Origin of the sequence: Streptomyces sp. NPDC002619 (genome assembly GCF_042889305.1) — a bacterium.
Classification (GTDB): Bacteria; Actinomycetota; Actinomycetes; order Streptomycetales; family Streptomycetaceae; genus Streptomyces.
The window spans coordinates 1-55157 of the sequence record NZ_JBIAQV010000028.1 but is presented as its reverse complement, the minus strand read 5'-3'; the positions used below and the strand labels follow the sequence as shown (position 1 = coordinate 55157).

General features: G+C 70.4%; 54 protein-coding genes and 4 pseudogenes (1 of these 58 running past the window's edge). 26 read left to right on the top strand and 32 right to left on the bottom strand.

Annotated features, from left to right (window positions below; all coding sequences use genetic code 11):
- The 11 genes from ACFYXB_RS32140 to ACFYXB_RS32090 all read right to left on the bottom strand — a co-directional run.
- On the bottom strand, positions 1-1586 hold the 5' portion of the coding sequence (locus ACFYXB_RS32140; RefSeq protein ID WP_389588296.1) for a PQQ-dependent sugar dehydrogenase. It extends 922 nt beyond the left edge of the window; 1586 of the gene's 2508 nt are visible here — the first part of the coding sequence; the start codon lies at positions 1584-1586; its stop codon lies beyond the left edge, outside the window.
- A gap of 101 nt (positions 1587-1687) precedes the next feature.
- Positions 1688-2686, bottom strand: a complete 999-nt coding sequence (locus tag ACFYXB_RS32135; RefSeq protein ID WP_351359241.1) for a sugar phosphate isomerase/epimerase family protein — start codon at positions 2684-2686, stop codon at positions 1688-1690.
- A 13-nt stretch (positions 2687-2699) separates the two neighbouring features.
- Complete coding sequence (locus ACFYXB_RS32130; RefSeq protein ID WP_389588293.1) at positions 2700-3908, bottom strand: Gfo/Idh/MocA family protein; 1209 nt, start codon at positions 3906-3908, stop codon at positions 2700-2702.
- A gap of 94 nt (positions 3909-4002) precedes the next feature.
- On the bottom strand, positions 4003-5043 hold the full coding sequence (locus ACFYXB_RS32125) for a substrate-binding domain-containing protein (RefSeq protein WP_351359235.1): 1041 nt from the start codon (positions 5041-5043) through the stop codon (positions 4003-4005).
- A gap of 17 nt (positions 5044-5060) precedes the next feature.
- Positions 5061-6080 carry an ABC transporter permease gene (locus tag ACFYXB_RS32120; RefSeq protein WP_389588291.1) on the bottom strand — a complete coding sequence of 340 codons (1020 nt, stop codon included), beginning with the start codon at positions 6078-6080 and terminating at the stop codon, positions 5061-5063.
- Positions 6077-7594, bottom strand: a complete 1518-nt coding sequence (locus ACFYXB_RS32115; RefSeq protein ID WP_389588289.1) for a sugar ABC transporter ATP-binding protein — start codon at positions 7592-7594, stop codon at positions 6077-6079. Before ACFYXB_RS32115 ends, ACFYXB_RS32120 begins: the two co-directional genes overlap by 4 nt.
- Before the next feature lie 86 nt (positions 7595-7680).
- Positions 7681-8862 (bottom strand): ROK family transcriptional regulator, encoded by a 1182-nt coding sequence (locus ACFYXB_RS32110; protein ID WP_351359226.1) that lies wholly within the window; start codon positions 8860-8862, stop codon positions 7681-7683.
- Positions 8863-9056: 194 nt separating this feature from the next.
- Positions 9057-9734: a GntR family transcriptional regulator gene (locus tag ACFYXB_RS32105; protein ID WP_389588286.1), complete on the bottom strand. Its 678-nt coding sequence runs from the start codon at positions 9732-9734 to the stop codon at positions 9057-9059.
- A 163-nt stretch (positions 9735-9897) separates the two neighbouring features.
- Entirely contained in the window at positions 9898-10845 is a 948-nt protein-coding gene (locus ACFYXB_RS32100; protein ID WP_389588284.1) for a beta-ketoacyl-ACP synthase III, read from the bottom strand.
- A 162-nt stretch (positions 10846-11007) separates the two neighbouring features.
- Complete coding sequence (locus ACFYXB_RS32095) at positions 11008-11136, bottom strand: hypothetical protein (protein WP_351363474.1); 129 nt, start codon at positions 11134-11136, stop codon at positions 11008-11010.
- Positions 11111-12439, bottom strand: coding sequence for an OFA family MFS transporter (locus tag ACFYXB_RS32090; protein ID WP_389588281.1), 1329 nt, complete (start codon positions 12437-12439; stop codon positions 11111-11113). The genes ACFYXB_RS32095 and ACFYXB_RS32090 overlap by 26 nt, the downstream gene beginning before the upstream one ends.
- Positions 12440-12626: 187 nt before the next feature.
- Here ACFYXB_RS32090 and ACFYXB_RS32085 point away from each other — a divergent pair, with 187 nt between their 5' ends.
- Positions 12627-13598: a 2-dehydropantoate 2-reductase gene (locus ACFYXB_RS32085; RefSeq protein WP_389588279.1), complete on the top strand. Its 972-nt coding sequence runs from the start codon at positions 12627-12629 to the stop codon at positions 13596-13598.
- 141 nt (positions 13599-13739) lie between these two features.
- Positions 13740-14588, top strand: coding sequence for a formate dehydrogenase accessory sulfurtransferase FdhD (gene fdhD / locus ACFYXB_RS32080; RefSeq protein ID WP_389588277.1), 849 nt, complete (start codon positions 13740-13742; stop codon positions 14586-14588).
- A gap of 11 nt (positions 14589-14599) precedes the next feature.
- Here the strand turns inward: fdhD and ACFYXB_RS32075 are convergent, their stop codons facing one another.
- Entirely contained in the window at positions 14600-15415 is an 816-nt protein-coding gene (locus ACFYXB_RS32075) for a LysR family transcriptional regulator (RefSeq protein ID WP_389588275.1), read from the bottom strand.
- 140 nt (positions 15416-15555) lie between these two features.
- On the opposite strand from ACFYXB_RS32075, the gene ACFYXB_RS32070 reads away from it, so the two are divergent.
- Positions 15556-16275, top strand: a complete 720-nt coding sequence (locus ACFYXB_RS32070; protein WP_389588273.1) for an SDR family oxidoreductase — start codon at positions 15556-15558, stop codon at positions 16273-16275.
- Positions 16276-16279: 4 nt separating this feature from the next.
- Here the strand turns inward: ACFYXB_RS32070 and ACFYXB_RS32065 are convergent, their stop codons facing one another.
- Positions 16280-16807 (bottom strand): isochorismatase family protein, encoded by a 528-nt coding sequence (locus tag ACFYXB_RS32065; RefSeq protein ID WP_389588271.1) that lies wholly within the window; start codon positions 16805-16807, stop codon positions 16280-16282.
- 22 nt (positions 16808-16829) lie between these two features.
- Positions 16830-17224 (bottom strand): annotated as a pseudogene (locus tag ACFYXB_RS32060) (MarR family winged helix-turn-helix transcriptional regulator); the annotation flags it as partial.
- A 144-nt stretch (positions 17225-17368) separates the two neighbouring features.
- On the opposite strand from ACFYXB_RS32060, the gene ACFYXB_RS32055 reads away from it, so the two are divergent.
- A complete protein-coding gene (locus ACFYXB_RS32055) occupies positions 17369-19264 on the top strand; it encodes an exo-alpha-sialidase (protein WP_389588269.1) in 1896 nt (631 codons plus the stop codon).
- 121 nt (positions 19265-19385) lie between these two features.
- Here ACFYXB_RS32055 and ACFYXB_RS32050 read toward each other — a convergent pair whose 3' ends face one another.
- On the bottom strand, positions 19386-19877 hold the full coding sequence (locus tag ACFYXB_RS32050) for a hypothetical protein (RefSeq protein WP_389588267.1): 492 nt from the start codon (positions 19875-19877) through the stop codon (positions 19386-19388).
- Positions 19878-20088: 211 nt separating this feature from the next.
- Between ACFYXB_RS32050 and ACFYXB_RS32045 the strand changes: the two genes are divergently transcribed.
- From ACFYXB_RS32045 to ACFYXB_RS32035, 3 genes are all read left to right on the top strand, one after another.
- Positions 20089-20991: a helix-turn-helix transcriptional regulator gene (locus ACFYXB_RS32045; protein WP_389588265.1), complete on the top strand. Its 903-nt coding sequence runs from the start codon at positions 20089-20091 to the stop codon at positions 20989-20991.
- A 68-nt stretch (positions 20992-21059) separates the two neighbouring features.
- Entirely contained in the window at positions 21060-21299 is a 240-nt protein-coding gene (locus ACFYXB_RS32040) for a DUF397 domain-containing protein (protein WP_351363509.1), read from the top strand.
- A 23-nt stretch (positions 21300-21322) separates the two neighbouring features.
- Entirely contained in the window at positions 21323-22135 is an 813-nt protein-coding gene (locus tag ACFYXB_RS32035) for an SAM-dependent methyltransferase (protein WP_389588263.1), read from the top strand.
- 35 nt (positions 22136-22170) lie between these two features.
- On the opposite strand, the gene ACFYXB_RS32030 is transcribed toward ACFYXB_RS32035, so the two are convergent.
- The gene (locus tag ACFYXB_RS32030) at positions 22171-23184 is read right to left on the bottom strand and encodes a bile acid:sodium symporter family protein (RefSeq protein WP_389588369.1); all 1014 of its coding nucleotides are present in this window, start codon (positions 23182-23184) and stop codon (positions 22171-22173) included.
- Positions 23185-23357: 173 nt separating this feature from the next.
- Here ACFYXB_RS32030 and ACFYXB_RS32025 point away from each other — a divergent pair, with 173 nt between their 5' ends.
- A complete protein-coding gene (locus ACFYXB_RS32025; RefSeq protein ID WP_389588261.1) occupies positions 23358-24242 on the top strand; it encodes a LysR substrate-binding domain-containing protein in 885 nt (294 codons plus the stop codon).
- On the opposite strand, the gene ACFYXB_RS32020 is transcribed toward ACFYXB_RS32025, so the two are convergent.
- The 7 genes from ACFYXB_RS32020 to ACFYXB_RS31990 all read right to left on the bottom strand — a co-directional run bounded on the left by ACFYXB_RS32020 (position 24214) and on the right by ACFYXB_RS31990 (position 31823).
- Positions 24214-25110 (bottom strand): DUF6879 family protein, encoded by an 897-nt coding sequence (locus tag ACFYXB_RS32020; protein ID WP_389588259.1) that lies wholly within the window; start codon positions 25108-25110, stop codon positions 24214-24216. The genes ACFYXB_RS32025 and ACFYXB_RS32020 overlap by 29 nt on opposite strands.
- 9 nt (positions 25111-25119) lie before the next feature.
- Positions 25120-26055 (bottom strand): hypothetical protein, encoded by a 936-nt coding sequence (locus ACFYXB_RS32015; protein ID WP_389588257.1) that lies wholly within the window; start codon positions 26053-26055, stop codon positions 25120-25122.
- 18 nt (positions 26056-26073) lie between these two features.
- A complete protein-coding gene (locus ACFYXB_RS32010; protein WP_389588255.1) occupies positions 26074-27078 on the bottom strand; it encodes an SCO2521 family protein in 1005 nt (334 codons plus the stop codon).
- Positions 27079-27246: 168 nt separating this feature from the next.
- A complete protein-coding gene (locus ACFYXB_RS32005; RefSeq protein WP_389588253.1) occupies positions 27247-28212 on the bottom strand; it encodes an SCO2522 family protein in 966 nt (321 codons plus the stop codon).
- Positions 28209-29126 (bottom strand): SCO2523 family variant P-loop protein, encoded by a 918-nt coding sequence (locus tag ACFYXB_RS32000; RefSeq protein ID WP_389588251.1) that lies wholly within the window; start codon positions 29124-29126, stop codon positions 28209-28211. The genes ACFYXB_RS32005 and ACFYXB_RS32000 overlap by 4 nt, the downstream gene beginning before the upstream one ends.
- A gap of 1 nt (position 29127) precedes the next feature.
- On the bottom strand, positions 29128-30978 hold the full coding sequence (locus ACFYXB_RS31995; RefSeq protein ID WP_389588249.1) for an SCO2524 family protein: 1851 nt from the start codon (positions 30976-30978) through the stop codon (positions 29128-29130).
- A 50-nt stretch (positions 30979-31028) separates the two neighbouring features.
- Complete coding sequence (locus ACFYXB_RS31990) at positions 31029-31823, bottom strand: SCO2525 family SAM-dependent methyltransferase (RefSeq protein ID WP_389588247.1); 795 nt, start codon at positions 31821-31823, stop codon at positions 31029-31031.
- Between the two features lie 196 nt (positions 31824-32019).
- Between ACFYXB_RS31990 and ACFYXB_RS31985 the strand changes: the two genes are divergently transcribed.
- Positions 32020-32529: a GNAT family N-acetyltransferase gene (locus ACFYXB_RS31985; RefSeq protein ID WP_389588245.1), complete on the top strand. Its 510-nt coding sequence runs from the start codon at positions 32020-32022 to the stop codon at positions 32527-32529.
- A gap of 33 nt (positions 32530-32562) precedes the next feature.
- Here ACFYXB_RS31985 and ACFYXB_RS31980 read toward each other — a convergent pair.
- Positions 32563-33468 (bottom strand): annotated as a pseudogene (locus ACFYXB_RS31980) (Lrp/AsnC family transcriptional regulator); the annotation flags it as partial.
- 96 nt (positions 33469-33564) lie between these two features.
- On the opposite strand from ACFYXB_RS31980, the gene ACFYXB_RS31975 reads away from it, so the two are divergent.
- The 3 genes from ACFYXB_RS31975 to ACFYXB_RS31965 all read left to right on the top strand — a co-directional run bounded on the left by ACFYXB_RS31975 (position 33565) and on the right by ACFYXB_RS31965 (position 37408).
- Positions 33565-34263, top strand: a complete 699-nt coding sequence (locus ACFYXB_RS31975; RefSeq protein WP_389588243.1) for an MFS transporter — start codon at positions 33565-33567, stop codon at positions 34261-34263.
- A 386-nt stretch (positions 34264-34649) separates the two neighbouring features.
- Complete coding sequence (locus ACFYXB_RS31970) at positions 34650-36476, top strand: AMP-dependent synthetase/ligase (protein WP_389588241.1); 1827 nt, start codon at positions 34650-34652, stop codon at positions 36474-36476.
- Between the two features lie 95 nt (positions 36477-36571).
- Positions 36572-37408: an aldo/keto reductase gene (locus tag ACFYXB_RS31965; protein WP_389588240.1), complete on the top strand. Its 837-nt coding sequence runs from the start codon at positions 36572-36574 to the stop codon at positions 37406-37408.
- Between the two features lie 80 nt (positions 37409-37488).
- Here ACFYXB_RS31965 and ACFYXB_RS31960 read toward each other — a convergent pair whose 3' ends face one another.
- The gene (locus ACFYXB_RS31960) at positions 37489-38100 is read right to left on the bottom strand and encodes a hypothetical protein (RefSeq protein WP_389588238.1); all 612 of its coding nucleotides are present in this window, start codon (positions 38098-38100) and stop codon (positions 37489-37491) included.
- 258 nt (positions 38101-38358) lie between these two features.
- On the opposite strand from ACFYXB_RS31960, the gene ACFYXB_RS31955 reads away from it, so the two are divergent.
- Positions 38359-39057: a glycoside hydrolase family 75 protein gene (locus ACFYXB_RS31955; protein ID WP_389588236.1), complete on the top strand. Its 699-nt coding sequence runs from the start codon at positions 38359-38361 to the stop codon at positions 39055-39057.
- Between the two features lie 53 nt (positions 39058-39110).
- Here ACFYXB_RS31955 and ACFYXB_RS31950 read toward each other — a convergent pair whose 3' ends face one another.
- On the bottom strand, positions 39111-39812 hold the full coding sequence (locus ACFYXB_RS31950) for an SDR family oxidoreductase (RefSeq protein ID WP_389588234.1): 702 nt from the start codon (positions 39810-39812) through the stop codon (positions 39111-39113).
- Between the two features lie 152 nt (positions 39813-39964).
- Here ACFYXB_RS31950 and ACFYXB_RS31945 point away from each other — a divergent pair, with 152 nt between their 5' ends.
- Positions 39965-40387: a type II toxin-antitoxin system PemK/MazF family toxin gene (locus ACFYXB_RS31945; RefSeq protein WP_389588232.1), complete on the top strand. Its 423-nt coding sequence runs from the start codon at positions 39965-39967 to the stop codon at positions 40385-40387.
- 9 nt (positions 40388-40396) lie between these two features.
- Here ACFYXB_RS31945 and ACFYXB_RS31940 read toward each other — a convergent pair whose 3' ends face one another.
- Complete coding sequence (locus ACFYXB_RS31940) at positions 40397-41002, bottom strand: TetR/AcrR family transcriptional regulator (RefSeq protein WP_389588230.1); 606 nt, start codon at positions 41000-41002, stop codon at positions 40397-40399.
- 159 nt (positions 41003-41161) lie between these two features.
- Between ACFYXB_RS31940 and ACFYXB_RS31935 the strand changes: the two genes are divergently transcribed.
- Complete coding sequence (locus ACFYXB_RS31935; RefSeq protein ID WP_389588228.1) at positions 41162-42313, top strand: FAD-dependent oxidoreductase; 1152 nt, start codon at positions 41162-41164, stop codon at positions 42311-42313.
- A 166-nt stretch (positions 42314-42479) separates the two neighbouring features.
- On the opposite strand, the gene ACFYXB_RS31930 is transcribed toward ACFYXB_RS31935, so the two are convergent.
- Positions 42480-43259 (bottom strand): hypothetical protein, encoded by a 780-nt coding sequence (locus tag ACFYXB_RS31930; protein ID WP_389588226.1) that lies wholly within the window; start codon positions 43257-43259, stop codon positions 42480-42482.
- 189 nt (positions 43260-43448) lie between these two features.
- On the opposite strand from ACFYXB_RS31930, the gene ACFYXB_RS31925 reads away from it, so the two are divergent.
- Positions 43449-43940, top strand: a complete 492-nt coding sequence (locus tag ACFYXB_RS31925; RefSeq protein ID WP_389588224.1) for a hypothetical protein — start codon at positions 43449-43451, stop codon at positions 43938-43940.
- 160 nt (positions 43941-44100) lie between these two features.
- Positions 44101-45072, top strand: coding sequence for a L,D-transpeptidase (locus ACFYXB_RS31920; RefSeq protein ID WP_389588222.1), 972 nt, complete (start codon positions 44101-44103; stop codon positions 45070-45072).
- 19 nt (positions 45073-45091) lie between these two features.
- Here the strand turns inward: ACFYXB_RS31920 and ACFYXB_RS31915 are convergent, their stop codons facing one another.
- Together ACFYXB_RS31915 and ACFYXB_RS31910 are read right to left on the bottom strand one after the other, a co-directional pair.
- Complete coding sequence (locus tag ACFYXB_RS31915) at positions 45092-45976, bottom strand: class I SAM-dependent methyltransferase (protein WP_389588220.1); 885 nt, start codon at positions 45974-45976, stop codon at positions 45092-45094.
- A gap of 249 nt (positions 45977-46225) precedes the next feature.
- Complete coding sequence (locus ACFYXB_RS31910) at positions 46226-47164, bottom strand: helix-turn-helix transcriptional regulator (protein ID WP_389588218.1); 939 nt, start codon at positions 47162-47164, stop codon at positions 46226-46228.
- A gap of 40 nt (positions 47165-47204) precedes the next feature.
- Here ACFYXB_RS31910 and ACFYXB_RS31905 point away from each other — a divergent pair, with 40 nt between their 5' ends.
- Both ACFYXB_RS31905 and ACFYXB_RS31900 read left to right on the top strand, forming a co-directional pair.
- Entirely contained in the window at positions 47205-47720 is a 516-nt protein-coding gene (locus ACFYXB_RS31905) for a hypothetical protein (protein ID WP_388497990.1), read from the top strand.
- Positions 47717-48184 (top strand): hypothetical protein, encoded by a 468-nt coding sequence (locus ACFYXB_RS31900; RefSeq protein ID WP_351352273.1) that lies wholly within the window; start codon positions 47717-47719, stop codon positions 48182-48184. Before ACFYXB_RS31905 ends, ACFYXB_RS31900 begins: the two co-directional genes overlap by 4 nt.
- Here the strand turns inward: ACFYXB_RS31900 and ACFYXB_RS31895 are convergent.
- Positions 48162-48911 carry a class I SAM-dependent methyltransferase gene (locus ACFYXB_RS31895; RefSeq protein WP_389588216.1) on the bottom strand — a complete coding sequence of 250 codons (750 nt, stop codon included), beginning with the start codon at positions 48909-48911 and terminating at the stop codon, positions 48162-48164. The two genes, ACFYXB_RS31900 and ACFYXB_RS31895, sit on opposite strands and share 23 nt — an antisense overlap.
- A gap of 5 nt (positions 48912-48916) precedes the next feature.
- Positions 48917-49222: a 4a-hydroxytetrahydrobiopterin dehydratase gene (locus ACFYXB_RS31890; RefSeq protein WP_351352279.1), complete on the bottom strand. Its 306-nt coding sequence runs from the start codon at positions 49220-49222 to the stop codon at positions 48917-48919.
- Between the two features lie 152 nt (positions 49223-49374).
- On the opposite strand from ACFYXB_RS31890, the gene ACFYXB_RS31885 reads away from it, so the two are divergent.
- The 7 genes and pseudogenes from ACFYXB_RS31885 to ACFYXB_RS31855 form a co-directional block, all read left to right on the top strand.
- Positions 49375-50193, top strand: a complete 819-nt coding sequence (locus ACFYXB_RS31885; RefSeq protein ID WP_389588214.1) for a helix-turn-helix domain-containing protein — start codon at positions 49375-49377, stop codon at positions 50191-50193.
- Between the two features lie 96 nt (positions 50194-50289).
- Entirely contained in the window at positions 50290-51153 is an 864-nt protein-coding gene (locus tag ACFYXB_RS31880; protein ID WP_389588212.1) for a helix-turn-helix domain-containing protein, read from the top strand.
- Between the two features lie 42 nt (positions 51154-51195).
- Positions 51196-52011, top strand: a complete 816-nt coding sequence (locus ACFYXB_RS31875; protein WP_389588210.1) for an SAM-dependent methyltransferase — start codon at positions 51196-51198, stop codon at positions 52009-52011.
- 285 nt (positions 52012-52296) lie between these two features.
- Positions 52297-53121, top strand: a pseudogene (locus ACFYXB_RS31870) (molybdopterin-dependent oxidoreductase); the annotation flags it as partial.
- Positions 53122-53231: 110 nt separating this feature from the next.
- Positions 53232-53525: pseudogene (locus ACFYXB_RS31865) on the top strand (nitrate reductase molybdenum cofactor assembly chaperone); the annotation flags it as partial.
- Positions 53522-54241 (top strand): respiratory nitrate reductase subunit gamma, encoded by a 720-nt coding sequence (gene narI / locus ACFYXB_RS31860; RefSeq protein ID WP_389588208.1) that lies wholly within the window; start codon positions 53522-53524, stop codon positions 54239-54241. The pseudogene ACFYXB_RS31865 and the gene narI, both read left to right, overlap by 4 nt.
- Before the next feature lie 51 nt (positions 54242-54292).
- On the top strand, positions 54293-55157 hold an 865-nt coding region (locus ACFYXB_RS31855), incomplete at its 3' end, for an IS701 family transposase (RefSeq protein ID WP_389588206.1).

The following is a 55157-nucleotide window of genomic DNA, read 5'->3' as shown; positions in this document are numbered from 1 at the left end:
AGCGGTGCCTGTCCGGAGGTGCGGTCGGCCGCGGCCTGCGCCACCGGCGAGTGGCCGTCGGTCGCGTTCTCGATGCGGTACAGCCCCGAGTTCTCGTCGCCGCCGAACCAGGCGGTGCCGTAGTCGAGGACGTACAGCGCGCCGTCGGGCCCGAAGGCCATGTCCATCACCTGGGTGCCGGTCCACGGGAAGGCGTTGATGGACTGGACGGCGCCGGCGTCGTCGCTGACGATGCGCTTGATCCAGCGGCGGCCGAACTCACCGGCGAAGAAGTTCCCGTCGTACGCCTCGGGGAACTTCACGGGCGAGTCGAGCGTGGCGTCGTAGTGGTAGACGGGTCCGCCCATCGGGGACTCGGAGCCGCTGCCCAACTCGGGCACGGAACCGCCGTCGTAAGGGATCCAGGCGGGCTGGGCCGGGGGCAGGTCGGTGAGGCCGGTGTTGTGCGGGGACTCGTTCTTCGGGGCGGCGCAGTCGAAGGTGGCGCCGGAGGCCTTGGTCCCGAAGTCGTAGTCCACGAAGGCATCGTTGTCGCCGGTGCAGTACGGCCAGCCGAAGTTGCCGGGGCCGGTGACACGGGCGAACTCGACCTGTCCGCCGGGACCGCGGGCCGGGTCGGCGGCGCCGGCGTCGGGGCCGTAGTCGCCGACGTACACGATGCCGGTCTTCTTGTCGACGCTGAACCGGAACGGGTTGCGGAAGCCCATGGCGTAGATCTCGGGCCGCGTCTTGTCCGTGCCGGGCGCGAAGAGGTTGCCGTCCGGGATGGAGTACGAGCCGTCGGCGTTCACCTTGATGCGCAAGATCTTGCCGCGCAGGTCGTTGGTGTTGCCGGACGAACGCTGGGCGTCGAAGGCCGGGTTGCGGTCGGAGCGCTCGTCGATGGGGGTGTACCCGTCGGACTGGAACGGGTTGGTGTCGTCGCCGGTCGACAGATACAGGTTGCCGGCCGCGTCGAAGTCGATGTCACCGCCGACGTGACAGCAGATACCGCGCGAGGTCTTGACCTCGAGGATGTTCTTCTCGCTGGCGGTGTCGAGGGTGCCGTCCGTCTTCAGGACGAACCGCGAGAGGCGGTTCACGCCGTCGAAGGGCGCGAAGTCGGCCGCGGTGCCGGTTTCGGGGGCGTCGCCCGCCGGGGTGTTCAACGGGGGCGCGTAGTAGAGGTAGATGAACCGGTTGGTGGCGAAGTCCGGGTCGATGCCGACGCCCTGGAGTCCCTCCTCGTCGTGGGAGTAGACGTCGAGCTTGCCCGCCAGCTTCGTGTTGCCGGCGGCGTCGGTGAGGCGGAGTTCGCCGTCGCGGGAGGTGTGCAGGACCGAGCGGTCCGGGAGGACGGCGAGCGACATGGGCTCGCCGACCTCCGGCTCACCCTTGGCGAGGGTGACCTGCTGGAAGTCCTCGGCCGCAGCGGCGGCCGGGGCGGTGCCCGGGTCGGCGACGGCTGCGCCGGCCTGAGGTGTGGTGAGAGTGAGGCTTGCGCCCGCGAGTACGGCCCCGCTGAACAGGGCCAGTGCCGTGCGGAGTCGGCGTCGTCTGTGGGTCTCGATTCTGTCGGTGCGGACGGTGCGGTGGTTCCCGTGCACGAGTGCCTCCAGAAAGGGGCCGGTTGTACGGGCGGGTGCGTACGCCGGGATGCGCCGTCATCCCGGAGAGCTGTGGTGCGTGGGGATCGGTTGTGTGGGGGTCAGTTGCCGAACGCCGCGTCGAACGAGGCGGTCGGGGGCTCGAAGTCGTACGCCTTGAGGCGGGTCAGGGCCTCGGGTGCGCCCTGCAGCCGGTCCATGCCGGCGTCCTCCCACTCCACGGAGATGGGGCCCTGGTAGCCGATGGAGCGCAGCATCCGGAAGACGTCCTCCCAGGGGACGTCGCCGTGTCCTGCGGACACGAAGTCCCAGCCGCGTCGTGGGTCGCCCCAGGGCAGATGGGAGCCGAGGCGGCCGTTGCGGCCGTCGAGGCGCCTGCGGGCCTCCTTGCAGTCGACGTGGTAGATCCGGTCGCGGAAGTCCCACAGGAAGCCGACCGGGTCGAGGTCCTGCCACACGAAGTGGGAGGGGTCGAAGTTGAGGCCGAAGGCGGGCCGGTGGTCGACGGCCGCGAGGGCACGCTGTGTCGTCCAGTAGTCGTAGGCGATCTCGCTGGGGTGGACCTCGTGCGCGAACCGCACGCCCTCCGCGTCGAAGACGTCGAGGATCGGGTTCCAGCGCTCGGCGAAGTCCTCGTAGCCGCGCTCGATCATCGCCTCGGGGGCGGGCGGGAACATGGCGACCAGGTGCCAGATGGCGGAGCCGGTGAAGCCGATGACGGTGTCGACGCCGAAGGCCGCCGCGGCGCGCGCGGTGTCGGCGATCTCGGCGGCGGCCCGCTGCCGAACGCCCTCGGCGTCGCCGTCGCCCCAGATGCGGTCGGGCAGGATGCCGCGATGCCGTTCGTCGATGATGGCGTCGCACACGGCCTGGCCGACCAGATGGTTGGAGACGGCCCAGCACTTGAGGCCGTACGTGTCGAGGAGTTGGTGGCGGGACTTGATGTACGAGGGGTCGGCCAGCGCCTTGTCGACCTCGAAGTGATCGCCCCAGCAGGCGAGTTCGAGTCCGTCGTAGCCGAAGTCGCGGGCGAGCCGGCAGACCTCCTCGAGCGGCAGGTCGGCCCACTGGCCGGTGAAGAGCGTGAAGTTGCGCGGCATTCGCGTGGCCTCCTCAGACCGCGACGGGCGTGTAGACGGAGTTCTTCTCGGCGCTCTCCTCGACCGCGGCGAGAACACGCTGGACCTGGAGTCCGTCGGCGAAGGACGGCTCGGGGCTGCGGCCTTCGGCGATCGCGTGGACGAGGTCGCGGGCCTGGTGGACGAAGCTGTGCTCGTAGCCGAGGCCGTGGCCCGGGGGCCACCAGGCGTCCAGGTAGGGGTGGTCGGGTTCGGTGACGAGGATGCGGCGGAAGCCGGCGTGCGTGCCCGGTTCGGTGCCGTCGTGGTACGACAGCTCGTTGAGCCGTTCCAGGTCGAAGGCCAGCGAGCCGCGCTCGCCGTTGAGTTCGATCCGCAGGGCGTTCTTGCGTCCCGTGGCGTACCGGGTGGCCTCGAAAGAGGCGAGGGCGCCGGAGGCGAAGCGGCCGGTGAACAGGGCGGCGTCGTCGACGGTGACCGCTCCGGTGCCGGCGGCGGACACGGCGGCGAGGCCGCTGGTGGGGCCGGCGGGCAGCGGGCGTTCGGTCACGAAGGTCTCGGTGAGCGCCGAGACCCCGGCCAGCCGCTCCCCCGCCAGATACTGCGCGAGGTCGACGATATGGGCACCCAGATCACCGAGCGACCCCGACCCGGCGTGCTCCCTGCGCAGCCGCCAGGTCAGCGGGAACTCCGGGTCGACCAACCAGTCCTGAAGGTACGTCACCCTTGCGTGCCGCAGAGTGCCGAGGCGGCCCTCGGCGACCATGCGCCGGGCGAGAGCGGTGGCGGGCAGGCGGCGGTAGTTGAAGCCGACCATCGCCAACTGGCCTCGCCCGTGGGCGACTTCCGCGGCCCCGGTCATCGCCGCCGCTTCCTCGACGGTGTTGGCGAGCGGCTTCTCGCACAGCACGTGCTTGCCCGCGGCCAGGGCGGCGAGCGCGATCTCGGCGTGGCTGTCGCCGGGAGTGCAGATGTCGACGAGGTCGACGTCGTCCCGTGCGACGAGGTCACGCCAGTCGGTCTCGGCGGCGGCCCAGCCGTGCCGGTCGGCCGCCGCGCGCACGGCGGCGCCGTCGCGGCCGCAGATCGCGGCCATCACCGGCCGCAGCGGCAGGTCGAAGACGCGGCCCACGGTGCGCCAGCCCTGGGAGTGGGCGGCGCCCATGAAGGCGTAGCCGACCATGCCGACGCGGAGCGGCGGCTTGCCTCCCTCGGTCCCGTCCGGCTGCTGCGGCTGTCCCATACGGATGTCCTCCTCGTCCTCGTGGTGATGCGCCGTACCGCGCCGGGGCCGGTCCGGGGGACGGGCACGGGCGCCGGGGTGCGGGCGGAACCTGTCAGCGGAAGCCGGTGGGCATGTACTGGTCGATGTTGTCCTTGTCGACGACCGCCGAGTAGAGCGTGATCGACGCCGGGATCTCGTACTCCGCGAGCCCGCCGATGCCCTTGGCCTGGCCGAGGGCGCGGGCGAGGTCGATCGCGGAGGCAGCCATCGTCGGCGGATAGAGCACGGTCGCCTTCAGGACGCCGTTGTCCTGCTTGATGGCCTGGAACGCGGAGAGCGCGCCGGCCCCGCCGACCATCAGGAAGTCGTCCCGGCCGGCCTGCTCGATGGCGCGCAGCGCGCCCACGCCCTGGTCGTCGTCGTGGTTCCACAGGGCGTCGAACTTGGGCTGTGCCTGCAGGAGTTGGGCCATCTTGGCCTGACCGGACTCGACGGTGAACTCGGCCGCCTGGCGGGCAACCTTCCTGATGTTGGGGTAGTTCTTGAGGGCGTCGTCGAAGCCCTGGGTGCGCTGCTTGGTCAGCTCCAGGTTGTCGATTCCGGCCAGCTCGATGACGCGGGCGTTCGCCTTGCCCTTGAGCTTCTCGCCGATGTACGTCCCGGCGTTGAAGCCCATGCCGTAGTTGTCTCCGCCGATCCAGCACCGGTACGCCTGCGGGGTGTTGAAGATCCGGTCCAGGTTGATCACCGGGATGCCGGCGCGCATCGCCTTCAGGCCGACCTGCGTGAGGGCCTTGCCGTCGGCGGGCAGGACGACCAGCACGTCGACCTTCTTGTTGATCAGGGTCTCGATCTGGCCGATCTGCGCGGCCGTGTCGTTGGAGCCCTCGGTGATCTCCAGGGAGACGTCCGAGTACTTCTTGGCCCGGTTCTTGGCGTTGTCGTTGATCGCGTTGAGCCAGCCGTGGTCAGCCTGGGGTCCGGCGAAGCCGATGGTGACGTGCTTGCCGGGCTTGTCGTCGGCGGCGGGCTGACTGTTGCCGGCCGGGGTCTCGTCCTTGGCCTCGTTGCTGGTGCAACCTGCGATAAGGGCACCGGCGGACACGGCGGCGGTCCCGAAGAGCAGCCCTCTGCGACTGGTGAGGTGTGACATGGCGGTGAACCCTTTCCTCAGGTCGTGCTTGCGGTACGGCGCTGGACCAGCACGGCGGCGACGATGATCGCGCCCTTGGCGATCTGCTGGACGTCGCTCTGCAGGTTGTTCAGGGCGAAGATGTTGGTGATCGTGGTGAAGATCAGCACCCCCAGGACGGAGCCGGTGATGGTGCCGCGGCCCCCGCTGAGCAGGGTTCCGCCGATGATCGCGGCGGCGATGGCGTCGAGTTCGTAGAGGTTGCCGTTGGTGTTCTGGCCGGAGCCGGACAGGATGACCAGCAGGAAGGCGGCGATCCCGCAGCACAGCCCGGACAGCAGGTACAGGTACAGCCGCTGCCGTCGTACGTCGATGCCGGCGAGCCGGGCCGCCTCCGCGTTGCCGCCGACGGCGACGGTGCGGCGGCCGAAGGTGGTGCGGTTGAGCACGAGCCAGCCGATGACCGTCACGACCGCGAAGACGAGCACGAGCGGCGGGATGCCGAGGACGTAGGAGTCGCGCTCCCCGAGCTTGAGGATCCCGTCCACGCTGACGATCTGTGTCCTGCCGTCGGTGATCTGCAGGGCCAGGCCGCGCGCCGAGGCCAGCATGGCGAGCGTGGCGATGAACGGGACCATGCCGCCGTACGCGACGAGCAGTCCGTTGACCAGGCCACAGCCCACGCCGACGATTACCGCGGTGAACAGGATGCCCGCGAAGCCGTACTCCTGCGTGGCCACCGTGGTCGCCCACACGGAGGCGAGAGCGACGATCGCGCCCACCGACAGGTCGATGCCGCCCGAGGTGATCACGAAGGTCATGCCGACCGTGACGACGCCGATCACCGAGGCCTGGGTGAGGACGAGTTGCAGGTTGCGGGTGTCGAGGAATTCGTCGGGCTTGGTGACACCGCCGATCAGGATCAGCGCGGCGAGGACGCCGAGGAGCGACAGGGTACGGACATCGGCGCCGCCCAACAGATGGCGCCAGGTGGGTGGTTGACCGAGCGACGGCACCTTGTCGGCGCTGCCCCGCGGCGGGGAGACGTGCTGCGTCATGACGCCGGGCTTCCTTCCAAGACGAGGTCGAGTACGCGGTGTTCGTCCAGTTCGCGGGCGGACGCCTCGTGTACGACGCGTCCCTCGCGCAGTACCAGCACGCGGTCGGCGAGGCCGAGCACCTCCGGGACCTCACTGGAGACCAGCAGCACGGCGAGCCCCTCGTCGGCGAGTCTGCGGACCACCGCGTAGAGCTCGGCGCGGGCGCCGACGTCGACGCCGCGCGTCGGTTCGTCGAGCAGCAGGACGCGGCAGCCGCGCAGCAGCCAGCGGGCCAGGACGGCCTTCTGCTGGTTGCCGCCGGAGAGCGTGCGGACGGGCACGGAGGGGTTGTCGGGGCGCAGCGACAGCTCGCGAGTGGCCGCGCGCGCCGCCCCCGCCTCGGCGCGCCGGTCGAGCCAGCCGGCGCGCGAGAACCGGGACAGCGTGGAGACGGACACGTTGCGGGTGACGGACTCCAGCATCAGCAGGGCCTGCGCCTTGCGTTCCTCGGGCGCGAGCCCGAGTCCGGCGCGGACCGCCGAGCGCACGCTGCCCGGCCGCAACGGGCGGCCGTCGACCAGGACTTGACCGGCGGTGGGCCTGCGGGCGCCGTAGACCGTCTCCAGGATCTCGGAGCGGCCCGAGCCGACGAGTCCGGCGAGGCCGACGATCTCGCCGGGGCGGACCGTGAGATCGAGGGCCTCGAACTCACCGTCCCGGGCGAGGCCCCGCACCTCGAGGACCGGCGCGCCGCCGGGCGCCGACACCGGCCGCTCGGGGAAGACGTACTCGACATTGCGCCCCGTCATGAGCGCCACGACTTCCCGGGTCGGCGTCGTCTTGGCCGGCAGTCCCCCCGCGACCGCCCGCCCGTCCTTGAGCACCGTCACCCGGTCGCCGATGCGGCGGATCTCCTCCAGTCGGTGCGAGATGTAGACCACCGCCACGCCGTCGGCCGTCAGGTCGCTGACGATGCGGAACAGGTTGTCGACCTCGTCCGGGTCGAGGGCGGCGGACGGTTCGTCCATGACGATGAGCCGTACGTCGTGGGAGAGCGCCCGCGCCATGGACACGATCTGCTGCTGCGCCGCCGACAACTGCCCGACGAGCCGGGTCGGATCGATCTCCGGATGGCCAAGTCGCTTGAGGAGCTGATCCGTTGATGCCCGAGCGGCTTTCCCGCGTACGACGAATCCGGCGGCCGTGGGTTCATGGCCGAGGTGGACGTTCTCGGCGACCGACAGATGCTCCACCAGGTCCAGTTCCTGGTAGATGGTGGCGATGCCGAGGCGCATGGCAGCGCTGGGCGAGCGGAGCGTCACGGCTTCGCCGCGCCACTGGATGGTGCCGGTGTCCGGCTGGTGGGCGCCGGCCAGGACCTTGATCAGGGTGGACTTGCCGGCCCCGTTCTGGCCGAGCAGGCAGTGCACTTCACCGGCCTGGACGTCGAGGTCGACGCCGTCGAGGGCCCGGACGCCGGGGAACGACTTCGTGATGCCGGACATGCTGAGCAGCGGTGGTTCTGGTGCCATGTGGGTTCCCCTCGGCGGGCGTGCGGGCCGGTTTCAGGGCAGGGCGGAGCAGCGTGCTGTGCGGGGGGGGGGCTCGTGAGGTGCGCTTACGCGGGTGAGAACAGGTGATCGCTGATGAGCCGGGCCGCGCCGATGACGCCGGCGTTGGGCCCCAACTCCCCCAGGACGATGGGCAGGTTGCCCGTCGCCAGGGGCAGTGACTGGCGGTAGACCTGGGTGCGGATCGCGGCGAGCAGGGTGTGGCCGAGGCCGGTCACCCCGCCGCCGATCACCACCAGGCCGGGGTTGAAGAAGGAGACGAGCCCGGCGATGACCTGGCCCGTGCGGGTGCCGCCCTCCCTGATGAGGTCGAGCGAGGTGGCGTCGCCCGCGGCGGCCGCGGCGGCGACGTCGACGGCGGTGAGCGTGCCGTTCGCCTCCAGCCGGGTCGCGAGCTCCGCCGACAGGCCCTGCTGGGCCGCGTCCACCGCGTCGCGGGCGAGGGCCGCGCCGCTGAAATGGGCCTCCAGGCAGCCCCGGTTGCCGCAGGCGCACGGGCGGCCGTCGGGCACGGCCTGGATGTGCCCGATGTCTCCGGCGCTGCCCGTCGCCCCGCGGTGGACCTCACCGCCGACGACGATGCCGCAGCCGATGCCGGTGCCGATCTTGACGCAGAGGAAGTCGCCCACGGAGCGTGCGACGCCCGCGTGCTGCTCCCCCATCGCCATGAGGTTCACGTCGTTGTCGACCATGACCGGGCAGCCGAGTTCCTGGCTGAGGGCCTCCCGCACGGGGAAGCCGTCCCAGCCCGGCATGATCGGGGGTGCCACCGGGACACCCTCGGGGAAGCGGACCGGGCCCGGGACGCCGATGCCGGCGCCGTCGAACCCCTCCGCGAGCCCCGAAGCCCTCAACTTCGCGGCCATGGACAGGACTTGCTCGAAGACCGCGACCGGCCCCTCGCGCACGTCCATGGGCTGGTTGAGGTGGCCGAGGACCTCCAGCTCGGCGTTGGTGACCGCGACGTCGACCGAGGTCGCGCCGATGTCGACACCGAGGAACCGCAGGTTCGGAGCGAGCCGGATGTTGTGGGAGCGGCGCCCGCCGCGCGAGGCGGCGAGCCCGTCGGCGACGACGAGTCCCGTCTCGAGCAGCCGGTCCACCTCCACGGCCAGCTTGGACCGCGACAGGTCTATCTGATCGCCCAGCTGCGCACGGGAGTTGGGTCCTCCGTCACGCAACAGCTTGAGCAGCCGGGCCTGATGGGCGTTGGCGGGTCGTGCCGTCATGCGTCTCAAGAGCCCCTCCCCGCCTCAATTCGGCCGTCTGCGACTGGCTTTCGAGGTGAACGTAGCAGCGGTTGCCCGGGGTGGGAAGAAGTAACGCAGAGATTGCTGCCGACTTTCTCCACTCTCAGGACAAAGTCGCGCGGACGACGGGGGAGAGGGACTGCGGACGGGCGGCGCCGGCCCAGGACCGAGCGCTAGCCGCGCTGCCGCTCGTGGTACGAGCGCCGGGTGTGCTCCGTGTGTTCACGCATCAGCACGGTGGCGCGCTGCTCGTCCCGGTCGGCGATCGCGGCGATCAGCCCCCGGTGCTCGACCCAGGACTGCTTGCCGCGCTGCCGGGCCACCGGCGTGTAGTACCAGCGGACACGGCGGTCGACCTGTCCGGCGAGTTCGGCGAGGACGGCGTTGCCGGCCAGCTCCATGATCTTGGCGTGGAAGGCCGCGTTCAGGGCGACGGCACTGTCCACGTCATCGGCGGCGACAGCCTTCTCTCCCTCGGCGCACAACTCTTCGAGGGCTTTGACGCCGGGGCTGCCCGCGTGGGCGGCAGCGAGCCGGGCCGCCTCGGCCTCCAGCAGCGTACGGACCGTGAGGAGTTGGTCGGCCTCGTCCTCGGTGGGTTCGTGCACGAACGCGCCCTGGGCGGGTCTGAGATCGACCCAGCCCTCGGTGTTGAGCCGCTGCAGCGCCTCGCGCACCGGCTGCCGGGAGACGCCGAGGTGTCCGGCGAGTTCGCTCTCGACGAGGTGCTGGCCGGGCTGCAGCGAGCGGGTGGTGATGAGTTCGAGCAGTGCCTCGTAGACGCGGTCGCGCAGCGGTCCGGGCCGTTCGAGTTTGGGCACTGCCCCCTGCGGCAGTCCGGTCGACAACATGCGCGGTCCCCCTCCTCGGCAGGGCCGCGCACGGCGGTACGCAGCTCGTGCTCACTGGAAGCTCAGTATTGATTGCCTTTCGTCTACAGTCTACGGCGCACAAGTGCCAGAGGAAGCGCGAGTTGGGCACGTCACACTGGGGTTCATGCGCCCGCGCGGCCCGTCAGGGACACCGTACGACCTGACCGGCGTACGACAGATTGCCGCCGAAGCCGAAGAGCAGAACCGGATCGCCACCCGAGACGTCGCCCTGCTCCAGGAGCTTGGACAGGGCGAGGGGGATGCTGGCGGCGGAGGTGTTGCCGGACTCGGCGACGTCACGGGCGACCACCGCGTTGACCGCGCCGATCTTCTCCGCGAGGGGTTCGATGATGCGCAGGTTGGCCTGGTGCAGGACGACCGCGGCGAGGTCCTCGGGCGCGACCCCGGCCTTCTCGCAGGCGCGGCGGGCGATGGGCGGCAGCTGGGTGGTGGCCCAGCGGTAGACGCTCTGCCCCTCCTGCGCGAACCGCGGCGGCGTGCCCTCGATCCGCACCGCGTGCCCCATCTCCGGTACCGAGCCCCACAGCACGGGCCCGATGCCGGGCTCGTCGCCGGGCTCGCAGGCCTCCACCACGGCGGCCCCCGCCCCGTCGCCGACGAGGACGCAGGTCGTACGGTCCGTCCAGTCCGTGACGTCGGACATCTTGTCCGCGCCGATCACGAGTGCCTTGCGCGACGCCCCGGCGCGGACCGTGTGGTCGGCGGTGGCCAGCGCGTGCGTGAACCCGGCGCAGACGACGTTGACGTCCATCGCGGCGGGCTGCGGGATCCCGAGCCGGGCCGCGACACGGGCGGCGGTGTTCGGGGAGCGGCCTGTGGCCGTGGAGGTGGCGACGAGGACCAGGTCGATCTCACCGGGCGCCAGGCCGGCCGCGGCGAGAGCCTTCGCGGCGGCGTGGGCGGCGAGCTCATCGACGGGTTCGTCGGGCCCGGCGATGTGCCGGGTGCGGATGCCGACCCGGCTGCGGATCCACTCGTCGCTGGTGTCGACCATGCCGGCAAGGTCCTCGTTGGTGAGCACCTTGGCGGGCTGGTAGTGCCCGACGGCGGCGATGCGCGAGCCGTTCATCTGGGATCCCCTCGTTGCCGTGGGTAGCGGGATCTACCAGTCTTGTTCGTGACTCGCGGGTACGACGGCAGGTGAAGGGACAGGAATCGGGCGCCCGAGTTGTCGGCTTCCGTCAGGATCTCGGACGCCCGAATTTTTAGCCTCCGTTGAGTGACTCCCCCTTCAGCCCGTGAACAGCTGCGTCGCCTTCTGGACGAGCTCGTACACCCCGTAGGCGAGCGGTGCGCCCACCCACAGCCAGGCGAGGGCGATCAGACCCCGGCGGCTAGGCGGACTGGTGTCGCTGGACATCGGCGGCCTCCTGCGGCGCGGGGATGTGGTGCCGGGCGTGGACGGGGCGGACGAACTCGTTGGCGACGAAGCCGACCACGAGCAGCCCGATCATGATGGCGAAGGACAGCCCGTACAGGGACGAGCCGTGCTTGCCGGCCTCCTCCTGGCGGTCGGCGATCCAGTTCACGATCAGCGGCCCGAGCACACCGGCGGTGGACCAGGCGGTCAGCAGCCGCCCGTGGATCGCACCCACCTCGTACGTCCCGAACAGGTCCTTCAGATAGGCGGGGACGGTCGCGAAGCCGCCGCCGTAGAAGGACAGGATCACCAGCGCGCACAGCACGAACAGCGGCTTGGACGAGTCGCCGAACAGGGCGATGGCGAGGTACATCAGCGCGCCGACGCCCAGGTAGACGCGGTAGATGTTCTTGCGTCCGATCAGGTCGGAGGTGGACGACCAGCCGATACGGCCCGCCATGTTGGCCGCGGAGAGCAGGGCCACGAAACCGGCGGCGGCGGACGCCGAGACCGGCGTGGAGGAGTCCGCGAAGAAGTCCGTGATCATCGGGGCGGCCTTCTCCAGGATCCCGATGCCGGCGGTCACGTTCATGCACAGCACCAGCCACAGGCACCAGAACTGCGGGGTGCGCACGGCGTTGCGGGCGGAGACCTGCACGCCCTCGACGGCGCTCGGCCCGCTCTTGACCGGCTTCTCGGTGCGCGGCACCCGGACGAGCAGCACGCCGAGCGTCATGAAGACGGCGTACGCCAGTCCGTGCACGAGGAACGCGAGCGCGATCCCGGAGTGGCCGGTGCCGAACGACTGCAGCATCTGGGCCGACCAGGGCGAGGCGATCAGCGCGCCGCCGCCGAAGCCCATGATGGCGATGCCGGTGGCCATGCCGGGCCGATCCGGGAACCACTTGATCAGGGTGGAGACGGGCGAGATGTAGCCGATGCCGAGGCCGATGCCGCCGACGAAGCCGTAGCCGAGGACGATCAGCCAGTACTGCTCGGTCTGCGCGCCGAGGGCGGAGAGGAGGAAGCCCGAGGAGAAGCAGATCAGGGCGACGGTCATGGCCCAGCGGGGCCCGTTGCGCTCGACGAGGGTGCCGCCGAACGCGGCGGACAGGCCGAGCATCACGATGGCCAGCTGGAAGGGAAGCGCGCTCTGGGTGCCGTCGAGGTTCAGGGCGGATTCCAGAGGCGGCTTGAACACGCTCCAGGCGTACGCCTGGCCGATGGAGAGATGGACGGAGAGCGCGGCGGGCGGAACCAGCCAGCGGCTCCATCCCGGCGGTGCAACAGGAGGGCTGCTCATGATCCCGGACGGTAGGGACGGGTACGGGTGATGAGAAGCCGTCGGTCGATCGTATGCGATGAGCGGTATCCAGCATGCGATGAACGGTCGACGAGGACTCTTGTGGCGCCTCTTCCCATACTGTAGACAATATTCACTCCCCACCCCCCACCTCCGCGGTATCCCTCAAACCGAACGGAGCGTTCCCGTGAAAGTCGCAGTCCTCGGCGCCGGAGCGATCGGCGCCTATGTCGGAGCCGCTCTCCACAGAGCCGGCGCCGATGTGCATCTCGTCGCCCGTGGACCGCATCTCGCGGCCATGAGGCAGGACGGAGTCAGGGTGCTGAGCCCGCGCGGCGACTGGACCGCGCACGCCCACGCCACCGACGACCCGGCCGAGATCGGCCCGGTCGACTATGTCTTCCTGGGTCTGAAGGCCAACTCGTACGCGGCGTGCGGGCCGCTGATCGAGCCGCTGCTGCACGACGAAACAGCTGTCGTGGCTGCCCAGAACGGCATCCCCTGGTGGTACTTCCACCGGCACGGCGGGCCGTACGACGGCCACCGCGTCGAGAGCGTGGACCCCGGCGGCGCGGTCAGCAAGGTGCTGGCGCCCGAACGGGCCGTCGGCTGTGTCGTCTACGCGGCCACCGAGCTCGAAGGCCCGGGTGTCGTACGGCACTTGGAGGGCACCCGGTTCTCCATCGGCGAGCCGGACCGCAGTGTCTCCCCGCGCTGCACGGAGTTCGGCGAGGCGATGCGGGCGGGCGGGCTGAAGTGCCCGGTCGAACCGGACCTGCGCAACGACATCTGGCTGAAGCTGCTCGGCAACATCTCCTTCAACCCGATCAGCGCGCTGGCCCGCGCCACCATGCGGCAGATGTGCCTGCACGGCGGCACCCGCCAGGTCATCGAGATCATGATGCGCGAGACCCTCTCGGTCGCCGAGGCCCTCGGCTGCGAGGTCGGGGTCTCCATCGAACGCCGCCTGGCGGGCGCCGAGAAGGTCGGCGACCACCGAACCTCCACGCTCCAGGACCTGGAGCGGGGCAAGCCGCTGGAACTCGACGTGCTCCTGGCGGCCGTCGTCGAACTGGCCGGGATCACCGGAGTGGAGGTGCCCACCCTGCGCACCGTGCACGCCATCTCCGACCTGCTCGCTCTGCAGACCGCCGCGTGACGCACTGCCGTACCCGGGTCGGAGTTCGACCCGGGTACGGCAGACCCGGACGACCCGCCCCATGTGCAGGACAATGACATCGTGACGGCCACGAACGGCCGTCACGGCCACCAGCACCTACAGAACCGGGACTGATCAGGAATGGGACGAGTCACGGAACGACGCAAGGTGATCCGCATCCGCGACGGGGCGGTCTCCACCCGGCCGGACACCCTGGTGGCCGAGGAACCCCTGGAGATCAGGCTCAACGGCAAGCCCCTCGCCATCACGATGCGCACACCGGGTGACGACTTCGCGCTGGCCGCGGGGTTCCTGGTGAGCGAGGGCGTGCTCGCCGAGGGCACGGACCTGCAGAACATCGTGTACTGCGCGGGCGCCACTGTGGACGGCTCTAACACGTACAACGTGGTGGATGTGCGGACGGCGCCAAGCGTGGTGATCCCCGAGATCACGCTCGAGCGGAACGTGTACACGACCTCGTCCTGCGGTCTGTGCGGCAAGGCGAGCCTCGACGCGGTCCGTACGACGGCCCGCTGGCCGATCGCCGACACTCCCCCGGTCCGGGTGGACGCCGAGCTCCTGGCGAGCCTGCCCGACCGGCTGCGCGCGGCGCAGAAAGTGTTCGACCGGACCGGTGGTCTGCACGCCGCGGCCCTGTTCAGCGAGGACGGGGAACTGCTCGACATACGGGAGGACGTGGGTCGGCACAACGCGGTCGACAAGCTGGTCGGCCGTGCCCTGCAGAGCGGTGACCTGCCGCTGTCCCGCACGATCCTGCTGGTGTCGGGGCGGGCCTCATTCGAGCTGGCGCAGAAGGCCGTGATGGCGGGCATCCCGGTGCTCGCGGCGGTCTCGGCGCCGTCGTCGCTCGCGGTGGACCTGGCCGCCGAGACCGGGCTGACCCTGGTGGGCTTCCTGCGGGGCAGCTCCATGAACGTGTACGCGGGTGAGGAGCGCGTGGTCCTGCGGGAAGCGGCCGCCCAGAGCTGAGCGGGGCCGCCTCAGCCCTGTTCCTGCGCGATCCTCGCGAACGCGGTGATCAGCGGTGAGCGGCGGCCCGCCTCCCAGGCGAGGAACACCTGGTCGGGCTCGGCGTCCGGCACGGGCACGTAGGTGATGTCCGGGCGGGAGTACTGCTCGGCGATCGACGTCGGCACCAGCGTGATGCCGCTGCCCGCCGCCACCCGCTCGAACTTCTCCTCGACGGTGCGGATCGGCACGTCGTCGGGCCCGGGATCGGAGTAGCGCAGCCAGTCCTCGCCGGCCAGGTCGGACACGGCGAGTTCCTGCTTGCCGGCGAGCCGGTGGTCGGCGGGGAGCATCGCCACGCGGGCCTCGCTGAACAACGGCAGCAGCCGCAGCCCGCGCTCGTCGATCGGCCGGCGCAGATACGCGAGGTCGACGGTCCCGTCGAGGATCTGCCGCTCCTGGTCGTCCCACTCGACACGCCGGGCCTGCACGTCGAGGCCGGGATGGGCGGCCGTGAAGGCGCGCAGGGTGTGCGTGACGACGACGCCCGCCCGGAAGCCCACGACGAACCGGCGCGGGCCGCGCGCGGCACGGTGCACCCGGCGCCGGGCGGCGTCCGCGGATGCGAGCAACTGGCTGGCGTCGTCGAGGAGTTGACGCCCGGCCGTGGTCAATGTGACTCCGTGGCTGTCGCGTTCGAAGAGCGTCGCGTCCAAGTCCTTCTCCAACGCCCGGATCTGGCGGCTGAGGACCGGCTGCGCGATGTGCAGACGCTCGGCGGCGCGGCCGAAGTGGAGCAGTTCGGCGACCGCCACGAAGTAGCGGACCTTCCGCAGGTCGAGGTCCATCCGAGCCCCTTCCGCCGACCGGTGGCGATGCCTTCAGGGTATCGCCGACGCCGCAAGAGGGCTTGGACGGCGGGGTGCTCGCGGGCACAGGCTGGACTACGTCGGACAGAGAGTCCGGCTGACGAGGGAAAGGCATGGACATGAGCCTGCGAGGACAGCGGATCGTGGTCATCGGCGGTACGTCGGGCATCGGCTTCGCCGTCGCCGAGGCGGCCGCCCGGGAAGGCGCGGACGTCGTGGTCGCCTCCCGCCGGCAGGAGAGCGTGGACACCGCGCTGAAGCGGCTGCCGGAGGGCGCCGCGGGCCACACACTCGACGCGACGGACGAGGACGCGGTACGTGCCTTCTTCGCGCGGGTCGGCGCCTTCGACCACCTGGTCTACACGGCCGGCGAGTCGCTGCTGATGGAAAGCCTGGCCGATTCCGACCTGGCCCGTTCCCGGCGGTTCCTGGACACCCGGCTGTGGGGCGCGTACTCGGCCGTCAAGCACGGCGCCCCCTCGATCCGCAAGGGCGGTTCCGTGGTGCTGACCACCGGGAGCGCGGGGCGGCGCCCGATGCCGGGCATGACCGTCGCCGCGAGCATGTGCGGCGCGATGGAGTCGCTGACCCGGGCGCTCGCCCTGGAGCTCGCGCCGATCAGGGTCAACGTGGTCTCCCCCGGCGTGGTGCGCACCGACCTGTGGCGTGAGATGTCCGAGGAGGACCGCAGCGGCCTGTTCGAGTCCAGCGCCGCCGCGCTGCCCGTCGGCCGGGTGGGCACGCCGGAGGAGGTCGCGGAGGCGTACCTGTACCTGATGCGCGGCGGCTACAGCACCGGCTCGGTGGTGGACGTGGACGGCGGCGGACTGCTGGTCTGACCGGTCAGGGGCCGGCGAAGCCTACCTCGGCCGCGCTCACGACCGTCCCCAGCCGGGGAAAGTCCAGCCGCACCGAGGCCTCGTGCTCGGCGGCGGTGAATGCGGCCATGGCGTCCTCGACGAAGACGAGGTCGTAACCGAGGTCGCCGGCGGCGCGGGCGGTGGACTCGACGCCGAGGTTGGTGGCGATGCCGCCGAACACCAGCCGGGTCACCCCGCGGCCGCGCAGCCGGGCGTCGAGGTCCGTGCCCTGGAAGGCGCCGATCGTGCGCTTGACGACCTCCACGTCCCCGTCCCTCAGCAGCCCGGTGACCAGCCCGCTGCCGGGCGGCTGCTCGGCGACCCCGGTCCGTTCCACACGGACGAGCACGACGAGCGCGCCGGCCGAACGGAATGTGGTCGCCAACTCCTCGGCCTTGACGAGGACCTCGGTGCCCTTGCGGGGCTCCAGGGGCAGCGCGACGATGCGGTCCATCAGGTCGACGAGGACGAGGGCAGTGTGCGCCGGATCGAGCGCGAGAGGTGCGGTCATGACGGAACGTTAGCCGCCGTAAGCCGTCCGTACCGGAAATCCGGATCAACAGGCCCATGAACCGATCCCGTTCGGCGGCCGACAGCGGGGCGAGGAGTTCGTCGTTCGCCGCGCGGGCGCCTTCTCGCAGCGCCTCGGCTGCCGCCCGCCCTCCTCGGTAAGCAACACCGCGTTCTTACGGCGGTCCGTCGGGTCCGGGGCGCGGACCGCGAGGCCGGCGTCCTGGAGGTCGTTGAGGACGCCGACCAGGTCCTTGGGATCGAGTCTGATGGCGCGGCCGAGGTCGGCCTGGGCGACGGGGGCGAGGTCGCGGACGGCCGCGAGCACGACGTGGTGCCGCAGCTTCAGCCCCTCGGCGACGAGCGCCTCACCCACCAGGGCCCGGCCGCCCAACGATGTCCATCGGTACGAGGCGATCGAGTCGCGCCGGGAAAGTGGTGCCGTACACCTGAAGTCCCCGCACGCTTCTTGTGGGGCGACTGTGGCCCAACTAACGTCTGTGAAGCGCACATTGGACGTGGGATGTCCAGATGTCCTGATGTTTGAAGGGCAGGTCGCACCATGCCGTCAAGTCTCCGCGCACGACTGAGAACCCCGCTGGCCGCCGTCCTCACCACGGCGGCCGTACTGTTAACGCTGTTCGCACTGCCGCATCCGGCCCACGCGGCCCAGCCGACCCGACCCGCCGCCGATACCCCCGACTTCACCCAGCAGATCCTCTTCAAGGCGTCCCAGGATCCCGGTTACGCCTGCTTCCGCATCCCGGCGATCGTCCGGACCACCGACGGCACGCTCCTCGCCTTCGCCGAGGGCCGGGTCCTCAACTGTGGCGACGCCGCCGACATAGACATCGTTCTGAAGCGCTCCACCGACGGCGGCCGCACCTGGGGCCCGCTCCAGGTGGTCAACGAGGGCGCCGGCGACACCCACGGCAACCCGGCGCCGATCGTGGACCGCGACACCGGCCGCATCCTGCTGGCCGAGACGTACAACACGGGCCGTACGGACAGCGCCAGTTGCTCGGTCCCCTGCGACCGCACCCCGCACCTGCAGTACAGCGACGACGACGGTCTGACCTGGTCCGCGCCGCGCGACCTGAGTCCCGAGATCCTGCCGCCGGACTGGAACTCCTGGTACGCGACCGGCCCGGTGCACGGCATCCAGCTCACCCGCGGCCGGTACGCCGGCCGACTGGTCTTCGGCGTCAACACCGAGACCTGGGACGGCAGTCGGGTCAGCGCCAACCACGCGTCGCTGATCGTCAGCGACGACGGCGGCGACCACTGGCGGATCGGCGCCACCGACAACTGGCCGATCGCCGCCGACGGCACCTTCCGGCAGAAGCCGTCCGAGCTGACGCTCGCCGAGCGCGGCGACGGCTCGGTCCTGGTCAGCGGCCGGGAACAGGACGGCACCGACCTCGGCCACCGCACCCAGACCGTCAGCCGCGACGGCGGCACCAGCTTCACCGCCCCCTTCCGCGACCTGCCGGACCTCTACGCGCCCCAGGTCCAGGGCTCGATGCTGCGCCTCGGCGACCGCCTCCTGCTGGCCTGCCCCGCCGACCCCGACCGCCGCCGCACCATGATGATCCGCTCCTCGTACGACGGCGGACGCACCTGGGACAGCGTGGACCGCGGCACCGTCGTCACGACGGACTGGTCCGGCTACTCCGACCTGGTGCGGACCGGCTCCGACACGGTCGGGTTGCTGTACGAGGGCGGCGCGGTCGATGCACGCGACGAGATCCGCTTCGCCCGCTTCACCGAGGACTGGCTCCAGCCGCGCCGCGGCCCCGACCCCACCACCGCCGACCTCGCCCCGCACGCCCAGCGGGCGGCCGTCCTCGGCGGTGCCACCGAGACGGAGGGTGTGTCCGGCGGCGCCCTGGAGTTCGACGGAAACGACGACGCCGTACGCCTGCCGTACGACGACCGACTGCCGCTCGGTACCAAGGACTTCACGGCGTCCCTGTGGTTCCGCTACTCGGCCACGACCGGTGAGCAGCCGCTGCTGTGGATGGGCGGCATCGGCACCACGCAGCCGCAGATCTGGCTGCGCGGCGAGCCCGACAGCAACCGGGTGCGCGGGCTGATCACCGTACGGGACGGCAGGACGGACGTGCGCACGGCGGCCGTGAGCACGACCGGTGCCCACAACGACGGGCGGTGGCATCACCTGGTGCTGCGCCGGGGCGGCGGACAGCTGACGCTGTTCATCGACGGCACGCAGTCCACCGTCGCCGACGTGTCCGGCTCCGTCAGCCGCAACTCCCCCTTCGGCGTGCACATCGGCCAGCGCATGGACAGCCGGGCCTTCTTCGCCGGCGCGATCGACGAAGTCCACGTCTGGGACCGGGCGTTGACCGACACCGAACTGTCCGATCCGAAGGCGCTGCGGTCCACGGCGGACACCGTGCTGTGGCTGCCTCTGGACCATGTGAGCGGCGGCCACTGACGATCGCGCCGCCCTCCCGGCCTTCCTCGACCGGGAGGGCGGCACTCCCCCGCATCCCCCGTGTTCCCCGCATCCCCCGGCTTCGCCCGTACGATCCCCTCCGGGTCGTACGAGACCTGTCTCACCCCACGGCCGACGAGGCCGTGACCTCCTCCGGCAGCAGGCCCGCGCTGCCGAACCAGATGCGGTCCGTCACGACGCCCTGCCGGACGTACTGCGTCACACACTCCCAGGCCACGTTCGCGAACAGCGGGTCCAGGCCGAGCGCCAGCGCCAACGTGCCCGTCCGCCGTGCCAGGGCGACCACTTCGGGCGTCGCGGGCAGCAGCAGCGTGTACGACGCCGTGTCGAAGCACGCGGCCAGTTGGGACTCCGAGGCCACCCGCACCCGCGGACCGATGTCCGGGATCAGCTCCGAGGCAGGGGCCATCCCGGTCTTCTCGGCCAGGGCCTGCACCGCGCACGCCACCTTCCGTCCGGCCTGCGGTGGGGGCGCGAGGAGCGCGATCGCCACCGGGTGCTCCGGGGCCCCCGCGCCCCAGGTCCACCGGCCCATCGCGCCCAGCAGACCGGCGTCGAGGAGCGCGCCCGGCGCGGGCGTGGGCTGTCTCACGTCGGCTCTTCCCCACCCCAATACATCTGATTCGAGAAGGAGTTGACGTGTCGCGGCCCCGTCCGCGGAATCTGTCATGACGTCAACTGTGAAGCGACAGCTCCCCTCACGCAACCTGCTTGACGATAATTTCGTCGCGGCATTCACGCCCTGGGCAAGTCGGGCGCGCCCGTGGCAGACTGCCCGTCACGACTGATCGGGGAGGTAGGGCGTGGCCGACGCGCGTCCATGGACGGGGTCGGGGATCGCACCCACGGTGCGTCGCGTCGTCCTCAGTCACCAGCTGGGACAGCTGCGGAAGGAGGCAGGCGTCTCGCTGGAGGAGGCGGCCGCGCTGATCCACACGACGCCGCTGACCGTCCGCCGTATCGAGCGGGCCGAGTTCGCGGTCCGGCTGGTGTACGTGCAGCAGCTGCTGCCGCACTATCTGCACGACCGCACCGCCGAGGAGCGCGAGCGGATCACCGCTGACCTGCTGGAGCTGGCCGGCGACGCGAACCAGCCCGGCTGGTGGGCGGAGTACCGCGACGCGATGCCCACCTGGCTCAGCCCGCTGCTCAGTCTGGAGGACGAGGCCTCCCTCGTCCGCTCGTACAACCCGCACTTCGTGCCCGGCATCCTGCAGACGCCCGCGTACGCGCGTGCGCAGCTCCTCATGGGCTCCCCGGACGCACCGGCCGAGCAGATCGAACGAGCCGTGCAGGTGCGGCTGTTACGCCAGGAGCGGCTCGAACGGCAGGAGACGCCGGTACGGCTGTGGCTGCTCCTCGAACAGAACGTGTTCGCGCGCCCGGTGGGCGACGCCGGCGTCATGCGCGACCAGGTGGACCGGCTCCTCGAGCTGTGGGACCGCGAGCACATCACCCTGCAGCTGCTGCCGTTCAGCTCGGGCGGCCACCCCGGAGCGTACGGCGCCTACTCCCTGTACCGGCTGCGCACCCAGGTCCTGCCCGACGTGGTCTACGTCGAGAACCTGACCCGGGGCAGCTATCTCGACGACCCCGACGAAGTGGCCACGTACCTCGAAGCACTCGACCGCATGGCCGGCGGCTACGCGGTCTCCCGCACCGCCACCAGGAACTTCCTGGAGCACGTCCGCAAGGAGTACGTATGACCGCCGTCCACCCCGCTGACGACCGGGCGGCCGCGCCCGCCCGTGACGACGACGGCTTCGTGAGCGGGATGCCGGCCCACCGGCTCGGGGCGCACGGCTGGGAGTGCCCGTGGTCCAGTCCGAACGGCGGCGACTGCGTCGAGGTCAAGCGGTTGCCCGGCGGCCGGGTGGCCTTCCGCCAGTCGAAGGACCCGGAGGGGCCCGCCCTCATCTACGACGCCGACGAGATATCTGCCTTCCTGCGCGGGGTCAAGCGCGGCGAGGCCGACCACCTCTATCTGCCCGGCAACACCGTCTTCGCCGTCTGACGAACCGACCCAGGGAGCGCACCATGCCCGCGCAGGGGCTGCCTCGAGAGCTGCGGACGACCACTCCGCACACCGCCCGGATGTACGACTACTACCTGGGCGGCAAGGACAACTACCCGGTGGACCGCGAGGCCGCGGAGGCGGTCCGCAGCGTCCTCCCCCACATCAAGGTCACCGCGCGCAGCACACGGGAGTTCATGCACCGAGCCACACGCTGGTTCACCGCCCGTGGCATCCGCCAGTTCCTGGACATCGGCACGGGCATCCCCACCGAGCCCAATCTGCACCAGGTGGCCCAGCACGAGGCGCCCGAGGCGCGCGTGGTGTACGTCGACCACGACCCGATCGTGCTGGCCCACGTGGACGCGCTGCTGCGCTCGACGCCCGAGGGGCGCACGGAGTATCTGCACGGGGATGTGCGCGCGCCGCGGGACATCGTCGGCTCGGAGGAACTGACCCGGACGCTGGACCTGTCGCAGCCCGTCGCCCTGTCGATGAACGCGCTCTTCCACTTCGTCCCGGACGAGGACGACCCGATCGGCATCATCCGCGAGCTGGTCGAGCCGCTCGCTCCGGGCAGCTATGTGTCCCTCACCCATGTCACGGCCGACTTCCTCGACCCCGAGGAGGCCGCGAAGGCGATCGACGTCTACCGCAAGGGCGGGATCCCCGCACAGGTACGCGATCGGACCGAGTTCGAGGCCCTCTTCGCCGGGCTCGAACTGGTGGACCCGGGCATCACCCCGACGTACCGCTGGCACCCCGACGGCCCGCCCAGACAGGACGAGACCGACGCGACGACGTCGATGTACGCGGGGGTCGCGCTCAAGAAGTGAAAGTGACAGGGGCGTGCCGCGACCACCTGCCGGCCTCAGCGTATGTGCGACCCCGTGACGACCGTCGTCCGTGAGCGGGCGATCGGGGCGCTCGGGGCCGGGCGGTCCAGTAGGTCGCGGGAGCGGCGCTTGGCGATGACCGCGCAGACCATGAGCTGCATCTGGTGGAAGAGCATCAGCGGCAGCACGGCGAGGGAGGCGTGCGCGCCGAACAGGACGCTCGCCATGGGCAGGCCGGAGGCGAGGGACTTCTTCGACCCGGCGAACTGGATGGCGATCCGGTCGCCGCGGCCGAAGCCCAGCGCCTTGGAGCCGTACCAGGTCAGGGCGAGCATCAGGGCGAGCAGCGCGGCCTCGACGACGAGCAGGCCGCCCAGCCGGGCCGGGCTCACCTGGTGCCAGATGCCCTGGACCATGCCCTCGCTGAACGCGGTGTAGACGACGAGCAGGATCGAGCCGCGGTCGACCAGCCCGAGCACCTTCTTGTGCCGGGCGACGAACCGGCTGACCCACCGCCGCAGCACTTGCCCGGCGAGGAACGGCACGAGCAGCTGGAGCACGATCTTGACCAGCGAGTCGGCGGAGAAGCCGCCGCCGCTGCTGCCGAGCAGGGCGGCCGCGAGCAGCGGGGTGAGCACGATGCCGGCCAGCGAGGAGAAGGAGCCGGCGCAGATCGCGGCGGGCACGTTGCCGCGGGCGATCGAGGTGAACGCGATCGACGACTGGATCGTCGACGGCACGAGGGTGAGGAACAGCAGGCCCTGGTAGAGCGGGTGGGTCAGGAGGACCGGGACGAGTCCGCGGGCGGCCAGACCGAGCAGCGGGAACACCACGAAGGTGGCGGCCAGGACGGTGACGTGCAGGCGCCAGTGCTTGAGCCCTTCCAGCGCCTCACGGGTGGACAGACGGACGCCGTAGAGGAAGAACAGGAGTGCGATGGCGGTAGTGGACGCGCCGGAGGCCACGTCCGCGGCGGTGCCCCGGGCGGGCAGGAGAGCGGCCAGACCCACCGTCCCGAGCAGCAGCAGGATGTAGGGGTCGATCGGCATCCAACGCGGCCAGTGCAGGCGTTTCACGGTGCTCCACGTGCTGGTTGTCTCGAGTGTCGTGTCGGAGGCGTTCCGGGGCCGGAATACGCCTCTCCATCGTCCTCCTCCGGCCCGTGATCGGGAATCCGTCATACCGCTCTGACTGTTATCGAATTCCACGATAACCTGGGGGTGTGTACGACCCCACGCACCTGCGGACGTTCCTCGCGGTCGCCCAGACGCTCAGCTTCACACAGGCCGCCAGGCGGCTCGGGCTGCGTCAGTCCACGGTCAGCCAGCACGTACGGCGCCTGGAGGACGCCGCCGGACGTCAGCTGTTCTCGCGCGACACCCACTCCGTGGAGCTGACGGAGGACGGCGAGGCGATGCTCGGCTTCGCCCGCCGGATCCTGGAGGTCCACGAGCAGGCGACGGCGTTCTTCACCGGCACGCGGGTGCGCGGCAGACTGCGTTTCGGCGCCTCGGAGGACTTCGTGCTGACGAGGCTGCCGGAGATCCTGGAGGGCTTCCGGTACGACCATCCCGAGGTCGACCTCGAACTCACGGTGGAGCTGTCCGGCACGCTGTACGAGCGGCTGGCCGCCGGGAAGCTGGATCTGGTCCTGGCCAAGCGGCGCCCGGAGGATCCGCGCGGCCGGTTGGTCTGGCACGACAGGCTGGTGTGGATCGGGGCGGAGCGGCTGCGCGTGGAGCCCGACCGCCCGGTGCCGCTCATCGTGTTCCCGCCGCCGGGCATCACCCGGGCGCTCGCCCTGGAGGCGCTGGAGCGGGAGGGGCGGGAGTGGCGCATCGTGTGCACGAGCGGCAGCCTCAACGGACTGATCGCGGCGGCCCGCGCGGGCCTGGGCGTGATGGCGCACTCACACGGCCTGGTCCCGCCCGGCCTGGCCCTGGTGCCCGAGCGGGCCGACCTCCCGGAACTCGGCGCGGTGGACTTCGTCCTGGTGCACGGACACCGCAGGACGTCCGCGCAGGAGGCGGCCGACGCCCTGGCGGAGGCGATCCTGGCCGGCGGGAACCGGCTCGTGACTATTGGGCGACCTCCCAGAGTTCGTTGAAGCGCCTGACGCGCTGGCGGACCCGCTCGGGCAGGAAGTTCAGAGTGGTGGTCGCGTTGATCCCCTCGAAGTCGAAGGCCACCTCGTAGGACAGCTCGTCGTCGAAGACGACGAAGTCGTTCGTCGCGCCCAGCCGCACGGGCGTCGGCACGGACGCGAGGACCAGCACACGCACGTCGATGCCCAGACTCTGCTGGTTCTCGAACTGCCGCTCCAGCGCCTCGTCGACGTCCGTCGTCTCGGCGACCAGGAAGAGACGCCGGACGCGCACCCCGCGCGTCTGGATGGCCTCCCGCTGGGCGCGCAGATAGCGGCGGCCCGTCTCGCTGTCCCAGAAGTGGTCGTCCATCGACGTGCTGATGCCGTCGATGGAGGCGCGGGTGCACTGGGTGAGGGTCACGATCCACTCATGGTCCTCGCCCTCCCTGTCGACGACGTTGCGGCTCATGCTCTCCAGCAGCTCCGTCAGTCTGACCACCTCCTCCTGCGCGAACGTGCGGACGATCACGGGGGCGTCCGAGGCCACGTTGGTCGCGCTGTTCACGAGCCGGACCACGCCGTCGGCGCGCAGCGCGGACGTCTCGACCTGGCCGAAGAGCTCGGTGGCCTGGCTGATCCTGGTGAAGCTGTCGTCGAGCAGTTCCCTGGTCTCGTGCCGGTTCCTGGTCAGGTCGCTGCTCAGTACGGCGATCCGCTGATCGAAGTCGATCAGGAACTGAATGACCAGAGCCACGCCCCCGACGACGACACCGAGGGTGATCCGCCACGCCTCGGGCTGGTCGAAGACACCGGCCACCAGGTAGACCGCGACAACGGCGATCACAGTGACCAGCGCTCGCGTCATCAGCATCAGTCTGCTGCTGCTCATCCCGCCTCCCTAGTTCCCCTCGTCCCACAATTCGTTGAAGCGGGCGATCCTCGTGTCCACGTCCGTCTGCCGCAGCACGAGCTTCGTGCTCGCGATCATCGGGGTCACCGGCTCTTCCTCGGTTCCGCGACCGCCGTCCAGGTCGGGACTCACCTCGTAGCTGATCGCTCCGTCGAACACGACGAAGTTGTGCACCGGGAAGATCCTCAGGTGGTGGGGCAGCGTCGAGAGCGTCGCGATCTTCACGTCGATGTCGAGAAGTTCCTGCTGCTCACGCAGCTTCTGCAGATCACGGTCGATGTGCTCGGGGGATTCGACGATGATGAGCCTCCGTATCCTGACCCCTCTGAGCCGGATCGCGTTGCGCTGGGCCATCAGATAGCGGCGGCCGAGATCCGTCTTCCAGAAGCCGAGGTCCTCCTGGGTGCTGGCGGCGTCCATGGTCTGCCCGACCTTGTCGATGAGCGCGAGCAGCCAGTCGCGGTCCTCTCCCTCGTAGTCCACGTGGCTGCCCCCGAGATGGCCCATGAGGTCGGCGACCCGCGTGAGTTCGGCCTCGACGAACTCCTTGAGGATGCCCTCGTGTCCGGGCTCCAGGGCGGCGACGTTGCGCACCAGCCGCTCCACCTCCGCGAACCGCCGGGTGTCGTCCTCGAGCCGGCCCAGGAACTCGAAAATGTCCCCGAAGCGCACGAACCCGTCCTTCACCCGCGTCTCGACGGCCGACGCGTGTTCCTCCAGCCGGGCCACCAGGACCTTCGTGCCCTTCTCGAAATCCATCATGAACTGCACCATCAGCGCGGCCGCGCCGATGAGCAGGGACAGGGTGATCTTCGCGACCTCGGACGTCTCGAAGAAGTTGGTGATCACGTAGCTGCCGATACCGAGGACGCCCGTGATTCCGACCTTCAGCAGCACCGACTGCGACCTGCCGGACTCCGCCATCTCATCCCCCGCTTCCGGTCATCGGGCAGCCTCCCCTGACATGAGTCCCGGCAACGCCAGGTGATCCCTGATCCGTTGGGCCAGTACGTGCCACTGCCGGCTGAATCCGGGCTCCCGTTCGAGCGTTGCCCACAGCGGCTCCAGCTCCGGGTCCAGGTGGGCCGCCGGCATCCACAGGTGCAGTAGATGACCGACGGCCGGGCGCAGGACCCGCAGTGCCACCCTGTCGTCCGCCGAGCCCAGACGGCTGCGGTCGATCATGGCCACGAGGGTCGTGAGGAGCCAGTCGTGCAGGGCGAGGTCCTCACAGAACCCCGCGAGCGCGGCGGAGTCGGCCGACTCGGGTTCCGCCGGCTGCCGCAGCCGGACCGTGAGCAGTCCGTCGGCCTCGATCGTGAGGGACTCGAGTACCGGTCCCGTCCCGGTGGTTGTCCGCAGCGCGGCCCAACGCAGCCTGGTCGAACGGGTCTTGAAAGGTGGCTGGTGGTCCAGCTCCGGCTGCCGGAACACGTCCGTGAGGAGCCGCTCGGCCACCGCTCCCAGGGCGAGCTCGCCGGGCCGCTGAGAGGCGGAAAGCCAGCCGTCGGCGACGTCCTCGGCGGGCAGCCGGCCGAAGGGACGAACGATCCCCGGTTCCGCCAGATGCCGTCCCCAGGGGCTGCGTTCCGGGTCTCCGGTGGCGGGCAGCGCGACGCGGGCCGAGGACTGCAGGATTCGGCCGCCGGTCAGGACGGCGCGGGCGCTGACCGTGCCGACCGCACGGATCCTGGCGCCGGACGCGGCGGGCAGCTGGCAGTCGACGCCGGTGAGGACGTCGGCCGACAAGGCATACGGCAGCGGGCGGGTCCCCACCCGGACCCGGTCCCCCGAACGCAGCCGCAACAACCGCTCCGCCTCCGCCCCGGCCAGAGTCCGAGAGGTCGACAGCAGACAGGTGCGCACCTCCCCACAGACCAGCACGACAACGGGCGCCGCCTCCGTCCCGGCCCCGCCCCCGCCCAACGCCCGCCGCTCATCCCGCACACCCGACACACCAACCGCCCCTGACTCCTGCTCGCCCCGCACAGCAACCGGCCCCGGCTCCCGCCCACCCCGCACGCCAGGCACAGCGACCGGTCCCAGCTGCCGCTCGCCCCACACCCCCGACACACCATCCGCCCCCGACTCCCGCCCCACCCCCGTCGTCGGCATTCACGGCTCCGGGTGGAAGACGTAGGCGGCGCGCTCGGCGACGGAGGCGGGGGTGGGCAGGCCCTCGCGTGTGGCGCGTTCGGTGCTCTGGCGCAGGGCGTCCTGGTCCACCGTGACCTGGTCGAGGATCACCCGGACGGCGTTCTCGACCGCCAGGAAGCGCGACGACAGCACGGACCAGGTCCGGTACGCGCAGAACGGCGCGGCGCTCGACTCGAGCCGGACCAGCGGCGGCAGGTCGCCCCAGCGCCCGGGGAACGCCCCGGTGTCCACGGGCCGGGCCACGGGCAGCGCTCGTCCCTCGTGGCGCAGCAGTCCGAGGCGGGCCAGCTGCCAGACGGCGGCCAGGAACGGGCAGGACCAGGTGCGCCGACCGTCCCGTTCGTCCCACAGTTCGACGTCGGTGAAGATCGAGTGCCGGCGGGCGCCGGTCTCCGCGGGCGGCCGCCACTCCCGTACCGGGGCCATGGCCTCGGCGGGTGCGGTGCCGGGGCCGCGTTCGCCGTTGGCCAGCCAGCCCGTCTCCCTGGCGGGCGGCCGTGAGCCGTCGCTTCCGGGGGCCGGGGACTCGACGAGCCGTTGGGCCGTGTGCTCCGCGACGGGGACGCCCTCCGTGACAGCGCAGCCCGATTCCCGCGCCAGGTAGTCCACGCTCACTCCGGCCCGTTCCGCCTCGGCCAGCAGGACCGGCAGCACCTCGGGCGGCGAGGAGAAGGAGCTGTGGTAGTCGTCGACGAGGAAGCACGTGCTGATCCGCGGCCGTACACCATGTGCGGTGGCCGACGAGCGGACCGCCTCCAGCCAGGGCCGTACCCGCTCGAAGTGCGCACGCAGCCGCGCGGGCCCCGCCGCGAAGTCCTCGGCGTACAAGTGGCCCACTTCCAGGGAGACATGGGCCAGCGGCACGGACTCGGTGCGCGGCAGCGCGCTCGTCTCCCGGAACACACGGGATGCCGGCCCTGTCATGGCCGCCGCCAAGCCGTGGCGTCGGTGAGCCGGCCGGCCAGATCCTCGAACGCCTGCCGGGTCTGCGGAGTGACGATGCCGCTGTCCAGCACGTCCTCGTCGGTGATGAGCTGCTCACGCCACTGCAGCACGGGCTCGAGCGGAATGGAGCCCAGCACCCTGGCGTAGCCCACGCCGAGTTCGGCGGACAGGGCGAGCAGGGACTGGTCGCACTGGCGCATCCAGGCCGACTGGGTGGGCGTCAGCTGCGACCACAGGGACGACTCCGGGTCGGGTACGGCGGCCCGGACGAACCGGATGGCGTTCCGCAGCCGTTCCTCGTCGTGCCCGTGGGCCACACCGGCGGCGACGATGCCGTGCCGGCCGTGGACCAGTCCGGCCGCGGCGATGACGTGCTGGCGGGTCCAGCGGTGGTAGACGAGCCAGCGGGCCTCGACGGCGCGCAGTTCGGGCCGCGAGGTCGCGGCGAGGACCATGTCGGTGGCGAAGCTGCGGCCGGCACTGAGATCGACCATCACGAGGTCGAACTCGCCGGTCAGCCGCAGCAGGAGATCGGCGCAGCGCCGCAGCGCCTCCGGGTGGATGGGGAACTCCCCGCCGCTCAGGTCACCGGGGAGCAGCACCAGCCGGCCGGCTTCGGGCGGGCGCAGCCGCAGCGCCATATGTTCCGTCTGCGCCCAGATGTCGATGCGGGCCGGTTCCGCGCTGACCCCCCTCAAGTACGAGTGCAGGCCGTGCTGTTCGACGCCGCGCAGCGCGCCGGGGATGTCGAACACCGCCGCGGTGGTGGGCGAGCCGAAGTCGAAGTCGACGTAGCAGACGTGGTCTCCGTGCAGGGCCCTGCGGTAGGCGAGGTTGGCGCTGGTGACCGAGCGGCCGGTGCCGCCCTTGTCGGACGTGGCGAAGAGGATCATGTCAGCCGCCTCCGAGCGCGCTCTGTCTGGCCCGGGCGAGCGAGTCGAGGTCGGCGAGGGCCTGCATGGCGAGGGCGGCGGCGGTGCCTGGTTTCTCCTCGGCGATCCGGCCGGCGCGGCGGAGTCCGGCCTCGATGCCGGCGAGTTCGAGGGCCTGTGCGCTGTCGGCCCGTATCGACGGGCCCTGCCGTTCGACGCCGAGCAGATGGCCTGCCTCGCTGATCAGATCCCGGGCCAGTTCGACCAGGTCCACGCTGCGGATGGGCTGCCGGGCGAGGAGCAGGCCGGCGGCGACCATGGCCTCGACGACACGTTCGGTCAGTCCCCACGAGGGCTCCGGCGACACCGTGGCGTCGGGGTCCGCAGCCCGTACGTCGTCCCAGAGACCGGCGCCGGTGCCGTCCGGCCCGTCGGGCCGTCTTCTGCGCCACAGGTGCTCCATCGTCTCCTCGGCCAGCCGCAGCAGTTGCTCCCGGGCGGGCAGGGAACGGCCGAGGACGCACAACTGGACGGTGCGTTTGAGGAGTTGCGCGGAGAAATCGTTCACGGTCCAGCTGAGCGGCGGGCCGAGCAGCTCGCTGCCCTCCAGGGGCAGGGCGATGCCCGGGGTGTGCAGGCGCAGGGCCGTGTGTGCGTCGCGGGTCATACGGCTGGTGACGCGGCCCCGTTCGGCGAGCCGGCGCAGGACGTCGACGACGCGGGGCACGTCGTCGTCGGCGGTGCGCTCGCGGGCGAGTCCGTGCACCAGGATCGAGGTGACGGAGAGAGTGTGGTACTCGGCGACGGGTCCGTCGTCGGCCAGGCGCCAGGGGATGTCGGCGAGGGGCCAGTCGGCGGGAAGGAAGCGGGCGATGCCCGACCAGTACTGCTGGGCGACCTCCCGGCGCAGCCGCAGTGCTTCGGCGAGCCGCTGCTGGTCGGGGTTGAGCAGCCCCAGTTTGAGGGTGCGGTCCGAGAAGAGGTCCACGATCCCGTCGAGCGCCACGACGGTGAAGTAGGGGGACGGGACGCCCGCGGCGCAGCCTTCGGGCTGGGGTCCGATGTTCTCGTCCGTCGGCACGGGCGGCGCATCCCGCACGATGCCCCAGGTCCAGCCGCACTCGAAGAGCTGGTCGCGTCGCTCGAGGCTGTCCACGACGTCGATGCCGAGGTCGAAGTGGTCCCTGATGGTGGCGCGGAGCGAGCCGAAGCGGCGCTGGAACTCGTCCAGCACGATCCGGTCGGGGACCTTGCCCTGGCCGAGGAGACCGCACAACTGACGGCCGCGCTCGGACTCGGCGTCGAAGACGTTGACGGTGAAGGAGCGCAGCAGGCTCACCATGGCGGCGGTCAGGCGTGCCTGGGTGGCCTCTCTGAGTTCGGCGGCCGACAGGGCGGTCGGGCCCCAGGGGCCTTGGCCGGTCAGGTCCTTGAGGAAGCCGAGGGTCGCGAGGCACAGGGTGATGGACATCGAGTAGGAGTCCACGACTCCGAGCGTGCGCTGTTCGCCGGTCGGTTCGTGGGCGGGATCGAGGGAGTGGAAGTAGCTGCCGCCGGAGAAGCTGGGCCGCTCGTCGCCGGTGGTGTGCGCTTTGGTGAACTCGCGGAGGATGCCGCACAGCACCTCCGGCAGGGCGAGCCGGCCGCCAAGGCCCTTGAGGACGTTCTCGACGTCCTTCTGGAGCAGATCGGGATCGCTCAGCTGGAATGCGGGGATCTCGGTGGCGGGATACATCAGGCACAGGAGGCGTTCCGCGTCCTCCACGCTGCTGCGGCCACCGTGCGGACCCCAGTTCCATGTGCCGTCGGCGACGGAATGCCGTGCGATTCCGGACCAGATGGCCAGTAACTGCTGGCGCGGATTGATCTGCACCTGCCCCCCTGTTTGTTTTCGGCCCTTTGCATGTGCGGGGCGCGGTCGGGTCAGCCGCCGAAGTGTCCGGTGGATACGGAGTTTCTGCGTCCGCACGCGACGATCATTCCGCTGTATCCGGGGCGAAGCGGGGGATTCGAGGGGTCGACGACGGTGATCTCGAACTGTTCGGCGTGCGGGGCGAGACAGACGCGCACATCGGCCTCGGTCACATCGCAGGCGGGGTAGGACTCGTCGCCGACGTCGTAGCCGACGGAGCCGGTGACGAACGCGGCGGCGAACGGCGCGCCCGGTTCCAGCGAGCCGAGGAAGCAACCGATGGCATCCCGGAACTCGTCGTGGGAGGTGGACATCGACTCGGCGACGAAGAACATGGTGCCGATCTCCCAGCCCGCCCGCGGCAGGTCGAACAGGTTGCCGTGTTCGACGCGGGCCACGGAGCCGAGCAGGGAGCGGGGTTCGTTGATGACACGGTAGGCGGGCCGTTCGGCGAGGATGTCCCAGAACTGGCCCCACAGCCATTCGCCGCGGTCCGAGGGCAGGGCCCAGTCCTGCCGTTTGAGCCATTCGACGTTGGCCGCGGACCGGTCGCACAGGGTGATCTCGTGGCACCAGGGCAGGAGAGAGAGCGCCGGGTAGAGATTCGCGCCGGTGCCGACATCGATACCGCGAAGCGGAATATGCCCGTCGCCGCCGAAATGCGCGGCGAAATGATCTCGCACGATCGCCAGGATCCGGGAGTCCTCCCCGGTCAGAAAGCGGTAGTTGACATCCACGTACGCGCGCGCGTCGAATGAGTCCCACGGAGCGTCGTCATTGAGCACCTGAACAAGCGGCTCACGCACTCTTTGCCCCCTCGCTTCGATCGTCCCATGGTATGAGGGAATGCCCCGTTCGGGGCCACTATAGGGACAAGTCCCGCGACGGGGAGTGTGCCTCGGCACTCTCTCGAGCCGCAGCACCCACAATTCGACATCCCGGCGCAGGAGTTCGCTAGACCGGATACCCCTTCGCCCCTCAACTCACGCTTCGAGGAACGGAATGACTCCACCGACCGGCGACCCCGCCCTCGTACCCGCCACGGACCGGCCCTCGGTGGCCGAGCGGCAGGTGCGGATGCGCCCCGCAACCGAGCAGGACCTGCCCCGGCTCGCCCGCCTCGACGAGCAGATCTTCAAGGAATTCACCTATCCGTTCTTCGTGTTGCGCCAGCTCATGGACGTGTGCGGGGACGATCTGCTCGTCCTGGACGACGGGACGGAACTGCTCGGCTATGTACTCACCGGCACCCGGCCCGACCGGAAGCGGAGCTGGATCCTGGGGCTCGGCGTCGACGAGCGGCTGCGCGGCCGGGGCATGGGGCGCCGGCTGATGGAGGCGGCGCTGGAGCTGATGCGCGCCGAGGGCGTGGTCGAGGCGGCACTGACCGTGGACCCCGAGAACGCCCCGGCGCGCGCGCTCTACAACGCCTTCGGCTTCGTGCAGGTCGACGACCGCAGGGACTACTTCGGTCCCGGGCAGCACCGGCTGATCATGGTGCGCCCGCTCTGATGCCGGTGCGTCCGCCGCGGCGGACGCACCACGTCACCCCGGCCGTTGATACGTCAGCTGCTTGACCCGGCGCAGGAACGGCATCGACTCCACGTGCTGGACGCCCTCCAGCCGGCCCAGAGGACCGCTCAGGTACGCGTACAGTCCCCCCGCGTCGCGGACCACGGCGGTGACCACGATGTGGGAGGGGCCGGCCGTGGCGGCGGCGTAGGCGACCTCCTTGTGGGTGGCGAGGGCCTGGCCGACGGAGTGCAGTGCGGCGGGCGCGGTGGTGATCCACAGGAGTGCCGCCAGCGGGTAGCCGAGGACCTCGGAGTGGTACTCGATGTCGATGTACACGGCGCCGGAGGCGAGGAGCGCGGCAAGGCGGCGTTTGACGGCGGACTCGGAACGGCCGGTGGCGCGCTGGAGTTCGGGGTAGGTCGCGCGGCCGTCGCGTTCGAGAGCGGCGAACAGGGGCTCGTCCTCGGGGTAGAGGCGGGCCGGTCCCGTAGGCGGCCCGGTGTCCGGGCGCAGGGCCGCCTCCTGCTCCTCGGTCAGCGCTCCGAACTTGCGCGACCAGCCGCTCGGACCGCCGTAGAAACGGTGCAGGAGCTGCTGGGCGCGGATCTCCACGACGCGCGGGGTGCGCGGCAGCTTGCCGAGCAGAAGGTCGTCGTGTTCACCGGGGCTGCGCGGCCGCGTCATACAGGCGATCTCGGTGCCGCCCGAGCCGAGCCCGATCCAGTGGGTGTCGGGGCGTTTGGCGAGGGCGTCGGCGATGACGGTGGCGCTGTCCGGGGTGCAGCGCAGCCGGAGCATCCACTGGTCCTGGCCGAGGGCCGCGGCGTCACGCACGGCGACGACCCGGAGCCCGGCCTCGGCGCTCAGTCTGCAAAAGCGGCGGGCGACGGTCTGGTCGGAGACTCCGAGCACCTGCCCGAGCCGGCTGAAGCTCGCCGCCCTGGCGCTGGTGTGCTTCGTGCTGGTGGAGCGGCGGGCGGCGCATCCGCTGCTCGACCTGTCGCTGCTGCGGGGCGCTCGTTCGTGGGCGTGATGGCGGGTTCGCTGGCGTTCAGCGCGGTGGCGTTCGGCGTGCTGCCGTACGAATCGATCTGGATGCAGACACTGCTTGACATGAGCCCGGTGCGCGCCGGCCTGACGCTGCTGCCGCTGACGGGCGCCGCGATGGTGGTCTCGGTCCTGGTCGGGAAGCTGCTGCACGGGGTGCCGACGCGGCTGACCGTCGGCGGCGGGCTGCTGCTGATCGGCGCCGGGAACCTGTGCCAGGCCGTCCTCGACCCGGGCTCCGGCTGGACGGCGCTGGCACCGGGACTGGTCCTGGTGGGCGTCGGTACCGGCTTCGTGGCGCCGACCGTGGCCGGTGCGGCACTGGCGGCGGTGGCGCCGGAGCGGGCCGGGATGGCGGGCGGCGCGGTCAACACCGTGCGGCAGCTCGGGTACGCGCTCGGCGTCGCCGTCTTCGGCACCGTACTGACGTCCCGGATGGCCGACACGCTCCCGCACGGCGCGGCGCACACGCTGGCGGGCGGCGGCGCCGGGGCGCTGCGCGGGGCGTTCTCCGAGCACGCCCTGCGCGCGGCCTTCGCTTCCGGCCTCGACACGGCACTCGTGGTCGCGGGTCTGGCGGGTGTGGTCGCGGGCGGTGCGGTGCTGTTTCTGGTCCGCAGCCCGCGCGCCGCGACGGCCGGCGCACGCAAGCCGGTCGAGAAGGCGGTGACGCCGCGCGGTTGACCGGCGACGATGCGGGGAAGAGTCGGCTCTGGGGCGCATGGCGCGCTTCGGGGTCGGCGGCCACGGCGGTGATGCGCGACCCCTTGGCGCCGGGCCCGGCCTGGCGCAAAATGAGCGGTCCGAATACCGATGTCACAAGCGGTCAGAGCCGTAATCGCTGCGTACAGATTCGGTGGAGATTGCGGGGCAGAAACCTACGGAACCGTAAGGATTCTGTCCGACCCTTTCCCATCTGCGGGCATTTTCCGGGCACTGACCAGTGGAGATCCGAGCCCTGCCCGGTTTCCGACCCCCTCCCGCCCGGTCTGCGGGTGGGGTAGCTTTCACGGCGCTGTGAGGAGCGCCACCAAGGAGCGCCATCGAGAGCGAGGAGCGGGGAGCGGGGTTTGCGCGAGTTCACCAACCCTCCGTTGGCGTCGGCACCGCCGGTGGGCGGTCTGGCCGACGCCGTTTTCGAGCATGCCCTCCAGGACCCGCTCCGCGTCGCGTTCGGCCGCAAGGACGATCTCGGACAGTGGCGGGACGTGACGTCCGCCGAGTTCCGTGACGAGGTCCTGGCGCTCGCCAAGGGGCTGCTCGCCCGCGGCATCCGGTTCGGCGACCGGGTCGCCATCATGTCCCGCACCCGCTACGAGTGGACCCTCTTCGACTTCGCGCTGTGGTCCATCGGTGCCCAGGTGGTGCCGGTCTACCCCACCTCGTCGGCCGAGCAGTGCTTCTGGATGCTGTACGACGCGGAGGTGTCGGCGGCGATCGTGGAGCACGAGGACCACGCGATGACGATCGCCACCGTCATCGATCGCCTCCCCCAGCTGCGCGAGCTGTGGCAGCTGGACTCCGGCGCCGTGCAGGAGCTGTACGACGCGGGGGCGCACCTGGACGACGAGGTGGTGCACCGGCACCGGCAGGCGGTCACCCCGGACTCGATCGCCACGATCATCTACACCTCGGGCACCACGGGCCGCCCCAAGGGCTGTGTCATCTCGCACGGCAACTTCATGTTCGAGGCGGACACGGTCATCCGCCGCTGGGAGCCGGTGTTCCACTCGAAAAAGGGCGACGAGGCGGCGACCCTGCTGTTCCTTCCGCTGGCCCATGTCTTCGGGCGCATGGTGGAGGTCGCCGCGTTCCGCGGCCGGGTCCGCTTCGGGCACCAGCCGCAGCTGAACGCCGCCGCCCTGCTGCCCGACCTCCAGGCCTTCAAACCGACGTTCATCCTCGCCGTGCCGTACATCTTCGAGAAGGTGTTCAATGCGGCCCGGCGCAAGGCCGAGAAGGACGGCAAGGCCGGGCCGTTCGAGAAGGCCGTCGACATCGCGGTGAAGTACGCGGACGCGGTCGAGGCGAAGGCCTGGGGCACTGGCCCCGGCCCGTCGGCGGGCCTGCGCATGCAGCACCAGATCTTCGACAAGCTGGTCTACAACAAGGTCCGCTCGGCGATGGGCGGCCGGATCCGCAACGCCATGTCCGGCGGCTCGGCCATGGACCGCCGGCTCGGTCTGTTCTTCGCGGGCGCGGGCGTCCCGGTCTACGAGGGCTACGGCCTCACCGAGTCCACGGCGGCGGCCACGGCCAACCCGCCCGAGCGCACCCGCTACGGCACGGTCGGCCAGGCCATTCCGGGCGTCACCGTGCACATCGCGGACGACGGCGAGGTCTGGCTGCACGGCGACAACGTCTTCCAGGGCTATCTCAACAACCAGAAGGCGACCGACGAGACCCTGCACGACGGCTGGCTGGCCACGGGCGACCTGGGCGCCCTGGACGACGACGGCTACCTCACCATCACCGGCCGCAAGAAGGAGATCCTGGTGACGTCCGGCGGCAAGAGCGTGTCGCCCGGGATCCTGGAGGAGCGGGTCCGCGACCATCCGCTGGTCAACCAGTGCATCGTCGTCGGCAACGACCGGCCGTACGTCGCCGCCCTGGTCACCCTCGACCAGGAGGCCGTCGAGCACTGGCTCCAGATGCGCGGCAAACCGCAGCTGTCCCCCGCCCAGCTGGTCCACGACGCCGATCTGGAGACCGAGGTGCGGCGTGCGGTGGTCGCCGCCAACACGCTGGTCTCGCAGGCCGAGTCGATCCGTACCTTCCGGATACTGGCGCAGCCGTTCACCGAGGAACACGGCCTGCTGACACCGTCGTTGAAGCTGAAGCGCAAGGCGATCGAGAGCGCGTACCAGAACGAGGTCGAGGCGCTGTACCGAGCATGACACCGGTGAATTGAGCGGTCAGGAATGCACAACGGCGCGTGATCGTTGACGATAGGAATACCACCACCTGTCGACAACCGAAGGATCAAGAGCTCGTGAGCAGCAAGGTCCCCCCGAAAATCCTCAACAACGGCGTCGAGATGCCTCAGCTTGGCTTCGGTGTCTGGCAGGTGCCGGACGACGAGGCCGAGCGAGCCGTGGCGACGGCGCTCGAGGCGGGTTACCGCAGCATCGACACGGCTGCGATCTACGGCAACGAAGAGGGCACCGGCCGGGCCATCGCCGCCTCCGGCGTCGCCCGCCAGGACCTCTTCGTCACCACCAAGCTCTGGAACGGTGACCAGGGGTACGACGCGACACTGCGCGCGTTCGACGAGTCCCTGCGGAAGCTGGGCCTGGACTACCTCGACCTCTACCTGATCCACTGGCCGCTGCCGGCCCGCGGCAAGTACGTCGACAGCTACAAGGCGTTCGAGAAGCTGCACGCCGACGGCCTTATCCGCGCCATCGGCACCTCCAACTTCCTCCCTGAACACCTGGAGCGCCTGATCGTCGAGACGACGGTCATCCCGGCGGTCAACCAGATCGAGCTTCACCCGCATCTACAGCAGCATGCGGCGCGCGAGTACCACGCCGAGCAGGGCATCGCCACCGAGGCCTGGTCGCCGCTCGGCTCGGGCAAGGGTCTGCTGGAGGTCCCGGCGATCGTCGCGATCGCCCAGAAGCACAACCGCACCCCGGCCCAGGTCGTGCTGCGCTGGCACATCCAGCTCGGCAACATCGTGATCCCGAAGTCCGTGACGCCGTCGCGGATCAAGGAGAACATCGAAGTCTTCGACTTCAGCCTGGACACCGAGGACCTCGCGGCAATCAGCGCGCTGAACGAGGACCGCCGGCTGGGCCCGGACCCGGCGACGTTCGACATCGGCTGAATTTGGCACGGCACGCGGCTACGCCCCGTCGCGCGGCGGGGCGTAGCCGTCGATGGCCTTCAACTCCCGTACGAGCAGCCTCAGCCGGCGTGTACGTCCGCGTGCACGACCTCGAACTCCTCCAGGCCGACGACGTCGACGTGGGCCTTGGCGGCGCCCTCGTGGCGGGCCGCCGCCTGGACCGCGCGGGACGCGGCGAGCGAGTCACGGTCGACGAACAGGGCGCCGACCATGCCGCCACCGTCCTCCCGGTTCACGAACAGGGACGTCCGGGCCAGTCCCGGGAGGTGTTCGAGCTGGGGCAGCACGGTCGTCCGGAACGTGTCGGCGACCAGGTCCGTGTCGGCAGGGTCGAATTCCAGCCTGCTGAGGCGCAGTCCGCCGCCCGCGCGCGGCTGCTGGACCGGATGGAACACCGCCACCTCGTAGTTGTGGACGGCCACTGTGCCGGCGAACGGCTCCAGGAGACCCCCGCGCCGTTCGCGCATCACTTCGTCGCTGTTCCGTCTGGACTCCTCGGAATCCCACCAGCTGACCGAGAAGAGCTTCCCGAGCTCACGGTCCACGAAGACGCCTGCTCCGCGGTAACCGGGGCGGTCTTCCAGCAGGTCACGGCCCTGTGTGTTCAAGGCGCGGACGGCCGTGTCGATCTTTCTGGGATCGCCGGTCACGTAAACGGTGCGTACGAACATGGCGCCTCGCCTCCCTGGGGCTGCGTGACTGTACGGGAGAATCCGGGTCGAATATTCGGAATATCCGATATTCCCTGCCTTCTCCCCGGCGATTTCCAGTCTTCTCTCCCGCATGAACCGTCGCAAATCTCCTGCACGGACCGCGGTGAACGACGCGGAGCGTTCCCATTTGCACCTGGGGACTTGACGGGGCCACGTAAAGAGGGCCACCTTGTACCACCCGGTAAGGAAACTTTCCTAACAGAAGGGTCCCCCACAGTGCACATACGATCACTGACCCTCGCCGCGGCCTCCGGGGCCGCACTGCTCGCCGCCGGAGTCCTCCCGGCAACCGCCTCCGGCGCCCAGACCGCCCCGACGTCCACCCAGGAGGGCACGGTCAGCGCGGCCGACCTGCTCGCCAAGGTGACGTCCTGCCAGCAGATCTCGAACGGCAAGTACCGTACGGACGAGGAGACTTCGGCGAAGATACCCGTCTGCGGCAAGAACGGCGCGGTGTTCTGGAAGGCCGACATGGACATCGACTGCGACGGCCAGCGCACCTCGAACTGCAGCGAGGACACCGACCCCTGGTACCAGGACGACACGGCGTTCCACCAGTCCGACGGCAAGCCGCTGCGCGCCGACACCCTGCCGTACGTCGTGGTTCCCAGTTCCAGCAGCATCTGGAACTACGCGAACGCCGGCATCAAGGGCGGCGGGGTCGTCGCCGTCATCTACAACAACAAGGTCGAGTACGCGGTCGTGGGCGACACCGGCCCCACCCAGATCATCGGCGAGGCCTCGTACGCCACGGCCAACGCGCTCGGCATAGACCCCGACCCGGAGACGGGCGGCACCGACTCGGGCGTGACGTACATCCTGTTCAAGAGCTCCAAGGTGTCGCCGATCGAGAGCCACAGCGCGGCGGTGTCGCTGGGCGACCAGTTGGCGAAGCAGTTCCTCCAGAGCAACTGAGCCGCACGAGGCCCGGTACCGAGCGCGGCACGGTACCGGGCCTTCCACGTACGTCAGTTGGGCTGCCCGAGGGGCCGTACGACCACGGTGTTGACGTCGACACCGGCCGGCTGCCGGATAGCCCAGACGACCGAGTCGGCGATCTGATCGGCGGTGAGGAGATGACCGGCCGGAAGACTCCCGTAGGTGTCCCAGAAAGGCGTCTCCACCCGCCCGGGCGCGACGAGGGTGACGCCGACACCGAACTCCGTGACCTCACGCCGGGTATTCTCGGCGAGCCCGGTCACGGCCCACTTGGTCGCGCCATAGATGTTCCCGGGCGTGTTCACGAACCCGGCGACGCTGCCGACGAGCACGATCCGCCCACGGGTCTCCTTGAGGGCGTCGATGGAGGCGCGGATGAGCAGCGCGGGCCCGAGCACGTTGGTGAGCACCATCTCGCTCCACCCGGCCGGATCGCCTTCGGCAACGGAATCGTGCGTGGCGAACCCGGCGTTGGCGACGACGGTGTCCAGCCGGCCGTACGCCTTGAGTGTGGCGTCGACGGCCGAGCGTACGTCGTCGTACTCGGCGGCGTTCCCGGTGATGGTCAACAGCCTGTCGGGATTGCCGAGTTGATCGGCGAAGTCCCGAAGTCGCCGCTCCCCTCGCCCGGTGACGGCGACGCGATGCCCGGCGTCGAGCAGCTGCCGGGCGACAGCGGCGCCGATCCCGCTGCCGCCGCCGGTGATGAGCGCGACCGGAGAGTCGGTCATGGTGGATACCCCCTGTGTGTGGTGAACGACCGGGAGTCCATCATTTGGAGCGCTCTCTAAGTCAAGGGCGTTACGTCAGTGATCCGGCGATCGAGTGGGGCGCCCTTCTCGTTCCCTCCGTCTCCGCCGGCCTCGACCAGCAAGGAGGACATATGCACCGTGGCGAAGTCTGGTGGGCCTCGTTCGACGAGCGCCGCCCGGTCGTACTGCTGTCGGGAGACGAGGCGTCGGGGTTCCAGGCGATGCAGGTAGTCGCTCCGGCGGGCGTCGACATCAGCGGTCTGGGCGTCGAAGTGGCCGTAGGCACCATCGAAGGACTGCCCTTCGAAGGCGTGCTGCGGTTCGCATTCCCGCGTCCGGGCTTCACCCCCTGCACATGGCTGACCACCGTGTCCCGGGACGACCTGATCGAGCGGGCGGGCGTGCTGCCCTCCGCGACGCTCAGCGAGGTTGAGGATGCCCTCCGCTCCGGCGGACAGGTCAAGGAGTGGACTCCGGGGACGGCCGCGAAGCTCAGCGAGATCAGGGATGCCCTCCGTCTCGACGCACTCGGGGATGCCCGTCCGCCTTCCTGAGCCAGGCGCTCAGGCTCCTGGACTGACGGCCTTCCAACCTCGTTCGAGGAGATCGAAGGCGCGGGCAACCCTTTCGTGGTCGTCGGCGCGTCCGCGGGCAGTACGGGGTGCTTCCAGGACGAAGTGGGCGAGCGCCGCGCAGTCCGGATCGTCAGCGGGAACTCCGGTCGTTTCGGCGATGGCGTGCGCGAGCGCGGTTTCGTGGCGCAGCCACATGCGCTGGGCGTATTCGCGCAAGGCCGGGGTGCTCTCCACGAGTTCGACGAAGGCGGCGAAGTTCGCGTCGTTGGCCCCGGTGCCGACCCGGTAGCGCAGAGCGTGCTCGCGCAGGGCCGCGAGGACGGACTGCCCCTGGGGCCTGTCGCGCACGGCGGCCAGCAGCCGGGCTTCCTGGTCGGCGTCCTCGTCGAAGACGAGTGCCTCTTTCACGGGGAAGTGCTTGAACAGAGTGGTGGTGGACACGTCTACCGCATCGGCGATCTCGCGGATGCCGACCTGGTCGTAGCCGCGCTCAAGGAAGAGGCGCAGAGCAGCGTCGGCCAGGGACTGCCGGGTGGCGGCTTTCTTGCGCTCGCGGCGCCCCATCGGCGGGTGCTGCGCGGTCGTCTCGCTCATGCCTCGACCCTACACCCTTTGGTGGACCAACTTTGAAAGTTGGGTTGTTGCACTTTTGGTGGAGGCGTGCTCTTCTGGAACGGCCGGCCGCATGGCACTGCCCGGCCGCAGCCTTCCCCTTCTCCTGTCTACCGATCACCCCACGAACGGAGCACCGCCATGAACACCTCCACCGCGCCCCGCATCGCGATCATCGGTGCCGGACCCGGCGGCCTGACCTGCGCCCGAATCCTCCAGCGGCACGGCATAACCGCCACAGTCCACGAACAGGACGGCTCCCGCACCGCCCGCAACCAGGGCGGCACCCTCGACATGCACCCCGACTCCGGCCAGAACGCCCTGCGTGAAGCCGGACTGCTGAAAGAGTTCCTGGCACTGGCCCGCCCCGAAGGCCAACAGATACGCCTGGTCGGCCGTGACGCACGCGTCCTGTTCGACGCAGTCCCGCCCGAGGCCGACACCGAGAACGGCAACCCGGAAATCGACCGAGGGCAGCTGCGCGACCTCCTGCTGAACTCACTCGAGCCCGACACCGTGCACTGGGACCACAAGCTCGCGCACGTCGAACCCCTCAACGGAGGCGCCCACCGCCTGCACTTCACCGACGGCACCACCACCGAGGCCGACCTCGTCATCGGAGCCGATGGCGCCTGGTCGAAAGTCCGCCGCCTGCTCTCCGACGCAACGCCGGTCTACACAGGCGTCACCTTCGTCGAAACCGGACTCGACAACGCCGACACCCGCCACACCGCACTCGCCTCCCTCACCGGCGACGGCACCATGATGGCTCTCGACAACAACCAGGGCTTCGTCGCTCAGCGCAACAGCCACCAGCACATCCGCGTCTACATCGGCATGCGCACCGACGAGGACTGGTACCAGAAGGCCGGCCTCGATCTGACCCACACCGCCGCCGTACGCGAAGCACTGCTCAAGGAATTCACCGGCTGGAGCCGCGACCTGCTCGGCTTCATCACCGACACCGACACCAGGTACATCAATCGGCCGCTGTATGCCCTGCCCGTCCCGCACACCTGGCCGCACACCCCTGGCCTCACCCTCCTGGGCGACGCGGCCCATCTCATGTCGCCGTTCTCCGGCATGGGCGCCAACCTCGCCATGCTCGACGGTGCCGACCTCGCCCGTGCCCTCATCAACAACACCGTCATCGACGACGCCGTCCGCGCCTACGAGAACCTTCTGCTGCCCCGCTCCAGGGAAGCAGCCGAGGGTGCCGCCGAGGGAGTCGCCAGCGCCTTCGCACCCGACAGCGCCACCCAGGCCCTCGCCCACATGTCCCAAAACCACTGACAGCAGGGGCAGAACCGGGCAGCCGGACCCAGCCCGGCCAGACCGTGCCGTGAACGGCTTGGTCAGGCCGTCGGTCCACTCGACGCGAGCACCACGGCGTCCACAAGCCCGTACACCAAGACGCTCTGGTGCGAAGTCACCATGGCACGAGTGCGGTAGCTGAGGTCTACCTGACCGGTCGACCTGACCCCTGGCTCTGGCCCATCGACGGCGGAGGCAGCGGCGGCGGTACCCGAGGTGTGGACGGGTCGTCGCGATCCAAGTTGCCACGGAGGGCGGCGATGGCGAAGGCCACCGCGGAGGCCAGGATGAGCAGCGCGAGCGGCCCCCAGATCGCCGGGATCGCCCACATCGGCCAGCTGTTGGCCGCCTGCGCCCACAGCGTCAGGATGGCCGCGCCGCCCAGCCCGACGCCGTGCCACCGCACGATGGCTGCCGCTGTCGCGTGACGGCGCCTGCCCCGCGCGAACAGTGCCCACAACGCTCCGACGAGGGCGGTCACACCGAACGAGATACAGGCGAGCGCGCCCCCGAGCCGATCCTCGGGCCACTCCAAGGGTCCCGAGGACGTCTCCTGCCGGCGCCCCTCCGCGTCCCGGACCTCGACGACATGCCCGTGCCAGATCAGACCGACGACCTTGTCACCCGGCTCCAACTCGGACGCCACAGGATCGGTGTTCCGGAACGTCACATGCCACGGCTTACCGGAGGGCAGCAACAACTCGGCCTCCGGCGACAACCTCCGCGATCCACGATGCAACGCGGCATCCCGAACGGTGAACTCCTGCTCCCACAGACACCCCGACGCCACCACAGGGACGGAAGCACACGTCGGCGAGGCACGAAACTCCCGCTCCCGCTCCCGCGCACCATGGACCTGCAGGGCCGACACCACCCCGGCGAAGAGAGCCACGCAGGCGACCAGTAGCCACAACACATTCGCCATCACCTTGTTCTCCGCCGCCCCCACCGTGCCTCATCACCCTCCCCACGAGTCTCCCTCCCGCATATTTGAGCACGTCGTGTATAAGGGCCCGGTTCCGGCCCGGAGCGCCGCGGACACACAAAGAAAGAAAACCCGGACATCTCAATTCACGGCCCCCACTTACGGGCCGTCCGAGACAAAGGAAGCTTCATGAGCGAGGAGAAAAGAAACTCGGAAACCGCCGCGGAAGCCGATCCCGCCGACCGGCCCAGCAGCAAGCGACCCGACCGCGCCGGACTCTTCATCGCCGCCGCCGTACTCGCCGCCTGTGGCGGACTCGTCCTGTACGGCGTCCTCGGCACCGACGGCGACGACAGCAAACCCAAGAAGCGCACCCCCACCGCCGCCGTGACCTACGAAGTCACCGGAACCGGCACCGCAGACCTCACCTACCAGGCCCGCAGCGAGAGCGGAAAAGCCACCGTCGTGCAGGACAGCCGCCTGCCCTGGCGCAAGACCGTCCAGGTACCAGTCGGCCGAGACCCCCTCATCAGCATCGTTTTCGACGAGCACGGCGGCACCGCCCGCTGCGGCCTGTCCATCCGCGGCCATCACGCCCAAAGCGCCACCGCCACCGGCGCCTTCGGACGCGCCACCTGCTCCAGCCCCCTGCCCGCCACCGCCGACAGCAAGCAGGGCTGAGCCCACTGACCCTGGCCCACCCCACCCCGGCACCGCAGGCTATTCGTCCGAAATGTTCCTGCAGTCGAGATCGGGTGCCGAGTTGTTGTATAACGACGCCGGTTCCGCGGGGCCCGAGTTGCCCCGACCCTTGTACTCACACCCGACGAAGGGTTCCTTCGTGCTGCCCGAAATTTCTGTGCCGTCCCTACGCACCCGCAGGATCGTCGCCGCCGCGGCCGTCGGCGGAGCGTTCCTTCTCGTCTCCGGATGCGGAGAGGGTGGGAGCGGCACCGCGGCCGACCAGGTGGCGGCGGACGCGGGTGACCCCTCGGTCACGTCGAGCGCATCGCCGAGCGGCTCCGCCAGTGCGTCCGCCTCCGCTTCGGCGTCCCCCTCGGCCTCCGCCAAGCCGAGCCACAGCGCATCGCCGAGCGCGAGCGCGTCCGGTGCCGGCGGCGGCTCCGGTACGGCGAACAGCAACAACAAGACGGGAAGCGGTAGTTCCGGCTCTGGATCGGGGAGCACCACGGCGCAGGGTTCCGGCGCCGGCAGCGCGCCCGACTTCCCCGTCCCCGTCCAGGTCGGCGACTCCACCCAGATCATCACCGTCAAGGCCAGCGGCTCCTACGCCACCGTCACGGCCTGGGCCAAGGGGTCGGCCGGCTGGAAGGCGCAGTTCTCCACGGCATCCGGACGCGTCGGGTCCAACGGAATCACGAACGGGGCGACCCGGCAGCAGGGCACGTACACCACGCCCTCCGGGACCTACACCATCACCGAAGGGTTCGGAGTAGTGGCGGGCGGTACCAACATGCCGTACCACGTGGTCGATTCCGACGACTGGTGGGTGGAGGATCCCCAGTCGAAGTACTACAACTCCATGCACGGCGAGACCGGCGCCGACTTCCCTCTCACCGAGGCCGGCGACCGGGGCAGCGAGCGCCTGATGAACTACCCCACCCAGTACGCCAAGGCCCTCGTCATCAACTTCAACCGCTGGCCCGCCACCCCCGGCCGCGGCGCCGGCATCTTCCTCCACGTCAACGGCAACGGCGCCACCGCCGGCTGCGTGTCCATACCCCGCGCCACGATGGACCAGGTCATGTCCTGGATCCAGCCCGGCGCCCACCCGCGCATCGCCATCGGCTGACCCCCACCAGCGGGAGTGGCTACACCGGTCGTACCGCCGTGTGCACCGTGTACGCCGAGAGGACGAAAACGTCCGGGCGGCGGTGCACGCTCGCCGGGTCGTCGGGGTCGAGGAGGCGGTCCACCGTGGCACGGTCCTCGGCGTCCAGGCCCTCGGCGAAGGTGTCACGGAGGCGGGTGTAGGACGCGGCCACATACGCGCGGACCCGGTCCGAGGCCGGTGCGGGCAGGTCGAGGAGGAAGCTGCGGGTGCGGGTGTACTTCAGGCCCGCGGCCGTCAGCAGTGCGGGCCAGTCCTCCGTGACCGCGACGCTGTCGGGGAGGTCGGCCCGCATCCGCGCGAACCACTCCTCCTGCACCACGTCGATCCGGGCCTCCAGACCCGGGCGACCGATGCCGATGTCCCGGGGCAGGAAGCGGTGGGGCAGGCCGCCCTCCAGGAGGGCCAGGGTGCCGCCTGGGGCCAGTCGTTCGCCGAAGGCGGCGAGCGCGGCGCGCTGGTCGCCGAGGTGGTGCAGGCTGCGGCTCGCCCACAGCAGGTCCGCCGGGTACTCCAACTCGTCGAGTACGCCGGGGAGTTCACCTGCGAGAGTGCCGAAGCGGTCGGCGACTCCCCTGCGGGCGGCGCGGGCGCTCGCCCGCTCCAGCAGCGGCTCGCTGCCGTCCACCGCTACGACCCGGGCGCCCGGGAACGTCTCGGCGAACAGGCACGACACGACACCGGGCCCACTGCCTGCGTCGACGATCAGTCCCGGCTCGGTCACCTCCTTCGCCAGCCAGGCGAGAGCCTGCTCGTACATGGGAAGGCCCAGCTCGGCCTGCGCCTCGAGCAGCGGGGCCATCTCGGCCCAGTCGATGTCGGTGGTGTCGCCGTCGTGATTGTGGTGATGGTGGTGGTGCGCCATGGGGTCAGCCTCTCGTCCGTGTGCCGCCAGCCTGCGACGGCACACCGGGTGCGGGCCAGTCCTGTTGCGGGGGTGGCAAAAAGAGGCGGCAACACGTGAGGACGCCGTACGTCGCTCGCATGGCCTGCGGACGACGAACCGGACACGACAGCGATCATCGCCATGCCCATGGGCGCGCACGCGGAGCTGCTCGAATAACTCCCGCCTCCCACCGGGGCGGTCCCCACCCGCACGGGGACCGCCCGCCCCTCAGGAGCGGTCGCTGTATCTTCCGGCCAGTTCGGACACGATCCGGGCGATCCTCTTGCGCAGTTCGGGTGGTGCGAGGACTTCGATGGCCGTGCCCAGGCGCAGGAATTCGGCTTGGGCGTGGTCGATGGACTCGATGGGGACCGTGGCCCGTGTCCAGCCGTCCTCGTCGACGGGTTCTGTCTGTACCGCCCGGGCGAGGGTCACGCCCGGGGCCAGTCGCACCAGCGCCTCCTCCCGATACAGGCGGTCGTGGAAGTCGCGCTGGTACGCCGTCCAGTAGGCGGCCAGGTCGAAGTCGTCAGGGCGGGTGAACTCCTCGCCCGAATCCGTGAGTTGGAGGATCTGGTCGACGCGGAAGGTGCGCGGTCCGGGTCCCGCGACGACGTACCAGCGGCCCGCCTTGAGCACGAGTCCGTACGGCTCCAGACGGCGGTCCACGTCCGTGGGTTCGGCCCAGCGGCGGTACCGGACGTGGAGCACCCGGCTGTTCCACACTGCCTCGGCCACCGCCGGCAGGTACGGGGACTCCTCGGCGTCGGCGTACCAGCCCGGCGCGTCGAGGTGGAAGCGGCCGCTGACCCGGTCGGCGTGGGTGCGCAGTTCGGGCGGGAGCGCGGCACGGACCTTGAGCTGAGCCGCGGCCAGGACGGGGCCGAGGCCCAGGTCGGCGGCGGGACCCGGGGCACCCGCGAGGAACAGGGCCTCGGCCTCGTCCCTGGTCAGTCCGGTGAGGCGGGTGCGGTAGCCGGCGAGGAGACGGTAGCCGCCGGCGTGGCCCGCGTCGCCGTACAGCGGGACGCCCGCAGCGCTCAACGCCTCCACGTCCCGGTAGACCGTGCGCACGGTGACCTCCAGCTCCTCGGCGAGCTGGGCGGCGGTCATCCGGCCCCGGGTCTGGAGCAGGAGCAGGATCGAGACGAGGCGGCTTGACTTCACTGACATATGGTGTCAGTGAAGCGGGCCTAGCGTCCCTCTCATGGCCTTCACGGAGAATTCCCGCCGCGCCGAGAAACCGCGCTTCGAGGAGAAACTGCTCACCGTGCCACCGCCCATCGAGGTGGCGGGACGGCGGATCAAGCGCTACCACGTCACCGCCGACCCGGCGGGCATCGCGCCCGAGGTGGAGAAGGCGGCGTACGCGATCCTGCCCCAGCTGCTGCCGGAGCCGGACGGCACCCCGCCGGCGACGTTCGTCGTGCTGCACCGGGGCGGCGACACCGGCGCCTATCTGAACGCGTACAGCTGGGTGTGGGACAACGTCCTGCACTTCCGGGGCGCCTCGGCGGGCCAGCCGGTGCTCGGCTGCCCGGACGACGACCCCACCCACTTCATCGCGCCGGACCTCCCCTGGATCGGCTGCGTCTGGGAGCTGCCGCCGCTCCTGCACGAACGGGACGCCTGGGTACGGCATCTGCTCGCACCCGAAGTCCCCGACCTGGAGGCCTACTTGACCGACACCCTGCCCGAGGGAACCACAGGAGACCGCTCATGAGCACGCCGCACGACTTCGACTTCCTGCACGGCGACTGGGAGGTCCGCAATCGGCGCCGCACCGACTTCCTCGACCCGGAGAGCGACTGGGCGGAGTTCCCCGCGACGAACCGCTGTCTGCCGCTGTTCGACGGCGCCGCGAACGTCGACGAGATCGACATGCCCCATCTCGCCGCAAAGGGGCTGACACTGCGGCTGTTCGACAGGGAGACCGCGCAGTGGTCGCTCAACTGGTCGTCCAGCCGCAGCGGAAGGCTGTTCCCGCCGGTCGTCGGCCACTTCGAGGGCGACCGTGGCGTGTTCCACGGCGACGACACGCACGACGGCAAGGACGTCCGGGTGCGGTTCGTCTGGTCCGGGGTCTCCCCGCGCGGCGCCCACTGGGAGCAGGCGTTCTCGGTGGACGGCGGGGAGACCTGGGTGACCAACTGGACCATGGACTTCACCCGGCCCCCGGCCTCCTGAAGGACCGTACGACGAAGCGGGGGTCGGGGCGGCGGCGGTCCTGGTCGGGCAGGGTTGCCAGGCGGTCGGTGAAGGCCTCGGTGCGCGGGTCGCCGGGCGGCAGCGCGGTGAACCAGCCGCGCCGCAGGTCGGCGATCGCGCCTCGGGGGCTGCGGCCCTGTCCGAGGCCGGGGAAGGACGCCCGGCCGGCGGGGAGCAGCCCGTGGTCGGCGGCGTGCGCCGCGACGGTCGCGCACGCGTCCCGGGCGGGGCGGCGCGGACGCGGGGCGAGGACGGCGTCGATGTCGCTGCCGACGTCGTGCGCGGCGGCCTTGTCGACCGTGGTGACGTACACCCCGTCGGGCCGCAGCACCCGCGCGCACTCGGCGACGATGGCACGGACGTCGGCGGGGTTCTCGATCAGATGCAGCAGCCAGACGCTGGTGACCGCGTCGAACGTGCCGCCGGGGAACGGCAGTCGGCGGCTGTCGGCCAGCAGGATCGCGCCGGGCAGCCGGGCGGCGGCCATCCGCGCCATGCCGGGCGCGAGGTCGCAGCCGGTGACGTGCAGTTCCGGCCGGGCCGCGGCGAGTCGCCGCGTCACGATGCCGGTGCCGCAGTCAATGTCCAGGAGACGGCGGGCGCCGGCGGGGAGCAGGCCGAGGACGGCGTCGGCGGCCGCCCCGGCGCGAGGTTCGCCGCCGCGCGTCGCGTCGTACGCCTCGGCTTCCTTGTCGTAGTCGAGCACGGGCGTCAGTGGGCGCCGTGACCGGGGGCGAGTGCCTCGATACGGCCGGCGAGCTCGAAGTCCCTCTCGGTGACGGCGCCGCCCACGCTGTGGGTGTTCACGGTCAGGGACACCGTGTTGTACCCGAGGGTCAGGTCGGAGTGGTGGTCGAGCTCCTCCTGGACCTGGGCGATGTGCACGACCAGTGCCGTCGCCGCGAAGTGCGAGGGCAGCCGGTACGAGCGGGCGATGCGGTCGCCCTCGAGCGACCAGTCCGGCAGCTCGGCCAGCCGGTCCTCGATCTCCTTCTGCGACAGCGGTTCGACAGCCATGCCAGGCTCCCTTCGTGGGTGTCGCGTACCTGTTCAGCCTGCCACAGGGGGCCCGTGGAGTGCCTGGTCAGGGCTTCCGGGACGGTCTCTGTGGTCGCATCCGCCGCTTTTACGGTCGTACCCGCGCACGCTCCTCGACTACGGTCGGCCGTATGACCACCGTCACCTCCCGCACCTCCGACAAGGGCGTCGGCCCGCTGCTGCGCGCCTGGCGGGAGCGGCGCCGGATCAGTCAGCTGGAGCTGGCCCTGCGCGCCGACTCCTCCGCGCGGCACATCAGCTTCGTCGAGACCGGCCGCTCCCGGCCGAGCGAGGAGATGGTGCTGCGGCTGGCCGAGCACCTGGACGTACCGGTGCGCGAACGGAACGTGCTGCTGCTTGCGGCCGGTTACGCCCCGCACTACCCGGAGACCCCGCTGGCCGACCCGGCGCTGGACTCGCTGCGCGACGGCATGGAACGGCTGATCCAGGGCTACGAGCCGTATCCGGCGCTGGTCGTGGACGCCATGTACACGGTGGTCGCCGCCAACCGGGGCATCAGCATGCTCCTGGAGGGCGTACCGGAGTCGCTGCTCGCGCCGGCGCCGAACGCGATGCGGCTGACGCTGCACCCCGAGGGTCTCGCGCCGCGCATCCGCAACCTGAGCGATTGGCGCGGGCATCTGCTCGCGCAGATGGAACGGCAGATCGCCCTGCACCGCTCGGACGCGCTGCGCGAACTGTACGAGGAGGTGGCGGCCTATCCGGTTCCCGAGGAGCAGACGGAGTCCGAGCCCGGCGAACTCGCCGAATCCGTCGCCTACTTCGCGCTGCCGCTGCGGATCGAGCACGAGGGCCGGGTCCTCTCCTTCGTGTCGTCGATCTCCACCTTCAACACTCCGATGGACGTGACGGTCGCCGAGTTGGCGATCGAGACGTTCCTGCCCGCGGACCCGGCGACCGCCAAGTACCTTCATTCCCTGGCGGATTGAACCCCGCTTGGCGTACCGTCCCGCGGCGGACAGGTGTGCGAGACGGCGTCGCGTGCCACACTGCTCGCGTACGTCGGCGCGTAGGGGAGGCGTGGCGTGAGTGAGCGGCGGGCTGCGCCCACCGTGGGCCAGGTAGTGCTCGGAAAGCGGCTGCAGGAACTGCGCGAGGCCGCCGGCCTGGGTCGCGACGAGGCTGCCCAGGTGCTGCGGGTGGCGTCGGCGACCGTACGGCGGATGGAGATGGCCGAGGTCTCCCTGAAGATCCCCTATGTGCAGGTGCTGCTGACGACGTACGGCGTGTCCGACGAGGAGGCCGCCGCATTCGTGCGGCTCGCCGAGGAGGCCAACCAGCCGGGCTGGTGGCAGCGGTTCCACGACGTGCTGCCGGACTGGTTCAGCCTCTACGTGAGCCTGGAGGGCGCCGCCCGGATCATCCGCTCCTACGAGCCGCACTTCGTGCCGGGCCTGCTGCAGACCGAGCCGTACGCGCGTGCCGTGATGGAGGCCGGGACGATCGGGCAGATGGACCCGGACCTCATCGAACGCCATGTCTCGCTGCGGATGGCCCGGCAGCGGCTCCTGGAGCGCGACGAAGCGCCCCACCTGTGGGTGATCATGGACGAGACGGCACTGCGCCGCCCGGTGAGCACGCGCGCCGAGGTGATGCGCGACCAGCTGGACCGGCTCCTCGAGTTCGCCGAGCGGGACCGGATCACGCTCCAGCTCGCGGAGTTCGCGGACGGCCCGCATCCGGGGACGTACGCGCCGTTCACCCTGTTCCGGTTCGCCGAGCCCGAGCTGCCCGACATGGTCTTCACCGAGTACCTGACCGGGGCCCTGTACCTGGACTCCCGCACGGAGGTCTCCACCCACCTGGAGGTCCTCGACCACATGACGGCGCAGGCCGCGTCCGCGCAGCGCACCATGAAGATCCTGCGGGAGTACCGCGAGACCTTCTGACACCCCCACGTCCAGCACCGAACCCCGAGGAGAGCGCCCCGCATGACCGGATCCGAAGCCGCGCCCACCCGCATCGACACCAGTCGGCCGCATCCGGCACGGGTGTACGACTGGTGGCTGGGCGGCAAGGACAACTACCCGGTGGACGAGGAGCTGGCCCGTAAGATCCTCGCCTCGGACGGCACGGTGGTGCGCGGCGCGCGGGCCAACCGCCGGTTCATGCAGCGGGCGGTGCGCACGCTGGCCGAGGCCGGGGTCCGCCAGTTCCTCGACATCGGCACGGGCATCCCCACCGAGCCCAATCTGCACCAGGTCGCCCAGGGCGTCGCCCCAGAGTCGAAGGTCGTGTACGCGGACAACGACCCGATCGTCCTCAGGCACGCGCAGGCCCTGCTGCACGGCACGGCCGAGGGCGTCACCGACTACGTCCATGCGGATGTCCGCGACCCCGAGACGATCCTGCGGCTGGCCGGCGAGACCCTCGACTTCTCGCAGCCGGTCGCGCTGTCGCTGGTCGCCCTCACCCACTACCTGAACGACGCCCCCGACGGCGACGACGTGTACGGACTGATCACGCGGTACGTCGAGGTGCTCGCCCCGGGCAGCTATCTCGTGCTGTCCCAGGTCACGCCCGATCTCGCCCCCGAAGGCGTGGCGCAGGCCGCCGAGCACTTCCGCCGCAGCGGCACCCCGTTCCACCCGCGCACGCTGGCCGAGTTCTCGCGGTTCTTCGACGGTCTGGAGCTGCTGGGTCCCGGGGTGATCGCCGTCTACGGATGGCGCCCGGAGCCGCAGGACGTGGTGGCGCAGGCGGAGGGCGTCGTGCCGGTGTACGGGGGTGCCGCCCGCAGGGGGTGACCCGTACGGCCGGTGTCGCTCTGACGCGTAAATACGAACCGGCGTAGGCAAAACCGCAGGTAGCTGACCTCGCCTCCTACGTTGCCACCCCCGCGGCGCGGTGTTGATCAAGGGCTACGGGGCGTTCGTCGTGCCCATTTACCCGCCCCACGGCGGGCGGCGAAGCCGCCCTGGGTCGCTGACCTGCACGGCCGGCGTCGCCCTGCCCCGTACGGCTCGCGTCGACGGGTGCGCTCCCGTGCCCGCCCCTAGGTTCGAACCCAGGGGGTGAGCAAGGGAGCGCACGTGACCGAGACACGGACCCCGCCGAGGGAGCCGGGCGCCGCGCTGCTGAGCGCCGGGAGGTTCTTCCGGCCGGGCACGCCCTCGCCCGACCTGCACAGCGTGCGCCTGACGGGCGGCCGGGAGGGGGACGCCTTCTACCGGGACCGGTGGAGCCACGACAAGGTGGTGCACTCCACGCACGGCGTGAACTGCACCGGCTCGTGCCGCTGGAAGGTGTACGTCAAGGACGGGATCATCACCTGGGAGACCCAGGAGACGGACTACCCGTCGGTGGGCCCGGACCGGCCCGAGTACGAGCCGCGCGGCTGTCCGCGCGGCGCCGCCTTCTCCTGGTACACCTACTCCCCCACCCGGGTGCGCTACCCGTACATCCGGGGCGTCCTGCTCGAGATGTACCGCGAGGCGAAGCGGCGGCTGTCCGATCCGGTGCTGGCCTGGGCGGACATCCAGGCCGACCCCGAGCGGCGCCGGCGCTACCAGCGGGCCCGCGGCAAGGGCGGACTGGTGCGGGCCACCTGGGACGAGGCGGTGGAGCTGGTCGCGGCCACGCACGTCCACACGATCAAGGAGTACGGCCCGGACCGCATCGCCGGCTTCTCCCCCATCCCGGCGATGTCGATGGTGTCGCACGCGGCCGGGGCCCGCTTCCGCTCGCTCATCGGCGCCCCGATGCTGTCGTTCTACGACTGGTACGCCGATCTTCCGGTGGCCTCGCCGCAGGTCTTGGGCGACCAGACGGACGTACCGGAGTCGGGCGACTGGTGGGACGCCGCCTATCTGATGATGTGGGGCTCCAACGTCCCGGTGACCCGGACCCCGGACGCGCGAGGACCCGGACGCGCCGGAGAACTGGCCGCGGGTGCTCACCCTGTGGCGGGCCAACCTGCTCGGCTCGTCGGCGAAGGGCGCGGAGTACTTCACGAAGCATCTGCTGGTATCTGAGCTGGTGGCACGACGGCGACACCCGGCGGCGCGGGATGTCGCTGGTCCGCTTCAAGGATCTGTACCGGGCCCACGGACTGGAGTTCAGCGGCGAGGAGCTGCCCGACTTCCTGCCGGCGGTCCTGGAGTTCGCCGCCCGCACCGGCAACACGGACCCGCTCGTCGAGCACCATGACGCCCTGGAGCAACTCCGCTCCCGGCTCACCGACTTCGGCACACCGTACGCGTCCGTCCTGGACGCGGTCTGCGCGACGCTGCCGCCCCCACCCACCGGGAAGCGCCCATGAGCACACTGCTGTGGGGCGCCCTGCCCTACATCGCCTTCGCCCTCCTCGTCGCCGGCCTGGTCTGGCGCCACCGCTACGACAAGTTCGGCTGGACCACTCGCTCGTCGCAGGTCTACGAGTCGCGGCTGCTGAACATCGCCTCGCCCGCGTTCCACTACGGCATCCTGTTCGTGCTCGTCGGGCATCTGGTCGGGCTGTTCGTCCCGGAGTCATGGACCGACGCGGCCGGCGTCAGCGAGCACACGTACCACCTGTTCTCGCTGTACGGCGGCACGTTCGCGGGCGTCCTCACGGTGTGCGGTGTCGCCCTGCTCATCTACCGGCGCCGGACCCGGGCACCCGTGCTCCGCGCGACCACCGTCAACGACAAGGTCATGTACGTCGTCCTCGTCGCCGCGATCGTCCTCGGCATGGTGGCCAAGCTGACCCACGTCTCCGGCGACGGCTACAACTACCGCGAGACGATCGGTCCCTGGGCGCGCAGCCTGTTCGCACTCCGCCCAAAAACGGACCTGATGACGACCGTGCCGGTCCTCTACCAGATCCACGCGGTGATCGGCATGCTCCTGATCGCGTTCGTCCCGTACAGCCGCCTGGTCCATATGTTCAGCGCGCCCGTGCAGTACCTGTTCCGGCCGTACGTGGTCTACCGGACGCGGGACCCGGGACAATTGAGCTCGCGCCCGGAGCGACGGGACTTTCGCAACAGGCCCTAGTACTGCAACGACACTCCGTGACGTTGCGGGTGCGGCGTCGTTGATTGCTGCGTGAGGGAAGAGATAACTGACGGCTGGTCAGGTGCCTTTGATGACTTCGTGGCGAGGTTCGCGGGCCGATTCGGCCGGGTGGAGCCCCGGCGTCGGATGGTGTCCTACCTGCGGGGACTGCTCAGTGAGACAGAGCGGAAGAACGGCTGGACCCTGGCGGAGGCAGCCGGGGACGACGGTCCGCAGGGCATGCAGCGGCTGTTGAACCACTACCTGTGGGACGCGGACGCCGTACGTGATGACGTCCGCGACACAGTGGTGGAGTATCTCGGGGACCCCGGGCGGGGAATCCTTATTCTCGATGAGACAGGATTCCTCAAAAAGGGTGTCCGGTCGGCGGGCGTGGCCCGGCAATATTCAGGCACAGCCGGACGGATCGAGAATTCCCAGGTAGGTGTCTTCCTGGCGTATGGATCAGGGAAGGGCCGGGCGCTGATCGATCGCGAGCTGTATATCCCGAAGGAATGGACATCGAACCGTGAGCGCTGCCGGGCGGCCGGCATCGGTGATGATGTCGGTTTCACCACGAAACCCGACCTAGGCTTACGCATGCTGAAGCGTGCCGTGGAGTCCGGCATCCCGTTCGGGTGGGTCACCGCCGATGAAGTCTATGGACAGACAAGCCGGATTCGTGTCTGGCTGGAAGAACATGACATCCCTCATGTACTTGCGGTGCCGAAATCGCAGATGGTCATGACCATGGAGTTTTTCGGCCAGGCCCGCGCGCACAAGCTGATCGGCGAGCTCACCGACGATGCGTGGACACGTGCGAGCTGCGGCGACGGCGCTCACGGTCCACGCGAATACGACTGGGCCGCAGCAGCGATCCGGCCCTGGCGGCGCGAGGGCTGGGACCACTGGCTGA

What these genes read in the sequence shown, in the direction of transcription:
- ACFYXB_RS32135 (WP_351359241.1), bottom strand. Translation starts at nt 2,686, where the DNA reads ATGCCGCGCAACTTCACGCTCTTCACCGGCCAGTGGGCCGACCTGCCG.
- ACFYXB_RS32130 (WP_389588293.1), bottom strand. Translation starts at nt 3,908, where the DNA reads ATGGGACAGCCGCAGCAGCCGGACGGGACCGAGGGAGGCAAGCCGCCG.
- ACFYXB_RS32125 (WP_351359235.1), bottom strand. Translation starts at nt 5,043, where the DNA reads ATGTCACACCTCACCAGTCGCAGAGGGCTGCTCTTCGGGACCGCCGCC.
- ACFYXB_RS32120 (WP_389588291.1), bottom strand. Translation starts at nt 6,080, where the DNA reads ATGACGCAGCACGTCTCCCCGCCGCGGGGCAGCGCCGACAAGGTGCCG.
- ACFYXB_RS32115 (WP_389588289.1), bottom strand. Translation starts at nt 7,594, where the DNA reads ATGGCACCAGAACCACCGCTGCTCAGCATGTCCGGCATCACGAAGTCG.
- ACFYXB_RS32110 (WP_351359226.1), bottom strand. Translation starts at nt 8,862, where the DNA reads ATGACGGCACGACCCGCCAACGCCCATCAGGCCCGGCTGCTCAAGCTG.
- ACFYXB_RS32105 (WP_389588286.1), bottom strand. Translation starts at nt 9,734, where the DNA reads ATGTTGTCGACCGGACTGCCGCAGGGGGCAGTGCCCAAACTCGAACGG.
- ACFYXB_RS32100 (WP_389588284.1), bottom strand. Translation starts at nt 10,845, where the DNA reads ATGAACGGCTCGCGCATCGCCGCCGTCGGGCACTACCAGCCCGCCAAG.
- ACFYXB_RS32095 (WP_351363474.1), bottom strand. Translation starts at nt 11,136, where the DNA reads ATGTCCAGCGACACCAGTCCGCCTAGCCGCCGGGGTCTGATCGCCCTC.
- ACFYXB_RS32090 (WP_389588281.1), bottom strand. Translation starts at nt 12,439, where the DNA reads ATGAGCAGCCCTCCTGTTGCACCGCCGGGATGGAGCCGCTGGCTGGTT.
- fdhD (WP_389588277.1), top strand. Translation starts at nt 13,740, where the DNA reads ATGGGACGAGTCACGGAACGACGCAAGGTGATCCGCATCCGCGACGGG.
- ACFYXB_RS32075 (WP_389588275.1), bottom strand. Translation starts at nt 15,415, where the DNA reads ATGGACCTCGACCTGCGGAAGGTCCGCTACTTCGTGGCGGTCGCCGAA.
- ACFYXB_RS32070 (WP_389588273.1), top strand. Translation starts at nt 15,556, where the DNA reads ATGAGCCTGCGAGGACAGCGGATCGTGGTCATCGGCGGTACGTCGGGC.
- ACFYXB_RS32065 (WP_389588271.1), bottom strand. Translation starts at nt 16,807, where the DNA reads ATGACCGCACCTCTCGCGCTCGATCCGGCGCACACTGCCCTCGTCCTC.
- ACFYXB_RS32055 (WP_389588269.1), top strand. Translation starts at nt 17,369, where the DNA reads ATGCCGTCAAGTCTCCGCGCACGACTGAGAACCCCGCTGGCCGCCGTC.
- ACFYXB_RS32040 (WP_351363509.1), top strand. Translation starts at nt 21,060, where the DNA reads ATGCCGGCCCACCGGCTCGGGGCGCACGGCTGGGAGTGCCCGTGGTCC.
- ACFYXB_RS32035 (WP_389588263.1), top strand. Translation starts at nt 21,323, where the DNA reads ATGCCCGCGCAGGGGCTGCCTCGAGAGCTGCGGACGACCACTCCGCAC.
- ACFYXB_RS32030 (WP_389588369.1), bottom strand. Translation starts at nt 23,184, where the DNA reads ATGCCGATCGACCCCTACATCCTGCTGCTGCTCGGGACGGTGGGTCTG.
- ACFYXB_RS32020 (WP_389588259.1), bottom strand. Translation starts at nt 25,110, where the DNA reads ATGAGCAGCAGCAGACTGATGCTGATGACGCGAGCGCTGGTCACTGTG.
- ACFYXB_RS32015 (WP_389588257.1), bottom strand. Translation starts at nt 26,055, where the DNA reads ATGGCGGAGTCCGGCAGGTCGCAGTCGGTGCTGCTGAAGGTCGGAATC.
- ACFYXB_RS32005 (WP_389588253.1), bottom strand. Translation starts at nt 28,212, where the DNA reads ATGACAGGGCCGGCATCCCGTGTGTTCCGGGAGACGAGCGCGCTGCCG.
- ACFYXB_RS32000 (WP_389588251.1), bottom strand. Translation starts at nt 29,126, where the DNA reads ATGATCCTCTTCGCCACGTCCGACAAGGGCGGCACCGGCCGCTCGGTC.
- ACFYXB_RS31985 (WP_389588245.1), top strand. Translation starts at nt 32,020, where the DNA reads ATGACTCCACCGACCGGCGACCCCGCCCTCGTACCCGCCACGGACCGG.
- ACFYXB_RS31975 (WP_389588243.1), top strand. Translation starts at nt 33,565, where the DNA reads ATGGCGGGTTCGCTGGCGTTCAGCGCGGTGGCGTTCGGCGTGCTGCCG.
- ACFYXB_RS31960 (WP_389588238.1), bottom strand. Translation starts at nt 38,100, where the DNA reads ATGTTCGTACGCACCGTTTACGTGACCGGCGATCCCAGAAAGATCGAC.
- ACFYXB_RS31950 (WP_389588234.1), bottom strand. Translation starts at nt 39,812, where the DNA reads ATGACCGACTCTCCGGTCGCGCTCATCACCGGCGGCGGCAGCGGGATC.
- ACFYXB_RS31945 (WP_389588232.1), top strand. Translation starts at nt 39,965, where the DNA reads ATGCACCGTGGCGAAGTCTGGTGGGCCTCGTTCGACGAGCGCCGCCCG.
- ACFYXB_RS31940 (WP_389588230.1), bottom strand. Translation starts at nt 41,002, where the DNA reads ATGAGCGAGACGACCGCGCAGCACCCGCCGATGGGGCGCCGCGAGCGC.
- ACFYXB_RS31935 (WP_389588228.1), top strand. Translation starts at nt 41,162, where the DNA reads ATGAACACCTCCACCGCGCCCCGCATCGCGATCATCGGTGCCGGACCC.
- ACFYXB_RS31930 (WP_389588226.1), bottom strand. Translation starts at nt 43,259, where the DNA reads ATGGCGAATGTGTTGTGGCTACTGGTCGCCTGCGTGGCTCTCTTCGCC.
- ACFYXB_RS31925 (WP_389588224.1), top strand. Translation starts at nt 43,449, where the DNA reads ATGAGCGAGGAGAAAAGAAACTCGGAAACCGCCGCGGAAGCCGATCCC.
- ACFYXB_RS31915 (WP_389588220.1), bottom strand. Translation starts at nt 45,976, where the DNA reads ATGGCGCACCACCACCATCACCACAATCACGACGGCGACACCACCGAC.
- ACFYXB_RS31905 (WP_388497990.1), top strand. Translation starts at nt 47,205, where the DNA reads ATGGCCTTCACGGAGAATTCCCGCCGCGCCGAGAAACCGCGCTTCGAG.
- ACFYXB_RS31900 (WP_351352273.1), top strand. Translation starts at nt 47,717, where the DNA reads ATGAGCACGCCGCACGACTTCGACTTCCTGCACGGCGACTGGGAGGTC.
- ACFYXB_RS31890 (WP_351352279.1), bottom strand. Translation starts at nt 49,222, where the DNA reads ATGGCTGTCGAACCGCTGTCGCAGAAGGAGATCGAGGACCGGCTGGCC.
- ACFYXB_RS31885 (WP_389588214.1), top strand. Translation starts at nt 49,375, where the DNA reads ATGACCACCGTCACCTCCCGCACCTCCGACAAGGGCGTCGGCCCGCTG.
- ACFYXB_RS31875 (WP_389588210.1), top strand. Translation starts at nt 51,196, where the DNA reads ATGACCGGATCCGAAGCCGCGCCCACCCGCATCGACACCAGTCGGCCG.
- narI (WP_389588208.1), top strand. Translation starts at nt 53,522, where the DNA reads ATGAGCACACTGCTGTGGGGCGCCCTGCCCTACATCGCCTTCGCCCTC.